This is a genomic window from Burkholderia sp. RF7-non_BP4, from assembly GCF_001521935.1.
Taxonomy (GTDB): domain Bacteria; phylum Pseudomonadota; class Gammaproteobacteria; order Burkholderiales; family Burkholderiaceae; genus Burkholderia; species Burkholderia diffusa.
In genome coordinates this window covers 1-57671 of record NZ_LOTA01000035.1, presented here as the reverse complement: position 1 = coordinate 57671, position 57671 = coordinate 1, and the positions used below count along the sequence as shown (strand labels likewise).

The 57671-nt window shown below is 66.7% G+C and carries 51 protein-coding genes, 1 tRNA gene, 1 other RNA gene and 1 riboswitch (1 of these 54 running past the window's edge); of the genes, 29 read left to right on the top strand and 24 right to left on the bottom strand.

Features of this window, described 5'->3' with window-relative positions; translation table 11 throughout:
- The 4 genes from WS49_RS15620 to pepN all read right to left on the bottom strand — a co-directional run.
- Positions 1-315, bottom strand: partial view of a helix-turn-helix transcriptional regulator gene (locus WS49_RS15620; protein ID WP_059530089.1) — the 5' portion only. 495 nt of this gene lie to the left of the window's left edge; the window shows 315 of its 810 coding nt (coding positions 1-315); the start codon lies at positions 313-315; its stop codon lies beyond the left edge, outside the window.
- A gap of 177 nt (positions 316-492) precedes the next feature.
- Positions 493-568: transfer RNA gene (locus WS49_RS15615), tRNA-Thr, on the bottom strand.
- 209 nt (positions 569-777) lie between these two features.
- Positions 778-1797 carry a class 1 fructose-bisphosphatase gene (locus WS49_RS15610; protein ID WP_059530086.1) on the bottom strand — a complete coding sequence of 340 codons (1020 nt, stop codon included), beginning with the start codon at positions 1795-1797 and terminating at the stop codon, positions 778-780.
- Positions 1798-2085: 288 nt separating this feature from the next.
- A complete protein-coding gene (pepN, locus tag WS49_RS15605) occupies positions 2086-4779 on the bottom strand; it encodes an aminopeptidase N (protein ID WP_059530083.1) in 2694 nt (897 codons plus the stop codon).
- 186 nt (positions 4780-4965) lie between these two features.
- Between pepN and WS49_RS15600 the strand changes: the two genes are divergently transcribed.
- A complete protein-coding gene (locus WS49_RS15600; protein WP_059530081.1) occupies positions 4966-5667 on the top strand; it encodes a DUF4136 domain-containing protein in 702 nt (233 codons plus the stop codon).
- 52 nt (positions 5668-5719) lie between these two features.
- Here the strand turns inward: WS49_RS15600 and WS49_RS15595 are convergent, their stop codons facing one another.
- The 8 genes from WS49_RS15595 to WS49_RS15560 form a co-directional block, all read right to left on the bottom strand.
- The gene (locus tag WS49_RS15595; protein ID WP_059530078.1) at positions 5720-6292 is read right to left on the bottom strand and encodes a TMEM165/GDT1 family protein; all 573 of its coding nucleotides are present in this window, start codon (positions 6290-6292) and stop codon (positions 5720-5722) included.
- A 91-nt stretch (positions 6293-6383) separates the two neighbouring features.
- Positions 6384-6508, bottom strand: a riboswitch (yybP-ykoY riboswitch).
- Positions 6509-6606: 98 nt separating this feature from the next.
- Positions 6607-7926 carry a guanine deaminase gene (gene guaD, locus WS49_RS15590; protein ID WP_059530075.1) on the bottom strand — a complete coding sequence of 440 codons (1320 nt, stop codon included), beginning with the start codon at positions 7924-7926 and terminating at the stop codon, positions 6607-6609.
- 16 nt (positions 7927-7942) lie between these two features.
- Complete coding sequence (locus tag WS49_RS15585) at positions 7943-8188, bottom strand: hypothetical protein (RefSeq protein WP_257127665.1); 246 nt, start codon at positions 8186-8188, stop codon at positions 7943-7945.
- A gap of 28 nt (positions 8189-8216) precedes the next feature.
- Positions 8217-9242, bottom strand: a complete 1026-nt coding sequence (locus tag WS49_RS15580) for an adenosine deaminase (RefSeq protein WP_059530071.1) — start codon at positions 9240-9242, stop codon at positions 8217-8219.
- Between the two features lie 18 nt (positions 9243-9260).
- A complete protein-coding gene (gene xdhC, locus WS49_RS15575; RefSeq protein ID WP_059530069.1) occupies positions 9261-10265 on the bottom strand; it encodes a xanthine dehydrogenase accessory protein XdhC in 1005 nt (334 codons plus the stop codon).
- Between the two features lie 614 nt (positions 10266-10879).
- Positions 10880-11392 (bottom strand): disulfide bond formation protein B, encoded by a 513-nt coding sequence (locus WS49_RS15570; RefSeq protein WP_059467072.1) that lies wholly within the window; start codon positions 11390-11392, stop codon positions 10880-10882.
- Positions 11393-11541: 149 nt separating this feature from the next.
- Positions 11542-12918, bottom strand: a complete 1377-nt coding sequence (locus WS49_RS15565) for an amidase (protein WP_059530066.1) — start codon at positions 12916-12918, stop codon at positions 11542-11544.
- Positions 12919-12925: 7 nt separating this feature from the next.
- Positions 12926-13606 (bottom strand): GntR family transcriptional regulator, encoded by a 681-nt coding sequence (locus tag WS49_RS15560; RefSeq protein ID WP_059530063.1) that lies wholly within the window; start codon positions 13604-13606, stop codon positions 12926-12928.
- A 278-nt stretch (positions 13607-13884) separates the two neighbouring features.
- Here WS49_RS15560 and WS49_RS15555 point away from each other — a divergent pair, with 278 nt between their 5' ends.
- Positions 13885-15072 (top strand): gamma-glutamyl-gamma-aminobutyrate hydrolase family protein, encoded by a 1188-nt coding sequence (locus WS49_RS15555; protein WP_059530060.1) that lies wholly within the window; start codon positions 13885-13887, stop codon positions 15070-15072.
- A 114-nt stretch (positions 15073-15186) separates the two neighbouring features.
- Positions 15187-15879, top strand: coding sequence for a DUF2968 domain-containing protein (locus WS49_RS15550; RefSeq protein ID WP_059530057.1), 693 nt, complete (start codon positions 15187-15189; stop codon positions 15877-15879).
- A gap of 76 nt (positions 15880-15955) precedes the next feature.
- On the opposite strand, the gene WS49_RS15545 is transcribed toward WS49_RS15550, so the two are convergent.
- Entirely contained in the window at positions 15956-17116 is a 1161-nt protein-coding gene (locus tag WS49_RS15545) for a hypothetical protein (protein ID WP_257127666.1), read from the bottom strand.
- A gap of 142 nt (positions 17117-17258) precedes the next feature.
- Between WS49_RS15545 and WS49_RS15540 the strand changes: the two genes are divergently transcribed.
- Positions 17259-18554 carry an MFS transporter gene (locus WS49_RS15540; protein ID WP_059530527.1) on the top strand — a complete coding sequence of 432 codons (1296 nt, stop codon included), beginning with the start codon at positions 17259-17261 and terminating at the stop codon, positions 18552-18554.
- A 78-nt stretch (positions 18555-18632) separates the two neighbouring features.
- Here the strand turns inward: WS49_RS15540 and WS49_RS15535 are convergent, their stop codons facing one another.
- On the bottom strand, positions 18633-20471 hold the full coding sequence (locus tag WS49_RS15535; protein WP_441294169.1) for a tetratricopeptide repeat protein: 1839 nt from the start codon (positions 20469-20471) through the stop codon (positions 18633-18635).
- Between the two features lie 130 nt (positions 20472-20601).
- Between WS49_RS15535 and WS49_RS15530 the strand changes: the two genes are divergently transcribed.
- Positions 20602-22266: an FAD-dependent monooxygenase gene (locus tag WS49_RS15530; protein WP_059530048.1), complete on the top strand. Its 1665-nt coding sequence runs from the start codon at positions 20602-20604 to the stop codon at positions 22264-22266.
- 8 nt (positions 22267-22274) lie between these two features.
- Here WS49_RS15530 and WS49_RS15525 read toward each other — a convergent pair whose 3' ends face one another.
- From WS49_RS15525 to WS49_RS15510, 4 genes are read right to left on the bottom strand one after another with little or no spacing between them, the layout of a single operon-like run.
- Positions 22275-22526, bottom strand: a complete 252-nt coding sequence (locus WS49_RS15525; RefSeq protein WP_059530045.1) for a formate dehydrogenase subunit delta — start codon at positions 22524-22526, stop codon at positions 22275-22277.
- Positions 22527-22533: 7 nt separating this feature from the next.
- On the bottom strand, positions 22534-25485 hold the full coding sequence (gene fdhF, locus WS49_RS15520) for a formate dehydrogenase subunit alpha (RefSeq protein WP_059530043.1): 2952 nt from the start codon (positions 25483-25485) through the stop codon (positions 22534-22536).
- 17 nt (positions 25486-25502) lie between these two features.
- Positions 25503-27080: a formate dehydrogenase beta subunit gene (locus tag WS49_RS15515; RefSeq protein ID WP_059530040.1), complete on the bottom strand. Its 1578-nt coding sequence runs from the start codon at positions 27078-27080 to the stop codon at positions 25503-25505.
- Entirely contained in the window at positions 27077-27577 is a 501-nt protein-coding gene (locus tag WS49_RS15510) for an NAD(P)H-dependent oxidoreductase subunit E (protein ID WP_059530037.1), read from the bottom strand. The genes WS49_RS15515 and WS49_RS15510 overlap by 4 nt, the downstream gene beginning before the upstream one ends.
- 131 nt (positions 27578-27708) lie before the next feature.
- Between WS49_RS15510 and WS49_RS15505 the strand changes: the two genes are divergently transcribed.
- From WS49_RS15505 to WS49_RS15495, 3 genes are all read left to right on the top strand, one after another.
- A complete protein-coding gene (locus WS49_RS15505) occupies positions 27709-28815 on the top strand; it encodes a substrate-binding domain-containing protein (RefSeq protein ID WP_059530035.1) in 1107 nt (368 codons plus the stop codon).
- A 101-nt stretch (positions 28816-28916) separates the two neighbouring features.
- Positions 28917-29186 (top strand): hypothetical protein, encoded by a 270-nt coding sequence (locus WS49_RS15500; RefSeq protein ID WP_059530032.1) that lies wholly within the window; start codon positions 28917-28919, stop codon positions 29184-29186.
- 316 nt (positions 29187-29502) lie between these two features.
- Entirely contained in the window at positions 29503-29856 is a 354-nt protein-coding gene (locus tag WS49_RS15495) for a DUF4148 domain-containing protein (protein WP_059530029.1), read from the top strand.
- A gap of 261 nt (positions 29857-30117) precedes the next feature.
- Here WS49_RS15495 and ssrA read toward each other — a convergent pair.
- From ssrA to ompA, 4 genes are all read right to left on the bottom strand, one after another.
- Positions 30118-30487, bottom strand: a transfer-messenger RNA (tmRNA) gene (gene ssrA, locus WS49_RS15490).
- Between the two features lie 17 nt (positions 30488-30504).
- Positions 30505-31221, bottom strand: a complete 717-nt coding sequence (gene gph / locus WS49_RS15485; protein WP_059530027.1) for a phosphoglycolate phosphatase — start codon at positions 31219-31221, stop codon at positions 30505-30507.
- A gap of 13 nt (positions 31222-31234) precedes the next feature.
- Positions 31235-31933, bottom strand: a complete 699-nt coding sequence (gene ubiG / locus WS49_RS15480) for a bifunctional 2-polyprenyl-6-hydroxyphenol methylase/3-demethylubiquinol 3-O-methyltransferase UbiG (RefSeq protein WP_059530025.1) — start codon at positions 31931-31933, stop codon at positions 31235-31237.
- Positions 31934-32085: 152 nt separating this feature from the next.
- Positions 32086-32754 carry an outer membrane protein OmpA gene (gene ompA, locus WS49_RS15475; protein ID WP_006400736.1) on the bottom strand — a complete coding sequence of 223 codons (669 nt, stop codon included), beginning with the start codon at positions 32752-32754 and terminating at the stop codon, positions 32086-32088.
- A gap of 536 nt (positions 32755-33290) precedes the next feature.
- Here ompA and gyrA point away from each other — a divergent pair.
- From gyrA to cysM, 16 genes are all read left to right on the top strand, one after another.
- Positions 33291-35894: a DNA gyrase subunit A gene (gene gyrA / locus WS49_RS15470; RefSeq protein WP_059530022.1), complete on the top strand. Its 2604-nt coding sequence runs from the start codon at positions 33291-33293 to the stop codon at positions 35892-35894.
- Between the two features lie 83 nt (positions 35895-35977).
- Positions 35978-36577 carry a DUF2059 domain-containing protein gene (locus WS49_RS15465; protein ID WP_059448245.1) on the top strand — a complete coding sequence of 200 codons (600 nt, stop codon included), beginning with the start codon at positions 35978-35980 and terminating at the stop codon, positions 36575-36577.
- 161 nt (positions 36578-36738) lie between these two features.
- Positions 36739-37821: a 3-phosphoserine/phosphohydroxythreonine transaminase gene (serC, locus tag WS49_RS15460; RefSeq protein WP_059530019.1), complete on the top strand. Its 1083-nt coding sequence runs from the start codon at positions 36739-36741 to the stop codon at positions 37819-37821.
- A 33-nt stretch (positions 37822-37854) separates the two neighbouring features.
- Positions 37855-38937 (top strand): prephenate dehydratase, encoded by a 1083-nt coding sequence (pheA, locus tag WS49_RS15455; RefSeq protein WP_059530016.1) that lies wholly within the window; start codon positions 37855-37857, stop codon positions 38935-38937.
- Positions 38938-39124: 187 nt separating this feature from the next.
- Positions 39125-40051 carry a prephenate dehydrogenase/arogenate dehydrogenase family protein gene (locus WS49_RS15450; protein WP_059530013.1) on the top strand — a complete coding sequence of 309 codons (927 nt, stop codon included), beginning with the start codon at positions 39125-39127 and terminating at the stop codon, positions 40049-40051.
- 20 nt (positions 40052-40071) lie between these two features.
- Positions 40072-41376 (top strand): 3-phosphoshikimate 1-carboxyvinyltransferase, encoded by a 1305-nt coding sequence (gene aroA / locus WS49_RS15445; RefSeq protein WP_059530011.1) that lies wholly within the window; start codon positions 40072-40074, stop codon positions 41374-41376.
- A gap of 13 nt (positions 41377-41389) precedes the next feature.
- A complete protein-coding gene (gene cmk, locus WS49_RS15440; RefSeq protein WP_059530008.1) occupies positions 41390-42076 on the top strand; it encodes a (d)CMP kinase in 687 nt (228 codons plus the stop codon).
- A gap of 141 nt (positions 42077-42217) precedes the next feature.
- A complete protein-coding gene (gene rpsA / locus WS49_RS15435) occupies positions 42218-43930 on the top strand; it encodes a 30S ribosomal protein S1 (RefSeq protein ID WP_059467119.1) in 1713 nt (570 codons plus the stop codon).
- Positions 43931-43952: 22 nt separating this feature from the next.
- On the top strand, positions 43953-44276 hold the full coding sequence (locus WS49_RS15430) for an integration host factor subunit beta (RefSeq protein ID WP_006750752.1): 324 nt from the start codon (positions 43953-43955) through the stop codon (positions 44274-44276).
- Between the two features lie 210 nt (positions 44277-44486).
- Entirely contained in the window at positions 44487-44780 is a 294-nt protein-coding gene (locus tag WS49_RS15425; RefSeq protein ID WP_059530004.1) for a lipopolysaccharide assembly protein LapA domain-containing protein, read from the top strand.
- Positions 44781-44833: 53 nt separating this feature from the next.
- A complete protein-coding gene (lapB, locus tag WS49_RS15420; RefSeq protein WP_059530001.1) occupies positions 44834-46006 on the top strand; it encodes a lipopolysaccharide assembly protein LapB in 1173 nt (390 codons plus the stop codon).
- 90 nt (positions 46007-46096) lie between these two features.
- Entirely contained in the window at positions 46097-47497 is a 1401-nt protein-coding gene (locus tag WS49_RS15415; protein WP_059529998.1) for a UDP-glucose dehydrogenase family protein, read from the top strand.
- 7 nt (positions 47498-47504) lie between these two features.
- Entirely contained in the window at positions 47505-48455 is a 951-nt protein-coding gene (gene rfaE1, locus WS49_RS15410) for a D-glycero-beta-D-manno-heptose-7-phosphate kinase (RefSeq protein WP_107938158.1), read from the top strand.
- 64 nt (positions 48456-48519) lie between these two features.
- Entirely contained in the window at positions 48520-49512 is a 993-nt protein-coding gene (gene rfaD / locus WS49_RS15405) for an ADP-glyceromanno-heptose 6-epimerase (protein ID WP_059507155.1), read from the top strand.
- Positions 49513-49585: 73 nt separating this feature from the next.
- Complete coding sequence (locus tag WS49_RS15400) at positions 49586-49930, top strand: ComEA family DNA-binding protein (RefSeq protein ID WP_059529993.1); 345 nt, start codon at positions 49586-49588, stop codon at positions 49928-49930.
- A 206-nt stretch (positions 49931-50136) separates the two neighbouring features.
- A complete protein-coding gene (gene cysM / locus WS49_RS15395; protein ID WP_059529990.1) occupies positions 50137-51039 on the top strand; it encodes a cysteine synthase CysM in 903 nt (300 codons plus the stop codon).
- A 76-nt stretch (positions 51040-51115) separates the two neighbouring features.
- On the opposite strand, the gene mltB is transcribed toward cysM, so the two are convergent.
- Positions 51116-52465, bottom strand: a complete 1350-nt coding sequence (mltB, locus tag WS49_RS15390) for a lytic murein transglycosylase B (protein WP_082721884.1) — start codon at positions 52463-52465, stop codon at positions 51116-51118.
- Between the two features lie 43 nt (positions 52466-52508).
- Here mltB and WS49_RS15385 point away from each other — a divergent pair, with 43 nt between their 5' ends.
- A complete protein-coding gene (locus WS49_RS15385; protein WP_059529984.1) occupies positions 52509-53432 on the top strand; it encodes a histone deacetylase family protein in 924 nt (307 codons plus the stop codon).
- 22 nt (positions 53433-53454) lie between these two features.
- Here the strand turns inward: WS49_RS15385 and WS49_RS15380 are convergent, their stop codons facing one another.
- Positions 53455-54378 carry an alpha/beta hydrolase gene (locus tag WS49_RS15380; RefSeq protein WP_059529980.1) on the bottom strand — a complete coding sequence of 308 codons (924 nt, stop codon included), beginning with the start codon at positions 54376-54378 and terminating at the stop codon, positions 53455-53457.
- Between the two features lie 216 nt (positions 54379-54594).
- On the opposite strand from WS49_RS15380, the gene WS49_RS15375 reads away from it, so the two are divergent.
- From WS49_RS15375 to WS49_RS15360, 4 genes are all read left to right on the top strand, one after another.
- Positions 54595-55629, top strand: coding sequence for a methionine ABC transporter ATP-binding protein (locus WS49_RS15375; protein ID WP_059509785.1), 1035 nt, complete (start codon positions 54595-54597; stop codon positions 55627-55629).
- Positions 55619-56272 carry a methionine ABC transporter permease gene (locus WS49_RS15370; protein ID WP_059529977.1) on the top strand — a complete coding sequence of 218 codons (654 nt, stop codon included), beginning with the start codon at positions 55619-55621 and terminating at the stop codon, positions 56270-56272. The genes WS49_RS15375 and WS49_RS15370 overlap by 11 nt, the downstream gene beginning before the upstream one ends.
- 28 nt (positions 56273-56300) lie before the next feature.
- The gene (locus tag WS49_RS15365) at positions 56301-57095 is read left to right on the top strand and encodes a MetQ/NlpA family ABC transporter substrate-binding protein (protein WP_059529974.1); all 795 of its coding nucleotides are present in this window, start codon (positions 56301-56303) and stop codon (positions 57093-57095) included.
- 229 nt (positions 57096-57324) lie between these two features.
- The coding region (locus WS49_RS15360; RefSeq protein ID WP_179949251.1) for an electron transfer flavoprotein subunit beta/FixA family protein at positions 57325-57671 on the top strand (347 nt) is incomplete at its 3' end.

The window sequence follows — 57671 nt, the reverse complement described above, 5'->3', positions numbered from 1 at the left end:
GGTGCCGCGACCCGCGGCCGAGACGATCTTCTGGTTGCCGTCGAGCGGATAGAAATGTCGCACGTAGGTGTCGGCGACGTCACGCAGGTAGCGGCCGCCGCGATGATCGGCGACCGACACCGTGCGTGGCCGGCTGCCGAACTCGTACGCGAAGATCGTGCACTGCGTGACGGACAGTGCATCGTCGAACAGCTTCAGGATTTCCGCGGCGAACGCATTCGGCTCGCTGCCGCCGATCGCGGTGACGAGACCGGTCGCGCGGGACACGTCCAGTTGTCCGCCGAGGTTGGGTCGTTCGAGGCGCCAGATGCGCATGATGCGGGGGAAGGGCCGGGTGGTTCGGCGATTGTAATCGGCGGTGCGCGGCGCGGGAGTCGGGAGATGCCCGCAAGCGGAAATGACGGGGAGGGGGCGCAGGACTTCGTGTATCGGAAATCGTCGCCGGAAAAGAGAAAAGGCCTGATAAGCGATGCTTATCAGGCCTTTATATCTTGGTGCCGGAGATAGGAGTCGAACCTACGACCTTCGCATTACGAATGCGCTGCTCTACCAACTGAGCTACACCGGCAGCAGAGAAATGAAATTATATGGTGAAATCCGAGATCTTGGCAATAGGTTTTGCGAAATTTTTTTCAGCTTGCTGCGGCTGCTTCGCGAAACCATCGATCCGGCGGACTTCCCGCTTTCACTTCACTGCGATGCAGCCTGTCAGGGCCACATCGCGAAGGCGCGATTGTACTGGCGTCTCGCACCTCCGTCTAGTGCTGCAGTGCAAATTTATTTGCCTTCGCCTTCGTTGTGATAGCTGGTCACGCGCTCGACTTCGTTCTTCGAACCGAGGAACACCGGCACGCGCTGGTGCAGGCCGGTCGGCTGCACTTCCATGATGCGCTGCGTGCCCGTCGTCGCGGCGCCGCCGGCCTGTTCGACGATGAACGACATCGGGTTCGCTTCATACATCAGGCGCAGCTTGCCCGGACGATCGGGCGTGCGCTTGTCGGCCGGGTACATGAAGATGCCGCCGCGGTTCAGGATCCGGTGCACGTCGGCCACCATCGACGCGATCCAGCGCATGTTGAAGTTGTCGCCGCGCGGGCCTTCCTTGCCGGCGTTCAATTCGCTGACGTAGCGCTGGACCGGCTCATACCAGTGACGTGCGTTCGATGCGTTGATCGCGTATTCGCGCGTATCGGCCGGGATCTGCATGTTGCTTTGCGTGAGCACCCATGAGCCGACTTCGCGGTCGAGCGTGAAGCAGTTCACGCCGTTGCCGGTCGTCAGCACGAACACGGATTGCGGGCCATACACCGCGTAGCCGGCCGCGACCTGCTCCGTGCCCGGCTGCAGGAACGATTCCTCGGTGGCCTGCTTGCCGTCCGGGCAGCGCAGTACCGAGAAGATCGTGCCGATCGACACGTTCACGTCGATGTTCGACGAGCCGTCGAGCGGGTCGAACACGAGCAGGTATTCGCCGCGCGGGTAGTTCGCGGGGATCGGGAAGAACGTTTCCATTTCTTCCGACGCCATTGCGGCGAGGTTGCCGCCCCATTCGTTCGCGTCGAGCAGGATTTCGTTCGACAGGATGTCGAGTTTCTTCTGCACTTCGCCCTGGACGTTCTCGCTGCCGGCGGTACCGAGTGCATCGCCGAGCGCGCCCTTCGACACGTTGTAGCTGATCGCCTTGCACGCGCGGGCGACGACTTCGATCAGCAGGCGGAGGTCGGCGGGGAGGTTGTTGGTCTCACGCTGCTGCTCGATCAGGAACTTGGACAGCGTGGTGCGGCGGGCAATGGACATGACAGACTCCGAAAGGCCAAAGAATCCTTGAATTGCCGCAATTTTACCCGGCGCGCCTCCCGAGCCGCCGCCTTTTTTCGTCCGGTTACATGGTCGGTCGGCTGCCCCGGCCGGGTGCCGGCGTGCGTGGCGCGGCGGTTCGGCGCGAAAGCGACAGGAAAACCGGGCGCCTGAACGTATGGTCCCGCTCCGACCCCGCCAACCTTCAGACGACAAAAAAGCCGGCGCCGCAACGGGGCGGCGCCGGCTTCGTCGCACGGGCACGCGACGCGATCGCGTGCGTGACGGTTACGCGAGGGCCTTCTCGACGATCTCGCGCACGTCGCGCGATTTCGCGCCGGCGGCGACCTGCTCGAGCGCCTCGCGCATCCGGTCGCGCAGCGCCGGCGTGAAGCGGCGCCACAGTTCGAGCGAGCGGGCGAGGCGCGCGGCGACCTGCGGGTTGATCGCGTCGAGCGCGAGCACCTGTTCGGCCCAGAACGCGTAGCCCGAGCCGTCCGCCGCGTGGAATTGCGCCGGGTTCGCCGCGCAGAAACTGAAGATCAGCGAGCGTGCGCGGTTCGGGTTCTTCAGATTGAACGCGGGGTGGGCCATCAGCTTGCGGACCTTCGCGAGCGTCGGCTGCGTGGACGTGCCGCGCTGCGCGGCCTGCATCGCGAACCACTTGTCGATCACGAGCGCTTCCTTCTCGAAGCGACGGTAGAAGTCGTCGAGCGCGTGTGCGGCCGCGTCGTTCGCGCCCGATGCTGCGGCGGACAGCAGCGCGCCGAGCGCGGCGGCACGATCGGTCATGTTGTTCGCCGCGTCGTACTGCGCGGTCGCGATGCGCACGGCGTCGGCCGGATCCTCGAGTTCGGCGAGATACGCGAGCGCGAGGTTCTTCAGCGCACGGCGGCCGGATGCGTCGGGCGTCGGCGCGTACGCGCCCGGCGTCTGATGCTGCTCGTACGCGGCGAGCCACTCGGCGCGCAGCGCGGTCGCGAGCTGGCGGCGCACGAACTGGCGCGCGCGATGCACGGCGGCCGGATCGGCTTCCGCCATCTGGTCGGCCAGATAGGTTTCCGACGGCAGCGTCAACGCGAGTTCGCGAAACGCGGGCGACAGGTTTTCATCGGTCAGCACGCGGCGGAACGCGGCGACGAAGTTCCCGCCGAGCGTGAGCGGCTCGTTCGCGGCGGCGCGCGCGGCGAGCGTCAGCAGCGCGCGCGTCGCGAGGCGCTGGCCGGCTTCCCAGCGGTTGAACGGGTCGCTGTCGTGGGCGAGCAGGAAGGCGAGGTCGTCGTCGCTGTAGTCATACTCGACGATCACCGGTGCCGAGAAATTGCGCAGCAGCGACGGCAGCGGCTGCTCCGGCACGTCGACGAACGTGAAGGTCTGTTCGGTGTCGGTGAAGTCGAGCACGCGCGTCGTGCCCGACGCGGCCGCTTCGCCGTCGAGACGCAACGGCAGGTCGCGACCGTCGCGGCCGATCAGGCCGATCGCGAACGGAATCAGCAGCGGCCCCTGCTGCGTCTCGCGCGCGGCCGGCGACGCATCGCCGTAGCCTTGCGCGAGCGTGACCGTGTAGCGGCGCGCGGCTGCGTCGTACGCGGTGCGCACCGACACGCGCGGCGTGCCGGCCTGGCTGTACCAGCGTTCGAATTGCGCGAGATCGCGTCCGTTTGCGTCGGCCATCGCGTGACGGAAGTCGTCGCACGTCACGGCGTGACCGTCGTGGCGCTTGAAGTACAGGTCCATCCCCTTGCGGAAGCCGTCGCGGCCGAACAGCGTCTGATACATCCGCACGACTTCCGAGCCTTTCTCGTAGACGGTCATCGTGTAGAAGTTGTTGATCTCGACGTAGCTTTCCGGACGCACCGGATGCGCCATCGGGCCCGCATCCTCGGCGAACTGCAACTGGCGCAGCACGCGCACGTCCTCGATGCGCTTGACCGCGCGGGCCGCGGAGTCGACGTCGTCGCCCGCCGCCATGTCGGCCGAGAATTCCTGGTCGCGGAACACCGTCAGGCCTTCCTTCAGGCTCAGCTGGAACCAGTCGCGGCAGGTCACGCGGTTGCCGGTCCAGTTGTGGAAGTACTCGTGGCCGACCACCGATTCGATGTTCGCGAAGTCGGTGTCGGTCGCGGTCTCGGGGTTCGCCAGCACGTACTTCGTGTTGAAGATGTTGAGCCCCTTGTTCTCCATCGCGCCCATGTTGAAGTCGCCCACGGCGACGATCATGAAGCGGTCGAGATCGAGCTCGAGGCCGAAGCGCTTCTCGTCCCAGCGGATCGAGTGAATCAGCGAATCCATCGCGTGGCGGGTCTTGTCGAGGTCGGCCGGTTCGACCCAGACCTGCAGCAGCTTTTCCTTGCCGGAGCCGGACGTGATCTTCTCCTCGATCGCGACGAGCTTGCCCGCCACCAGCGCGAACAGATAGCTCGGCTTGCGGAACGGGTCTTCCCATTTCGCGAAGTGGCGGCCGTCGGGGAGCTCGCCCGAGTCGACGAGGTTGCCGTTCGACAGCAGCACCGGATACGCGGTCTTGTCGGCGCGCAGCGTGACGGTATACGACGCCATCACGTCGGGGCGGTCGAGGAAGTAGGTGATGCGGCGAAAGCCTTCGGCCTCGCACTGCGTGAAGAAGTTGCCGCTCGACACGTACAGGCCGGACAGCGTCGTGTTCTGGTCCGGCGCGCACGCGCTGTCGAGCGTGAGCTCGAACGTGTCGGGCACGTTTTCGACGGTCAGCCCGTGTTCGTGCACGCGCACCGCGCCGTACGGCGCGCCGTCGAGGTGTGCACCGAGGAATTCGAGCGCTTCGCCCAGCAGCTCCAGGTGCGGCGTCGGCGCCGCGTCCGGATTGCGGCGCACGCGCATCGTATTCCTGACGATCGTGCGGGCCGGCGCGAGATCGAATTCGAGCGCGACGGAATCGATGAGGAAGGCCGGCGGCGTATAGTCGGCGCGGCGGATCACGGTGGAGGAGGCGTTGTCGGACATGGTCGTCGAGATCGGTGGAATGGGGATCGGGCCCGCGGCGCGGGCCGGGCGAACCGGGCCATTGTACAAAGGCTGGCGGCTGCGTGCCGGGCGAACTTTTTACCGGTTCCGGCTGTCCGCGTATTATCGGCATCCCGTGCGGTTCGCGCGGTGCGACGAACGGATGACGGATCGACGAGGATCGACATGAAACACGAATGGATTCAACGGAGTGCGGGCTGGGCGGCGGTGCTGTGCGTGGCGCTGCTGACGGGCTGCACGAGCTACGTGACGACGCAGGTCACGGCCTTCTCCGACTGGAGCGGCAGCGACGCGACACGCACGTATGCCTTCACGCGCACGGATGCGCAGAAGCACAGCATCGAGCAATCGACCTACGAGCCGATCGTCGCGAACGAGCTGTCCGCGTATGCATTCAGGCAGGTGCCGGCCGCGCAGGCCCGCTATCTGATCGGGCTGGCCTACGGGGTCGGCAGCGATCTGGTGACGGTGCCGCAGCCGGTTTACTACGACCCGTGGTTCATGGGGCCGGGGCCGTACTGGCGGGGCGGGCCGTGGGGCCCGTGGGGGCCCTGGGGGCCGATGCCGGCCGGCTACGTCGCGCAGACCTATCAGGTCTTCGACTACACGCTCGGCATCCGGATCACCGAGCGCGCGACCGGCAAGGAAGTCTACAACGTGACCGCGCGCACCACCGGCGACAACGGTGCGCTGCTGTATGCGATGCCGTTCCTCGCGCGCAGCGCGCTCGCCGATTTCCCGTTGGCGAACGGCGCGATCCGCACGGTGCGGTTGCCGGTCGACAAGCACGGCGGCCCGGCCGCGCCGGCCGCCAACGAGCGTGCGGTGCCGGCCGTGCCGGCATCGGGGGCGGCGGTCACGAAGTAACGCGGTATCGACACCGGCGCGGCCGCCCGGCCGCGCCACGTGCCTGCGCGCGTCACGTCCCGATGCCCAGCAGCGCCAGCGCGCCGAGCACGACGAACAGCACGGCCGCGATGCCGTGCACCAGCTTCGTCGGCAAGCGGTGCGCGAAACGGTCGCCCAGCAGGATGGCGGGCACGTTCGCCAGCATCATCCCGAAAGTCGTGCCGGCCACCACGCCGATGTAATCCTGGAAGCGCGCGGCGAGCGCGACGGTCGCGATCTGCGTCTTGTCGCCCATTTCCGCGAGGAAGAACGCGACGAGCGTCGCGCCGAACACGCCGAGCCGCGAGCGGTTGGCATTGGCTTCGTCCGCATCGAGCTTGTCCGGCACGAGGATCCACAGCCCCATCGCGATGAACGAGAACGCGAGCGCCCAGCGCATGATCGACGGCGTGACGAGCGCGCCGAGCCATTCGCCGAGCGCGCCGGCGAAGCCGTGGTTCACGAGCGTCGCGACGAGTACGCCAAGAATGATCGGCACGGGCTTGCGATAGCGCGCGGCCAGCACGAGGGACAGCAGTTGGGTCTTGTCGCCGATTTCAGCGAGGGCGACGGCGCCGGTGGAGATCAGGAAAGCTTGGGACACGTATGGGGTTCCACGGGCCGGTGTTGTGCGTGCGAGCGACGATCCACCGCGCGCCGGGCCCTGATGCGGCGCGCAGTGAACCATCGGTCTCGCCAGGCCTTCGTGGCTGCGTCCGCCATGGCCGAAAGGCCAAGTCTGTTGACGGACGCCTCCGTCACGATGCGCGCCGTTGGCGCGGGGCATCGAGCGGAGCGGCTACTCCCCAATGAGCGGCGAATTCTAGCATGCCGTGGGGCGTGCGCGGTGTGCGAATTCGGTTGCGCCGGCATGCGCCGCGACGCACGCCGGCGCAGGCATGGGCAGGCGCGCGCGCGTTACGCGGCGGCGGTGCGGCGTGCGGCGCCGCGCTCGTGCACGAGCTGGCCGGCCGCATACGTGCGGTACACGGCGCGGTCGTCGCCGAGCAGCGCGAACGCGAACAGCAGTTCCTCGAGCGACTCCGCGCGTTTCGTGCGGCGCGCGAGCAGCGGCGTGGCCTGCGGGTCGAGCACGACGAAGTCGGCTTCGGTGCGCGGCGCGAGCGTGCCGACGGTATCGGCGAGGTCGAGCGCCTGGGCGGCGCCGGCCGTCGCGAGCCAGAACATCCGCGTCGCGGTCAGGTGGTGGCCCGACAGCCGCGCGACCTTGTGCGCCTCGTTCATCGTCTGCAGCATCGAGAACGACGTGCCGCCGCCGACGTCGGTGGCGAGCGTGACGGGCACGTCGAATTCGCCGGCCTTGTCGAAGTCGAACAACCCGCTGCCGAGGAAGAAGTTCGACGTCGGGCAGTGCGCGACGACGGTGCGCGTCTCGGCCATCCGGCGACGGTCCTCGTCGTCGAGGTGGATGCAGTGGCCGTACACCGCGCGCGGGCGCAGCAGCCCGTAACGATCGTAGATGTCGAGATAGCTGCGGTGGCCGGGGAACAGCTCGGCCACCCATTTCACTTCATCGACGTTTTCCGCGACGTGACTCTGCACGAACACGTCCGGATGGCGACGCGCGAGTTCGCCGCATGCCTCGAGCTGCGCCTCGGTGGACGTCGGCGCGAAGCGCGGCGTCAGCGCGTACATCTGGCGGCCCTTGCCGTGCCAGCGGCCGATCAGCTCGGCGCTGTCGTCATAGCCCGATTGCGCGGTGTCGCGCAGGAATTCGGGGCAATTGCGGTCCATCAGCACCTTGCCCGCGATCATCCGCAGGTCGCGCGCGTCGCTTGCCGCGAACAGCGCGTCGGCCGACTGCTTGTGCACGGTGCAGTAGACGAGCGCGCTCGTCGTGCCGCAGGCGAGCAGTTCGTCGACGAAGAAGTCGGCGACCTCGCGCGCATGTTCCGGATCGCCGAACCGGCGCTCGGTCGGGAACGTGTACTTGTCGAGCCACGGCAGCAGGCCGGGCGCCGGGGACGCGATCATGTCCGTCTGCGGATAGTGGATGTGCGTGTCGATGAAGCCGGGCACGATCAGCTTGTCGCGCAGATCATGGACGACCGCGTCGCGCGCGAGCGTCGCGGCGAGCCGCGCATGCGGGCCGGCCGCGACGACCTTGCCGTCGTCGACGATCAGGAGGCCGTCGGTCTCGTGGTTCGCGGCCTGGCTCGACTGGGCCGGGTCGCCGTTGAAGGTCAGCAGTTGGGAACGGAAAGCGGTTTGCGTCATGACGAATGGTCCTGCATCAAGGTAAGGCGAACAGAAGAAAAGGTCGGCGTCGCGCGGGCGACGGCATGGCGGGTGCTGCCCGGGCATGCGCGACGCGGCGAAGCGCGAAGGCCGGGGCGCCGCGGATGGCGAGCGCGCACGCGAGCATGGCGGCATGTGCGACCGGCGCGGCGTCGGCGTGCGCGCGCGGGGCACGCACGCGGCCGGCGTGGCGCAGGGTCGAGCCGGTCGCCACGAAGCGGATGTCGTCGACGTGTTTCATCTGTCTAGCGAACCTCGATGCCGGCGCGTCACGCGGCTTGCCAGTACGAATCGAGACGTGCGATCAGCGCATCGCGCTGCGCGGCGTCGACGAACGACGCCTCGAAGCCGTTGCGGATCACCGTGTGCACTTCGGCGTCCGTCAGTTGCAGCCCGTCGACCGTCGCGAAGTAGTTGTCGTTCACGTAGCCGCCGAAATAGGCCGGATCGTCGGAGTTGATCGTCACCGCGACGCCCCGATCGAGCAGCGCCTTCAGCGTGTGTTTCGTCATGTCGTCGAACACGCACAGTTTCAGGTTCGACAGCGGGCACACGGTCAGCGCCGTGCGCGTGCGCGCGAGGCGTTCGACGAGCGCCGCGTCCTCGATGCTGCGCACGCCGTGGTCGATCCGATCGACCTTCAGCACGTCGAGCGCTTCGTGGATGTAGGCGGGCGGACCTTCCTCGCCCGCATGCGCGACGAGCTTCAGCCCGAGCGCACGCGCCTTCTCGAACACGCGCGCGAACTTCGTCGGCGGATGGCCGAGCTCGGACGAATCGAGACCGACGCCGATCAGCCGGTGGCGATAGCGTTCGAACAACGGCAACGCGGATTCGAACGTCGCGAGCGCATCTTCTTCGGACAGGTGGCGCAGGAAACACAGGATCAGCTTGCTCGACAGCCCGCGCTGCTCGGCATCGGCGAGCGCGCGGTCGATGCCGGCAACGACCGTCTCGATCGGCACGCCGCGTTCGGTGTGCGTCTGCGGGTCGAAGAACAGCTCGGTGTGGACGACGTTGTCGGCGAGTGCGCGTTCGCAGTACGCGGCCGTCATGTCGTAGAAATCCTGCTCGGTCAGCAGCACGCTCGCGCCGGCGTAATAGATGTCGAGGAACGACTGCAGATCGGTGAACGCATACGCGGCGCGCAGCGCGTCGATCGACTCGTACGCGAGCTTCACGCCGTTGCGCTGCGCGAGCGCGAAAATCAGTTCGGGCTCGAGCGAGCCTTCGATATGGATGTGCAGCTCCGCTTTCGGAGCGCGGGCGATCTTGTCCTTGAATGTCGGGGTCATGGCGTTGTTCTTGGTCGGTCAGAATTGTGGGGAAACCTGCACGGGCGCGTTCGCCTCGACGGCCTGCAGCAACTGCGCGGCCACCGAGATCGCGATCACTTCGGGTGCCTTGTCGACGATGCCTTCGACGCCGATCGGGCAGCGCATCCGCGCGAGCTGGGCCGGATCGATGCCGATCGCCGCCAGCCGATGATCGAACTGCATGCGCTTGGTGCGCGAGCCGGTCATCCCGAAATACGCATAGTCGCCGCGCCGCAGGATACGTTCGGCCAGCACGAAATCGAGTGTGTGGTCGTGCGTCATCACGACGAAGTACGCATGCGGCGGCGCCGTGTCGACGGCATCGGCCGGGCTGGCCATCGCGTCGATCGCGAGATTGCCGATTCCGGCGAGTGCGTCGGCCGGCGGGAACACCGCGTCGGGCCCGTCGATCCAGTGCACGTGGCACGGCAGCGTCGCCAGCACCTTCACGAGCGCGGTGCCGATGTGTCCCGCGCCGAACAGCACGACGGGGAACGCAAATGGCGCGATCGTTTCGGTCATCAGCGACACGCCGCCGGTTTCCCACAGCAGGCAGTCGGCGCGCGCCGCGGGCGATTCGGGCTCGCTGAGCAGGGGCGCGCCCGGCGAGGGGCCGAATGATACGCTACGCACGGTCGCGGCGCCCGCCGCGACGCGCTTGGCGAGCGACATGATCCAGCCGAGGTCGCCGATGTCGAGCCGCTCGAACGCGAGCACGACCGCGCCGCCGCAGCACTGGCCGAGGCTCGGGCCGAGCGCGAGCCGTTCGAGCCGGCGTGCGTGGGGCACGTGCGCGCCGTCCTTCAGCAGGTGCCGCGCGATCTCGATCGCCTTCCATTCCAGATGACCGCCGCCGATCGTATGGCGGGCCGTGTCGCGCGTGACGAGCATCTTGGTGCCGGCCTCGCGCGGCGCGGAGCCGTCGGTGTGCGCGACCGTCACGAGCACGGCCGCTTCGCCGTGCGCGAGCAGTTGCTGCAAATCGCCGAGCCAGGCTTCCATCAGCACGCTCCGGTCGGGACGACGCGGCACGACGCGCGGCGCGGGCTGGCGGGCGCGGCGGCAACGAGGGCGGATGGGAGCGACGCGGGCCGGCTGCCCGACTGATCCGGTGCGGCGGCCGTGCGCCGAAGGCGCGCGCGAACGGCGCCGCGGGACGTGCGGACGCCATGAGGGTGACGGATGCGGATGGTTTGCGTTGTCATGATGAATCCAGTCGACATTGCGGATCGGGCGCGCGTTACGCAGGAGGAGAGACCGCTGGCCTCGCGCACGTAGATCGCCATCCAGTCGCGAAGATAGCACCGCAAGGCGGCGGAAACATTGCCGGGCGGTGATCCGGGCTATCAGGCGGCGATCATGTCGATCATAGGCCCGCCGCGCGGAATCGGGGCGCGGATGCACGGGCATCTGCCGGAAACGCATGCGTGGCGGGGCGTGCGCGCGGATGTCGCGCGACGTGCGTTCGCCCGGAAATCCGGGTTGCGGCGGGGGTAGGTGTTTACGCGCGGCGGGCAGGGTGCGGGCGCGTCGGGGCTGCGCCGGCGCAGCCAGGTGAGCGGCGCGACGCGCCTGCGCGGCCTCGACCGGTCGGCCGGACCGCGTGGCGTGTCCGGTCAGCCCGCCAGCTTGCGGCGATGGCGCCAGAGGCTCGAGGCGACGGCGATCAGGATCGCGGCGAAGCCGATCAGCGCCCAGCCCGGCAGCAGGATGCCGAAGATCGGCGGGTAGACCGTCTCGCAAAGGCCGGCGACCTTGAACATGCCGGGGAACCACTGGGCGGGCGGCAGGCTGTCGACGATCGGCTGCAGCGTGTCGAAGCCGCAGCTGAAGCCCGGATTCATCTGGATCGACAGGTGCCGCGCGGCGGTGCCGACGCCGCCGGCCGCGGCGATCGCGATCAGCAGCTCGAGCACCCAGATGCCGCGCCAGTTGCGCATCCCGGCCGCCAGGAACGCGAAGATCCCGATCGCCGCGAAGAAGTAGCGCTGGATGATGCACAGCGGGCACGGATCTTCGTTCTTCACGTACTGCAGATAGAGCGCGCCGGCCAGCAGGGCGATGCACACCCATCCGAGCAGCATCAGCAGGCGGCGTTCACGGCGGAGTGCGAGCGTGGAGTCGTTCATGTCGGCGGGATTCCTGTCGTTGGTCGGTCCGATAAACAATCGCGCGATTTTAGCGCGAACGATCTGGCACGAAACTGACAGCGCACGTGCGGCACCCCGCCGCAGCCACTGCGTCCGGGGCATCTGCCGCCGTCATTGCGCCCGTGCGGTCACCGGATCGTGTTCAGCACGGCTTCGACCGCCTGGCCGATCGCGAGCAGCGCGTCGTCGCGATGCGGCGCGGCCGCGAGCATCAGGCCGACCGGCGCTGCGTCGCGCGGATGGCACGGCAGCGACAGCGCGCAGGCGTCGAGGAAGTTGAACGCGCTCGGGTTGCGAAGGATCAGCGCGTTGGTGCGCGTAAAGGCGGCGTCGTCCGCTTCGAGTTCGGCGATGCGCGGTGGCACGACCGGCACCGTCGGCGCGACGAGCGCGTCGAAGCGCGACCAGACCGTGTGCGCCGCTTCGTCCAGCATCGCCTGGCGGGCGGCGAGCAGGTCGAGATAGTCGGCCGCGCTCGCCGGCTCGCCCTTCAGGATGCGCGACAGCACGCGCGGATCGTATTGGTCGCGGTGCTGCGCGAGCAGCGGGCGATGCCACGCGTAGGCCTCGATCGGCGAGAAGCCGAAGCGGTTGATGTCCGGCAACCGGTCGAGCGCGGAAAAGCGCACTTCCGTGACGATCGCGCCGGCGGCTTCGAGGTGTTTCAGCGATGCGTCGAGCGCGGCGGCGACATCGGCGTCGACACCGTCCGTCACATAGTTGGTCAGCACGCCGAGCCGCACGCCTTCGAGTGGCCGTGCGGCCGGCACGTGCGGCTCGAGGCCCGCGAGCATGCGGTCGACGAGTGCGCAACAGGCGACCGTCAGGCCGATCGGGCCGAACGAATCGAGCGTGGTCGACAGCGGCACGCCGCCTTGCGTCGGGATCCGGCTCGCGGTCGGCTTGAAGCCCGTGAGCCCGCACAGCGCGGCCGGAATGCGGATCGAGCCGCCGGTGTCGGTGCCGAGCGCGACGGCCGCCATCCCGTCGGCGACGGACGCGGCCGCGCCGGACGACGAGCCGCCGGCAATCCGCGCGTCGCCCGGCACGTCGCGGCGGTACGGCGAGCGCGGCGTGCCGAAGTGCGGATTCAGGCCGAGCCCCGAGAACGCGAACTCGCTCATGTTGGTGCGGCCGACCAGCACCGCGCCCGCGCGCTTGAGCCGCGCGACGGCGACCGCATCGGACTTGGCGGGCGGCGCACCGTCGAGCACGCGCGAGCCGGCGCGCGTCACCTGGCCCGCGACGTCGAACAGATCCTTCACCGACATGGGGATGCCCGCGAGTGGCGACAGCACGGTGCCCGCCGCACGCAGGCGGTCGTGGGCATCGGCGGCCGCGCGCGCGTTGTCGGCGTCGACTTCGGTGAAGACGGCGGCACCCTGGCCGGCCGGATCGGCGATCCGGTCGAGCGCGACGTCGACGAGCGCGCGGCTCGTGGTCCGGCCGGCGGCGAGGTCGGCGGCGAGCTGGGCGAGCGGAGGGAAGGGCGTGAAGGTGGTCATGGGCGGCTCAGGGACGAAGATGTTGGACAAGCGTGGCGCGAAACGAATCGATATGGCGTTCGACGGCCGTGCGTGCGCCGGCGGCATCGCGCGCGGACAGCCGTTCGAACAATTCGAGGTGTTCGCGCTGGACCTCGGACAGGTGGCGCGGCTCGGAAAGCGTGACGAACCAGAAGCGCAGCGAGCGTTCGTGCAGCGCGCGCAGGATTTCCGCGAGCACGGTGTTGCGTGCCGTCGCGGCGATCGTCTGATGAAACGCGCGGTCGAGCTCCATCATGCCTTCGACGTCGTGCGTGTCGACGCAGGCCTGCCCGTCGTCGAGCAGCGCGGCCATGCGCGCGAGATCGTCGGGCGTCGCATGGCGGGCGGCGAGTTCGACGCAATGCGCTTCGTTGATGCGGCGCACGTCGATCACCGCGACGATGTCGTCGAGCGACAGCGGCTGCACCATCAGCCCCTTGCGCGGTATCACGGACAGCAGCCCTTCGAGCACCAGCCGGTGGACGGCCTGATGGACGGGCGTGCGGCCGATGCCGGTGCGTGCGACGAGGTCGGCTTCGTTGAGCGCGGCGCCGGGCTTCAGGCGCATCGTGATGATGTCGCGCTGGATCAGCGCGTACGCGCGATCGGCGAGGCTGACCGCCGATGCGGCGGGCCGGTCGTGGAGGGCGTCGGTCAGGTCGTTCATGCGGGCGGCGGCGCGGTGGCCGGGCAGGGCGCGATCATGGCGCGGTCGATCGGGTAGCGTGGGCGATTCGTGAATATTATTGTGATATATCACCGATGTCCAGTTTGCCCGGGCGACTGTCGAGGTTGTCGAACGGGGCCGGTGACGCGCGTCGCGGCGGATGCGACGAGTTGCAACAATATCGACAGGATGTTGCTCGTTTACCGCGCGATCGTGCACTGAAGCATAATGAATCCTCGTCAATCCACCACGCGCGAGCGACGTACCAGACCATCGTCATGAGCGAAAACACGCCTTCCCCGGCCGGTCTGCCCGGCACCTCTTCCGCTTCTACCGATTCCCCCCGTTCCAGTCCGGCGCATACGCCGGAGGCGCCCGCCACGCGGGCTGCCGCCGCACAGATCGTCGCGGCGGACGGCGCGTCGCCGGTCACGGCGGCGTCCGAGCCGGGCGCCGCCGGCACGACAGGCGCTGCCGCAGAAGGCCGTGCAGTGCCGCCGAAACCCGGCGCCGCGCCGCCCGGTTTCGGCGCGCAGCCCGATTTCGACACGTCGCGTCCGCCGCCCGCGAGCGCGCAGAACGCGCCGCCCGCGTACCTGAAGCAAAGCGACACGCCGTGGTCGGTGTTCGGCCGGATCGTCGCGGCGCGCGCACGCCGGATCTTCGATCGCGCCGGCCAGCGGATCACGCAGCGCACGCTGCGCATCGGCGTGTCGGCGCGGATCTTCCATCCGGAGCCGGGCGCGAAGGGGCTGCGCGGCAAGACGCTGCAGTATCTCGAAGAATCGATCGCGCACTGGGTGATGTCGCGCGACGTGCTCGTGTTCATGATCCCGACGGTCGGTCACCAGGGCATGCTGCATCCGAGCAACATCCGCCTGCGCGACTACGCGAAGCATCTCGACGGCCTGCTGCTGCAAGGCGGCGCCGACGTGTCGCCGCAAACCTACGCGGCGTCGGATGCGCGCCCCGAGTGGCCGGGCGACCGCGTGCGCGACATGTACGAGCTCGAGCTGTTTCACGAGTTCGTCGAGTCCGGCAAGCCGGTGCTCGGCGTGTGCCGCGGCGCCCAGCTGATCAACGTCGCGTTCGGCGGGTCGCTGTACCAGGACATCGCGACGGACGTGCCGACCGCGAATGCGCACGTGAGCGAGCATTACGACCAGCATCGCCACGCCATCCGCTTCCCCGACTCGTCGACGCTCGCGAGCATGTTCCCCGGGCGCAGCGAAGCGATCGTGAACTCGATCCACCATCAGGCGATCCGCGATCTCGGCCGCGATCTGAACATCGAGGCCGTGTCGGCCGGCGACGGGATCATCGAAGGCATTCGCTACCGGCGTGCGCCGTTCGTCGTCGGCGTGCAATGGCACCCGGAGTTTCATCGTGCCGGCGGCTCCGAGTTGCTCGACTGCACGCCGCTGCTCGATGCGTTCCTGCGCGCCGCTCGCGAGACCCGCCTGTAACCCGTTCTGGTATTGCCGCGCAGGAAAGCCGGCCGCATCCCGATAAATTCGAGATGCGGCCGTTTCGTTTTGAACGATAATCGCGACTCCCGATTCGTTCGACGGAGTCTGACGTTGGCCTTCCGAGATTTTTCCCCTGCACGATGCGCGACGTGGATCGTTGCGCTGGCCGCCTGCGCGCACGCGGGCGCGGCGTGGTCCGACGCGACCGCGCCGGTCGCGGGCACGCGCCCCGCGGTGACGAGCCTGAGCGGCGATGCGGCGACCGCCGCGCCGGCGTCCGCCACGGAGGCCGCCGCGCAAGGCAACGTCGCCGAACTCACGCAGATGCTGCATGACGGCCGAATCGTCGAGATGCGCACCACCTACAACGGCAGCTATGGCGCAAGCCTGATGTTCGATCCGCGCGAGATGACGTATTACGTCGCGCTGTTTCAGGACAAGCATCTGTGGCGCGTGATCAGGTCGCAGGAGAAGAACCGCGCGGAGATGGTGTACGCGAACTTCGTCCAGCAGACGGCGCAGCTCGCGGATGTCGAAATTCGTCGCACCGAACTCCAGGCGCAGAAGACGTTCCTCGAACGCGTGATCGCGCTGCAGGCGAATCGCGCGCAGCAACTGCAGGCCGATCTGAATATCGCGCGCGGCCAGCAGGCCGAGGTCGCGCAGCGGCAGAAGGCGGCGCAGGAGCAGACGCAGGCGCTGCAGATCGAGAAGCGGGCCGCGCAGGTGCAGTTGCGTGATCTGCAGGAGCAGGTACGGCAACTCGAACGGCAGTCCGAAACGGGATTGCCCGCGCACAAGTGACGATTCGGTCCGATGGACCGACGGACGGACGAAAACCCGGCGAAGCCTGCTTCGCCGGGTTTTTTGTTGGGCGCTGTCAGCGGGTGAGCGTATCCGGTACGTCGGTCAGGCGGCGGTGGGACAGTTGCGCTGTCCAGTCGAAGCCGGCGACGGGCGCATGGGCCGCCGGTGCCGGGCGATCGGCCTGCAGCGCGTTCGCCATCGCGATAAGCGTGAGCGGATCGTCGAGCGGGTCGTGGGGGGCGCCGGGATGCGCAGGCGAACCGACGCGATCGGGCGTCGGCGTGCGCGACGCGTGGTGAGTGACTGACGGGCGGGCGGTGACTCGCGGCGCGGAAGGTGCGTGCACGCGTGCCGTTGCCGTGCGCCTGGTGTCCGAACGATGCGGCGTTGGCGGCGCGGCAGTGGCGACGCGCTGAACGTTCGGTGTCGTGTCGGGGCGGCGCGGTGCTGGCTTGGTCGCCGCGTCGCGTGCGACGGGCAACGCCGCGGCAGGCGTCGCAACCTGCCGCGCCGCGACGCGCTGAGCCGGCGCGATGGTCGGCGTGGCGGGCGCCACCGCGGCCGTTGGCACGGCAACCATGGACTGCACGGGATGCGCCGGCACGACGCCAACGGTCTGAATCGCAGGCGCACGCGCGAAACCCGGGAACGGCTCGTGCGCGGCGATCAGCCAGCCGATGATGCCGAGTGCGCCAATGCTCCAGCAGGCGGCGTGCCGCGCACGCCGGTCATGCGCGCGACCGGTGGCATGCTCGATGTGCTGGCCGGCGGCGCGCGCCGCAACGGCCGCTACACCGGCGGACACAGGGCGCGCGGCGGGCGGCGATTGCCAGCGGCACGTGCGATGCGGTGCTTCGACGTCGATGCACGAGGTCTTCAGGACGGCAGCGCAGCGCGTGCCGAGCCGGGTGCCGGGCGCGCGGCGGAACGTCCATTCACGGCCGAACGGCGGCACGCCGTCGAGGGGCGCGACACGAGGGCGGGCAAACGGACCTTCGACGGGAACGAGAGGCGTTGGGATCATGAGGGCGGTACGCGGTGCGACACGGGCGACGATGCCGGCAGCGGCGCGAATAGCGTGGCGAGTCGTGACATTGTGGTGAGTCGCCGGCGACCTGTCGATCAGACCGATCTGATTTTCGTGCGTTTTTCGAGGCGATTCGTACGAGACGAACGCGGCGACGTTGATCGCGGCCCCGGCCCCAAGGCAATTGTCGGCTTCGCGTGGCATCATTTGCCGACCATGCCGGCGTGCACATCGTTGCGCGGCGTGCCGCCGGCTGGCAACGATGTTCGTGCGCGCCGGTCCGGCGCCACACGCATCGTCGGATCCCTACGGCGCCGATGTCGCGCCATCCGCGCCGAGAGAGAACAACATGTCCACAGCAACACACGCCGTCGTCCAGGAATCGAAGGTTCGTACCGTGTTCCGGGTCGTCAGCGGCAACTTCCTGGAAATGTACGACTTCATGGTCTACGGGTATTACGCGTCGGCCATCGCGAAAACCTATTTTCCGAGCGGCAACGCGTTCGCGTCGCTGATGCTGTCGCTATCCGTGTTCGGCGCGGGCTTCCTGATGCGCCCGGTCGGCGCGATCGTGCTCGGCGCATACATCGACCACCACGGCCGCCGCAAGGGGCTGATCCTGACGCTTGGGCTGATGGCGCTCGGCACGCTCACGGTGGCCGCGATACCCGGCTATGCGACGATCGGCGTGCTCGCGCCGGTGCTCGTGCTGCTCGGCCGGTTGCTGCAGGGCTTTTCCGCGGGCGTCGAACTCGGCGGCGTGTCGGTCTACCTGTCGGAAATCGCGACGAAGGGGAACAAGGGGTTCTATACGTCATGGCAATCGGGCAGCCAGCAGGTGGCGGTCGTGTTCGCCGCGTTCGTCGGCGTGCTGCTGAACCGCGCGCTGCCGGCCGAGGACATGACCGCGTGGGGCTGGCGCATTCCGTTCCTGATCGGCTGTCTGATTGTCCCGTTCCTGTTCCTGATCCGTCGTTCGCTGAAGGAGACCGACGAATTCCTCGCGAAGCGTCATCGTCCGACGATGGGCGAGATCATGCGTTCGATGCTCGAGAACTGGGGTGTCGTGATCGCCGGAATGGGGATGGTGATCATGACGACGGTGTCGTTCTACATGATCACGGCCTACACGCCGACATTCGGCAAGGAAGTGCTGCACCTGTCGTCGCTCGACGCGCTCGTCGTGACCGTCTGTGTCGGCCTGTCCAATCTCGTCTGGCTGCCGTTGTCCGGCGCGCTGTCGGATCGCATAGGCCGCCGCCCGGTGCTGATCGCGTTCACGGTGCTCACGCTGCTGTCGGCCTACCCGGCCGTGCTTTGGCTCGTGGCCGATCCGTCGTTCCTGCGGCTGCTGGCCGTCGAGCTGTGGCTGTCGTTCCTGTACGGCTCGTACAACGGCGCGATGGTCGTCGCGCTGACCGAAGTCATGCCGGCCGACGTGCGCACGGCCGGCTTCTCGCTCGCGTACAGCCTCGCGACGACGATCGGCGGTTTCACGCCGGCGATCTCGACGTTGCTGATCCACCAGACCGGCAACAAGGCGGCCCCGGGGCTGTGGCTGAGCGTCGCCGCGATCTGCGGATTGATCGCGACGCTCGTGCTGTATCGCACGCCCGAGTCGCGCAACCAGTACAAGGCGGCCTGACGCCACCCGCGTCGCGTCACGTCGAATGAAAAAAAAGGAGCGCGTCGCGCTCCTTTTTTCATTCGCGCTCGGCCGGGGTCAGGCGTCGCGCAGCGCGCCGGCGACCGCCGTCGCCACGTCGAGCCATTGCCCCGGTGCGGACTGGCGGGCGAGCCGCGCGTGCGGATACCACGGGCAATCGTCGCCGGTGAACCAGCGCCAGTCGGGCGCGAACGGCAGCATGATCCATAGCGGCTTGCCGAGTGCGCCCGCGAGGTGCGCGACCGCCGTGTCGATCGTGACGACGCCGTCGAGCCGTTCGATCAGCGCGGCCGTGTCGGCGAAGTCGTTCAGGCGCCCGTCGAGGCGATGCACGCGCGGATGCGCGTCGACGCGCGCGCGTTCATCTTCGTCGAGCGCCGGCTGCAGCACGACCCAGTCGATGTCCGGCAGAGCGAGCAGCGGCGCGAGCGCGTCGAACGGCATCGAGCGGTTTTCCTGCGCCTGCCGGCGCCCCGACCACGCGAGACCGAACTTGCGCTTCGACTGGCCGCCGAGCGAGCCGCGAAAGCGCCGGTGCGCGTTGTCCGGCGCGTCGAGGTAGCGTTTGCCCGCGACGATGTCGGCCGGCTGCAGGCCGAGCAGGAACGGCAGGCTCATCAGCGTGCACGCGACGTCCGCCGCCAGCGGCTTCGCGGCGCCCTGTGCGACGAGCGTCACGCGCCAGCGTGCCGCGGCCGGCGCGAGCAGCGTGACGAGTTCCGGCTGCACTTCGAGCACGACGCGCGCGCAGCGCGCGCGGGCGAGCGGCACGAAGCGGACGAACTGCAGCGTGTCGCCGAAGCCCTGTTCCGCGCGGATCAGTAGCGTGCGCGACGCAATCGGCTCGCCTTGCCAGCGCGGCAGCGTGCCGAGCGGCGTCGCGCCCGGCGTGTCGTGACGCGTTTCGTATGCGGGCAGGCCGCGCGTGAAGTCGCCCAGCGTCAGCAGCGTGACGGCGCGATGCAGGTGCGCGAGTTTGAGGTCGGGAGCGACGCGCAGCGCCTGGTCGTACGCGCGCAGCGCCATCTCGTGCGCGCCGAGTGCGTGATGCGCGTTGCCGAGGTTCAGCCACGCGAGACTGAACGACGGATCGAGGCCGACCGCGCGTTCGTAATAGGGCAGCGCTTCGCGCTGGCGTGCCTGCGCGCACAGCGCGTTCGCGAGCCCGAAAAGGGCGAGCGGGAACGGCGGGTGCAGCGCGAGCGCGGCTTCGAATGCGGCGGCGGCTTCGGCGTGACGGCCGACCGCCTCGAGCGTGTTGCCGAGATTGAAATGCGCGGCGACGAAGCGCGGCTGCGCGGCGATCGCCGCCTGGAAGTGCGCGATCGCATCGTCGGCCCGGCCCATCGCGTTCAGCGCCATCGCGAGATTGTTGTGCGCGCCGGCATGCCCGGGCCGCAACTCGAGCGCGCGATGGAATGCGGCGAGCGCGTCGTCGTGACGGCCGAGGGCATTCAGCGCGTTGCCGAGGTTGTTATGGATCGATGCGTCGTCGGGCGTGAGCCGGAGCGCGCGGCCGAACGCGTCGATGGCATCCTCGTGGCGCTGCAGCGCCGCATACGCGTTGCCGAGGTTGTAGTGCGCGAGCGGAAATTCCGGCGCGAGCGTGAGCGCGTTGCGAAAGCGGTCGATCGCTTCGTCGAGTCGGCCGAGCGCCTTCAGCGCGTTGCCGAGATTGAGCTGCAGCGCCGCATCGTTCGGGCGCAGGTCGACCGCACGCCCGACGAGATCGGCCGCCTCGGCATGCTGGCCCTGCTGGTGCCGCAGCACGCCGAACAGATGCAGTGCGTCGGCGTCGGCGGGATTGGTTGCGAGGGCGGTGCGATAGCCGTGCTCGGCCTCGGCGAGGCGGCCCGCGCGGTGCGCGGCATACGCTCGGTCGAATGCGGTATCCATGACGCGAAAACTGACGGAAAGCGCGTATTTTCCCACACTGCGCGGGGGTGCCCCAGATCGGCCGGTCGGCATATGGCCCCGTCACGCGGAGCGGCGTAGACTTGCACAATCGCGTGTCATCGAGGTTCTCATGGCTGACACACTGCTCGATATCCCGCCCGTGCTGATCGTCGGCGCGGGCCCGACCGGCCTTGCCGCCGCGATGGCGCTCGCGCGTGCCCGCGTGCCGGTGCGCATCATCGACCGGCTCGCCGCGCCCGCACCGTATTCGCGCGCGATCGGCATCCAGGCGCGCACGCTCGAACTGCTGGAGCAGCATCGCGCGGTCGAACCGTTTCTCGCGTTGGGCCATCGTGCGCATGCGGCCACACTGCATGCGGACGGCCGCGTGATTGCGCGGCTCGATTTCGATCCACTGCAGACACGCTATCCGTATTTGCTGTTTCTCGACCAGAGCATCACCGAGCGGCTGCTCGCCGAGCACCTGGCCGGGTTCGGCGTGACGGTCGAACGCGGTGTCACGCTGACCGCGTGCGACGCGGGCGGTTCGTCGCTCGACGTGACGATCCGCGGCGCCGACGGTCGTGAACAGGCGTTCGCACCGTCGTACCTGATCGCCGCCGACGGCGCGCACAGCACGGTGCGCCATCTGCTCGGCCTGGGCTTCGCCGGGCATGCGTTCGAGCAGACCTTCCTGCTCGCCGATTTCGCGGCGATACCCGACTGGCCGGACGAGGAGATCCACCTGTTCACGACGCCGGACGGCATCGCGGGGCTGTTTCCGATGGGCGGCGGCCGCTACCGGCTTGTCGCCGACCGGCCGCCCGGCGGCGACGCACCGCCCGATGCGCGGACCCCGCCGACCCCGACGCTCGACGAATGCGAGGCGATCATGCGCGCTCGCGTCGGCGCGTCGATCGCGCCGAGCGATCTCGCGTGGTCGGCGTATTTCCGTCTGCATAGCCGGATGGTCGAGCGGCTGCGTCACGGGCGCGTGTTCTTCGCGGGTGATGCCGCGCACGTTCACAGCCCGGCGGGCGCGCAAGGCATGAACACGGGTATCCAGGAAGCGTTCAATCTCGGCTGGAAGCTCGCGCGCGTGCTTGGCGCGGGCACGCCGGAGCGGCTGCTCGACACGTACCACGCGGAGCGCCATCCGATCGAGCGTGACGTATTGCGGCAGACCGGCTTCATCACGCAGATCGTCGAAGCCGACCACGGCGCGATGAAGCTGCTGCGCGATCATGTCGTGCCGCTGCTGGCGTCGTTCGGGCCGGTGCGTGACGCGGTGCGCCGCACCGTCAGCGAGCTCGGTGTGCAATACCGGAAAAGCCCGCTCACGCTCGAACGCGTGCTCGACGGCGGGCCGCGCGCAGGCGAGCGTGCCCCCGACGCGCTCGTGCACGTGGTCGACGGGCCGCTCGGCCGGGCGCCCGGGACCGCGCGACTATACGACCTGCACGATCCGGCGAGCTTTACGCTGCTGCTGCTCGAGGAGCCGGCAGGTGCCGACACGGGCGATACGGCCGATGTGCCGCCGATGCCCGCGGACGCGCAGGCGCTCGTGCAGGGGCTGGAGCGGATCATGCCGGGCGCCGTGCGAACTTGGCGCGTCGCCGATGCCGAAAGCGACGGCACGGACGGGCTCGCGCAGGTATACGGCCGTTCGAGGCCGTCGTTTTACCTGCTGCGTCCCGATGGCTATATCGCGGTGCGCGGCCGTACCGCCACCGACGCGACCGCGCTGCTGCGCCATTGCGAAAGCTGGTTCGCGGGCATGCCGGTGCCCGCGTAGCGGAGCGCTCAGGCGGGGGCCGCGGCCGGCGTGAGCAATGCGCGGTGCGCGGCGATCGCGTCGCGCACGATCGGCGCGGCGCGTTGCGCGGCTTCGCTCGACGGATCGTCGAGCGCGGCGAGTAGCGCGCGTCGCATCCGCGGTTCCCAGAAGCGCCGGATGTGTTCGGCGATGCCGGCCAGCGCTTCTTCGCGATCGGGCATCGATTCGAAGAACGCGCCGATCTGGTTGGCCATGTCGATCAGGTGTCCGATGTCCATCGCGTCCTCACTTGCCCGTCGTCGCGGCGGCCGGCGTGGCGGCGCGGCGCTCGAGCAGATCGAGCTGCTCCGAGTTGAAGCGTGCATACGCGCGCTGCCAGTCCGACGGCTGCGCAACCGGCATCACCTGCACGGCCGTGACCTTGTATTCCGGGCAGTTCGTGGCCCAGTCGGAGCTGTCCGTCGTGATCACGTTCGCCCCTGACTCGGGGAAGTGGAACGTCGTGTACACGACACCCGGCTGCATGCGGTCGGACACGAGCGCACGCAGTACCGTCTGGCCGGCCCGCGATTCGATGCCGACCCAGTCGCCGGTCCGGATCCCGCGATCCTCCGCATCGTGCGGATGAATCTCGAGGCGATCCTCTTCGTGCCACCGGACGTTCTCGGTCCGGCGCGTCTGCGCGCCGACGTTGTATTGCGACAGGATGCGGCCCGTGGTCAGGATCAGCGGATAGCGCTGCGTGACCTTTTCGGGCGTCGGAATGTACTGCGTGATCACGAACCGGCCCTTGCCGCGCACGAACGCGTCGATGTGCATCGTCGGCGTGCCGTCCGGTGCAGCTTCGTTGCACGGCCACTGGATGCTGCCGAGCGCGTCGAGTTTCTCGTACGACACGCCGGAGAAGGTCGGCGTGAGCCGCGCGATCTCGTCCATGATTTCCGACGGATGCGTGTAGTGCATGTCGTAGCCGAGCGCCTGCGACAGCAGCAGCGTCACTTCCCAGTCGGCGTAACCCGCGAGCGGCGGCATCACCTTGCGTACGCGCGAGATGCGGCGCTCCGCGTTCGTGAACGTGCCGTCCTTCTCGAGGAACGTCGAGCCCGGCAGCAGCACGTGCGCGTATTTCGCGGTTTCGTTCAGGAAGATGTCCTGCACGACGATGCATTCCATCGCCGACAGCGCGGCTGCGACGTGCTGCGTGTTCGGGTCCGACTGGACGATGTCCTCGCCCTGGCAGTAAAGCCCCTTGAAGCTGCCGTCGAGCGCCGCGTCGAACATGTTCGGGATGCGCAGCCCCGGTTCCGGTTGCAGCGTGGCCGACCATGCTTCCTCGAACTGGCTGCGCACGATTGCGTCGCTGATGTGCCGGTAGCCAGGCAGCTCGTGCGGGAACGAACCCATGTCGCACGAGCCTTGCACGTTGTTCTGGCCGCGCAGCGGATTGACGCCGACGCCTTCGCGGCCGATGTTGCCGGTCGCCATCGCGAGGTTCGCGATGCCCATCACCGTCGTCGAGCCTTGCGCGTGTTCGGTCACGCCGAGGCCGTAGTAGATCGCGGCGTTGCCGCCGGTGGCATAGAGGCGCGCGGCCTCGCGCACCCGTTCGGCCGGTACGCCCGTCACCTCAGCGGTGGCCTCGGGCGAGTTCTCGGCGCGCGACACGAAGTCGCGCCATTGCTCGAACGCGCGCGTGTCGCAGCGTTCGGCGACGAATGCGTCGGCGACGAGCCCTTCGGTCACGATCACGTGCGCGAGCGCATTGACCATCGCGACGTTGGTGCCGGGGCGCAGCTGCAGGTGGTGCGTGGCCTTCACGTGCGGGCCGTCGACCACGTCGATGCGGCGCGGGTCGATCACGATCAGCTTCGCGCCTTCGCGGATGCGCCGCTTCATGCGCGAGCCGAACACCGGGTGGCCGTCGGTCGGGTTCGCGCCCATCACGACGATCACGTCGGCCTGGCCGACCGACGCGAAGGTCTGGGTGCCGGCCGATTCGCCGAGCGTCGTCTTCAGGCCATAGCCGGTCGGCGAGTGGCACACGCGTGCGCAGGTGTCGACGTTGTTGTTGCCGAACGCGGCGCGCACAAGCTTCTGCACGAGGTAGGTTTCCTCGTTCGTGCAGCGCGACGACGTGATGCCGCCGATCGAATCGCGGCCATATTTCTGCTGCAGCTTGCGGAATTGCGTCGCCGCGTAGGTCAGCGCCTCTTCCCAGCTGACTTCGCGCCACGGGTCGGTGATCTTCTCGCGGATCATCGGTTTCGTGATGCGGTCCTTGTGCGTTGCGTAGCCCCACGCGAAGCGGCCCTTCACGCACGCGTGGCCTTCGTTCGCGAGGCCGTTCTTGTGCGGCGTCATGCGCACGACCTGCGTGCCCTTCATCTCGGCCTTGAACGAGCAGCCGACGCCGCAGTACGCGCAGGTCGTGACGATCGAGTGCTCGGCCTGGCCGAGCTGGACGACGGATTTCTCCTGCAGCGTGGCGGTCGGGCACGCGGCGACGCAGGCGCCGCACGATACGCAGTCCGACGCCATGAACGATTCGCTTTCGCCGGCGGCGACGCGCGATTCGAAACCGCGTGCGGCGATCGTCAGCGCGAACGTGCCCTGCGTTTCCTCGCATGCGCGCACGCAGCGGTTGCAGACGATGCACTTCGACGGATCGTACGTGAAGTACGGATTCGATTCGTCCTTTTGCTCGCGCAGGTGATTCGCGCCGTCGAAGCCGTAACGCACTTCGCGCAGCCCGACCACGCCCGCCATGTCCTGCAGCTCGCAGTCGCCGTTGGCGGGGCAGGTGAGGCAGTCGAGCGGGTGATCGGAGATGTACAGCTCCATCACGTTGCGGCGCAGCGACTGCAGCCGGTCCGATTGCGTGCGCACCTTCATCCCGGCTTCGGCGGGCGTCGTGCACGATGCCGGATAGCCGCGCCGGCCTTCGATTTCGACCAGGCACAGGCGGCACGAGCCGAACGGTTCGAGCGAATCGGTCGCGCAGAGCTTGGGCACATTGACGCCGGCTTCGATCGCGGCGCGCATCACCGACGTGCCGGCCGGCACCGTCACCGGCTGGCCGTCGATTTCGAGCGTTACGTCGGTATCGGCATGCCGTTGCGGCGTACCGTAGTCGGTTTCGTCGAACGGATCGCGCACGCGCGCCTGCGCGGCGCTCTTGCACGCGCATTGGCCCGAGCCGCAGCCGCCTTGGCGGACGTTGTTCGTGTCGAGGGACATTCAGGGCTCCTTCTGGGTCAGGCCGCGGCCTTGACCGGACCCGACGCGGCTTGCTTGCCGGCGGCGAGCCCGAAATCTTCGGGGAAATGGTCGAGCGCGGACAGCACCGGGTACGGCGTCATCCCGCCCATCGCGCACAGCGAGCCGGCGAGCATCGTGTCGCACAGGTCGCGCAGCAGCGTGACCTGTCGCTCCGACTTGTCGCCCTGGCGAATGCGTGCGATCGTCTCGACGCCGCGCGTCGATCCGATCCGGCACGGCGTGCACTTGCCGCACGATTCGATCGCGCAGAACTTCATCGCGTATTCGGCGAGTTCCGCGAGATTCGACGTGTCGTCGTGCAGCACGATGCCGCCGTGGCCGACGACCGCGCCGATCGCCGTGTACGCCTCGTAGTCGAGCGGCACGTCCCACTGGTGTTCGGGCAGATAGGTGCCGAGCGGGCCGCCGACCTGGGCGGCGCGCGCGGGCCGGCCGCTTGCCGTGCCGCCGCCGTAGTCAAACATCAGCTCGCGCAGCGTGACGCCGAACGCGAGCTCGACGAGGCCGCCGTAGCGGATGTTGCCTGCGAGCTGGAACGGCAGCGTGCCGCGCGAGCGGCCCATCCCGTAGTCGCGATAGAACGCGGCGCCGCGCGCGAAGATCACCGGCGCGGTCGCGAGCGTGATCACGTTGTTGATCACGGTCGGCTGGCCGAACAGGCCAGCGAGCGCGGGCAGCGGCGGCTTCGCGCGCACGACGCCGCGCTTGCCTTCGAGCGATTCGAGCAGCGCCGTTTCCTCGCCGCACACGTACGAGCCGGCGCCCTTTGCGACGTGCAGGTCGAATGCATGCGCGGAGCCGAGCACGCGTTCGCCAAGCCAGCCGGCTTCACGGGCGCGCTCGATCGCGGTTTCCAGTGCCGCGATCGCGTGCGGGTATTCGCTGCGCACGTAGATGTAGCCGAGCGTCGCGCCCGTCGCGATGCCCGCGATGATCATCCCTTCGATCAGGCAGTACGGATCGCTTTCCATGATCAGGCGATCGGAGAACGTGCCCGAATCGCCTTCGTCCGCGTTGCAGACGATGTACTTCTGCGTCGCGCTGGCCTGCCGGACGGTGCGCCATTTGATGCCGGCCGGGAAGGCTGCGCCTCCGCGGCCGCGCAGCCCCGATTCGATCAGCAATTCGCACGCGGCGCCGCCGTCGAGCGCGAGCGCGTTCTTCAGGCCGGCGAGGCCGTCGTGCTTCAGGTAATCGTCGATCGACAGCGGATCGGTCAGGCCAATGCGCGCGAACGTGAGGCGCTGCTGGCGCGCGAGATAGGGCAGGGCGTCGACGAGGCCGACGCCGCTCGGATGCGCGCCGCCGTCGAGCCAGTTCGCGTCGAACAGGGCAGGCACGTCGGCGGCCGACAGGTTCGCGTAGCCGACGCGCCCGGCGGCCGTGCCGACCTCGACGAGCGGCTCGAGCCACAGCAGCCCGCGCGAGCCGTTGCGGATCAGTTCGATCGCGACGCCGCGCCGCTCGGCTTCCGCGACGATCGCGGCGGCGAGGGCGTCGGCGCCGAGCGCCAGCGCGGACGAATCGCGCGGAACGTAGATGCGCGTCGTCATGCGGCCTCCGGGGTGTGGGCGGTCGCGTCGGCGAGCAGGGCGTCGAACTTCTCCGGCGTGACCTTCGCGTGCAGCACGCCGTTGACCGTCATCGACGGCGATTGCGCGCACAGCCCGAGGCAGTAGACCGATTCGAGCGCGACGTCACCCGGCGCGTGCGCGTCGGCGCCATCGCCGTGCGCCGCGTCGAACCGGCAACCCGTGCGCGCTTCCGCGTGCGCGGCCAGCGCTTCGCAGCCCATGCTGCGGCACGCCTCGGCGCGGCACATCTGGATCGTCACGCGCGCGGGCGGCGCGGTGCGGAAGTGGTGATAGTAGGTGAGCACGCCGTGCACTTCGGCGCGCGACAGATTCAGCGCCTTCGCGAGCGGCGCGACGCAGCCTGCCGGCACGTAGCCTGCGTCGTCCTGGATCGCATGCAGGATCGCGACGAGCGAGCGGCCGGCACGCGCGTGGCGCTCGACGAGCGCGTCGGGCGCAGGGGAATTCGGGGACATCGGTTATGCTCCTCCAAAGTCTCATATGTGCCTCTAATTCATATAGTGCACATCGGGACTTCGTCCTGATTGATTTTGAGCAACGATAAGCGGAAGATTCCGCAGTCGCAATAGGAAATCGGAGTACATAATTGATTCGAATCGAATGCGACGCGTATCTGACCGTACGCGACACCGAGGGCCGCACCGCCAGCCTGTCGGACGTCGCCCCGTTGCTGGAGCTCGTGGCCGATACGGGCAGCATCGCGCAGGCCGCGCAGGCGAAAGGTCTGTCGTATCGGCACGCGTGGGGCATGCTGCGGGCGCTGGAGGCGTGCGTCGGCGGCGAGTTGATCGAGACGGCGCGCGGCAAGGGGTCGACGCTGTCGGAGCTCGGGCAGGCGATCGTCGACGCGCAGCGGCTCGCGCGCAGCCGTCTCGACGGCAACCTGCGCGCGCTGGCGGCCGAGGTGGCGAGCGACCTGAACCGGCGGCTCGCGCAGCGCGACGGCGCCGTGCGCATCCATGCGTCGCACGGCTACGCGGTTGCGACGCTCGTTTCCGCGCTTGTCGATGCGCAGGCCGCCGTCGACATCAAGTATCGCGAGAGCGTCGAGGCCGTGCAGGCGCTTGCGCGCGGCGAATGCGAACTGGCCGGTTTTCATCTGCCACGCGGCGCGTTCCGCGAACAGTGCGCGCAGATCTACCGGCCGTGGCTCGACGACGCGCGTCACGTGCTGATTCATCTGACGCGTCGCCAGCAGGGGCTGTTCGTGCCGCGGGGCAACCCGAAGCAGGTCGGCGGGCTCGCCGATCTCGCCCGCAACGACATCCGCTTCGTCAATCGGCAGCCGGGGTCGGGCACGCGGATGCTGCTCGATCTTGCATTGCGCGCGATCGGCATCGATCCCGAGCGTATCGACGGCTATGCGTCGGCCGAACTCACGCATTCGGCGATCGCCGCATTCGTCGCGAGCGGGATGGCCGATCTCGGCTTCGGCGTCGAGCCGGCCGCCCATCACTTCGGGCTCGGTTTCATCCCGGTCGTCGACGAGGACTATTACTTTGCGTGCGAACGCGCGCAGCTCGATTCGCGACCGCTCGCCGGCGTGCTCGCCTTGTTGCGCGATGCACGCTTCGTCGACCGCGTCGCGCATCTCGACGGCTACGATCCGGCCGCGTGCGGGACGCTGATCGGCATCGCGGAGGGATTCGCCGGTATCGCCGGGGGCGGTATGCCGGACGGCAACGCACAGTAACGGGGACGCGCGCGAACCGCGCTGCAGCAGCGAGGGATTTGCGCTACGCTTGCCGCTTGATCAACGTTCCAACAAGCACGCCGTTCAGGCGTCATCCCGCCATGAAACTATCCGTTCCCTTCTCCGCGGCAGCGTTGACCGCAGGGCTTCTTGTTGCTGTTTCGCCGTTGGCGTTCGCGCAGAATTCACCGGGCGTGCCCGGCGGGATCCTGAGCGAACAGTTCCGCCTGAACGAGCATCCGCAGATGCCGTTCGCGGCGTCTGCGCCGTCGCAGAAATACCAGAGCGGCAAGAAGTCGGCATTGCGCCGCAAGGGTGATTTGGGAGACCCGAACGGCTGCAACCTGAAGTGTCCGATGGACACTCAATAAGCAGGCGCTGACGCGCCGGGTTGTCGACGCCGCGATCGTTTGTCCTGATCGCGCCGATGCCGCGCGGTTTTTTTCGAGCCCCGCAGGGTGTACTGCCTTGCGGGGCTCGTGCTTTATGGGGCTCGGTTCGGCCTCGCGTGGTGCGATCTTGCGGTGCCGGCCCATGTCTGCATGGATATAGGGTTAACCCGTGTTTCGGGAAGGATGTCTTCCTGAAACCTGCCTTATTCTTAAGCACATGCCTACATAAACTTCGGTTTGTCAGCGATGAACGGGTGTTCACCGCGAAATCAGACAAATCTGGAGGTAGGTCATCATGAAGTCGCTCGTTCAAGCCGTTGTCGTTGCTGCTGCTCTCGTTGCCCCGGTCGTGTCGTTCGCGCAGTCCGGCTCGGCACTCACCCGCGCACAGGTTCGCGCCGAACTGGTTCAGCTTCAGCAGGCCGGTTACAACACCGCCCGCGGCGAAGATCCGCACTATCCGGAAGCGATCCAGGCCGCCACGGCGCGTGTCGCGGAGCAACAGCGCAGCGCGCTCGCCCAGGCGCAAGGCGCCGACGCCAGCGGTTATGGCGCGCAGGTGCAGGGCGCATCGGCATCGGGTTCGCGTGCGATCGGCGTGCGTCCGGCCAGCGCAGAAGAAATGAAGTCGATGTATCGCGGCAGCTAAGCGGCGCGTCGCCCGGTGAGGCCGTGCTGCGGCGGCGATGATGCGTCGCGTGCCGGGCAAGGGGACCGTCCGCCGCGGTCGATCACCGCGCGGGCGACGTCGAACATCCGTCACCTCCTGCCGCCGGAATGCCGGCGGCATTCCGCCCGGCCCGTCCGAGGCCGGGCGCTTTTTCGGAGGGCGCGGGATGTTCGGCCTCTCCGGCAACAAAAAACCCCGCAGACTCGCGTCGTGCGGGGTTCGTGCGTCAAGCGCGGAATTTGGTGGAGGCGGCGGGAATCGAACCCGCGTCCAGAAGCGCTCCACGACTAGTTCTACATGTTTAGTTCAGTCATTTGATTTAACCGCAGCGACGCGGACGAACACGCTGCACTACGGCGATTCGCTAGATTTTCGACCCTGGCGTCGCGACGCCGACAGGGCTTAACTGACGTAAATGACCTCTGGCGGTATTGCTACCGGTCTTGCGACACTAGCCCGTCAGTGAACTAGGCAGAGGACGGCGGCCGTTAGGCTGCCAGTGCGAACGTATCGTCGTTTGCAGTTACGATTTTCCCATTGATTAACGAGGTGACGGGTCCTCGACATGCCCTAGCCGCTTCACAACCCCTGTCGAAACCAGGTCGCCCCCGCGGATAAGATCGACCATTATAGCCCAACATCGCGCAGCAGTTCGCGCAGTTCCTGCGTCGTGCTGACAAGATGCTGCGCCTGCCAGTCGGCCGGCGCGACGCCGTCACCGCAATAGCCGTACGCGGCCGCGACCGTCGCCATCCCCGCCGCGCTGCCGGCCTGGATGTCGCGAAGATCGTCGCCGACGTAGACGATGCGTTCCGGCGCGAGCGTCATTTGTTCCGCCGCATGCAACAGCGGGGCCGGATGCGGTTTCGAGTGCGGCGTTGTGTCGCCCCCGACGATGCAGGCCGCGCGCGGCGCGAGGCCGAGCAAGTCGGCGAGCGGCGCGGTGAGGCGCATCGCCTTGTTCGTGACGATGCCCCAGCGCACGCCGCGCGCATCGAGTTCGTCGAGCACGTCGCCGATGCCGGGGAACAGCACCGTGTGCACGCAGATGTCGGTCGCGTAATTGGCCAGGAACTCGTCGCGCATCGCGTCGTAGCCGGGCGATTGCGGGTCGATGCCGAATGCTCCGCCGAGCAGGCCGCGCGCGCCGGCCGATGCCAGAGGCCGCAGCACGTCGAGCGACGTTTCGGGCAGGCCGCGCACGCGCTGCATCTTGTGGACTGCAGCGGCGAGATCGGGCGCCGTGTCGGCGAGCGTGCCGTCGAGGTCGAACAGCACGGCATCGCAGTGCAGCAGGCGCGGCGCGTCGAATGCAGGCCGCTCGGTCGAAAGGGGAATCGTCATGCCGGTCGGAGGGTCACGCGCCGCGGCGGCACGCGACGAGATAGTTGATATCGGTGTCGTTCGACAGCGCGAAGCGCTTGCCGATCGGGTGATAGGTAATGCCCTTGATCTCCACGATGTGCAGATCGGTCCCGCGAATGAAGCTTGCCAGTTCCGACGGGCGGATGAAGCGCGCGTAGTCGTGCGTGCCTTTCGGCAGCATCTGCGCGATGTACTCGGCGCCGATCACCGCGAACAGGTAGGACTTCAGGTTGCGGTTCAGCGTGGAGAAGAACACCCAGCCACCCGGCTTCACGAGCGTCGCGCACGCGGCGACGACGCCGGCCGGCGACGGCACGTGCTCGAGCATCTCCATGCAGGTGACGACGTCGTAAGTGCCCGGCTCGCGTTCGGCGATCGCTTCGGCGGCGATCGCCTCGTAGTCGACCGTGATGCCGCTTTCGAGGCTGTGCAGGTCGGCGACCCCGAGCGCTTCGGTCGACAGGTCGATGCCTTTCACCTGGGCACCGAGCCCGGCCATCGATTCGGACAGGATGCCGCCGCCGCAGCCGATATCGAGTGCGCGCTTGCCGGCGAGGTGCGCATGCGAATCGATCCAGCCGAGCCGGACCGGATTCAGGTCGTGCAAGGGTTTGAATTCGGCATTCGGGTCCCACCACCGATGGGCGAGGTCGCTGAATTTCTGGAGTTCGTGCGGATCGGCGTTGGTCATGTCGGCAAACGGGCTACGGAAGGAGGGCGGTGCGTCGGTACGTCAGCCCCGAGTATATAAGGGGGCGCACAACGAGGCCAGCGAGCGCCAGGACGGGCATCAAAGAAAAAGCCCCGCCGGAGCGGGGCTTTGAAGCAGTCGAAAACCGCGGCTTACTGCGCCGGAACGGTCGTCTTCTGGACTTCTTGCGTACCGACCACTTCGACTTCCACGCGGCGGTCCGGTGCGAGGCAGGCGATCAGTTGCTTGCGGTTCTTCTGGTTGCAGCCGGTCGTGACCGGGTTGCGCTTGCCCTTGCCTTCCGTGTAGATCTTGTTGGCCGGGACACCCTTGCTGACCAGGTACGACTTGACGGCTTGCGCGCGGCGCAGCGACAGACGGTCGTTGTACTTGTCCGAACCGATGCGGTCCGTGTAGCCCGTAGCGACGACCACTTCCGTGTTCATGCCCTGGATCTTCGAAGCCAGTTCGTCCAGCTTTTGCTTGCCCAGCGGCTTGAGCGTTGCCTTGTCGAAGTCGAACAGTGCGTCGGCTTGGTACGTGATCTTCTGGCTCGTGATGGCCGGAGCAACCGGAGCGACCGGCGGCTGCGGTGCCTGGGCGACCAGTGCGCCATCGCACTTCGCGTTGGCGGTGGCCGGCGTCCAGAACGCGTCACGCCAGCAGAGCTCGTTCGTGCCGTTCATCCACACCCATTCGCCCGTGCCGTTCACCCAGTTGTCGTTGACGGCTTGACGCGACGCCGGCACCGACTGTGCCGAAGCGGATGCAGCCATAACTGCGGTAGCTGCAATGAACGCGAGCTTTGAAAGTTTATTCATATTTCTCCTCTCGAAATTGAGATTACCGCAGGTTTACTGCGAGCCTGTTGACGGTGACAAGTCATACATTGCTCGAAGTATAACATTGGTGCGGCACAAAAAACGCGGCACCGCTCTGTGTAGACTTCGAGCAGCGTCTAACTTTCAGTGCGTTGGCATTTTGCCATATCGTTCCCTTCCTACGAAAAAAAATCCTCCCCACCCCAAGATCGCTTCAACTTTGTGGTGCATGCGCAACACCCGCCTGCCGTAACTTTTAGAGATTGTCAAGAGCGTGTCCGCGAAATTGCATGAAAGGCGGCAAGGGTTTACGCGCGTGCGTGACAAGGAGCCGGGCGACGCCCAAGCCTTCTGAAGGGGCGCGATCATGGCCGGTTCGGGTGCCTTTTCCATGGGCGGCGATTTTTGCTGTTTACATATAGTGGGGGTGGCGAATTGGCGGTCGATGGGCGCATGTTAGAATCTCGCGTTGCGTTGCGCATGCAGCGCCCACGCGAAAGGCGTTCGCCGTCTTCGCTCCGAAACGATACGGATACATGGATCAATTCGCCAAAGAGACCCTGCCCACCTCCCTAGAGGAGGAAATGCGCCGTTCGTATCTCGATTACGCGATGAGCGTGATCGTCGGACGTGCCCTTCCGGATGTCCGCGATGGCCTGAAGCCCGTGCACCGGCGCGTACTGTTCGCGATGCACGAACTGAACAACGACTGGAACCGCGCGTACAAGAAATCGGCGCGTATCGTCGGTGACGTGATCGGTAAGTATCACCCTCACGGCGATACCGCGGTGTACGACACGATCGTGCGGATGGCGCAGGACTTCTCGCTGCGCTACATGCTGATCGACGGACAGGGCAACTTCGGCTCGATCGACGGCGACAATGCCGCGGCGATGCGTTACACCGAAATTCGCATGGCGAAGATCGGTCACGAACTGCTCGCCGACATCGACAAGGAAACGGTCGACTTCGAGCCGAACTACGACGGCAACGAGATGCAGCCGGCGGTCCTGCCGTCGCGCATCCCGAACCTGCTGATCAACGGCTCGTCGGGTATCGCGGTCGGCATGGCGACCAACATCCCGCCGCACAACCTGAACGAAGTCGTCGACGCGTGCCAGCACCTGCTGAACAACCCGGAAGCGACGATCGACGAGCTGATCGAGATCATCCCGGCGCCGGACTTCCCGACGGCCGGCATCATCTACGGTGTCGCCGGCGTGCGCGACGGCTATCGCACCGGGCGCGGCCGCGTCGTGATGCGTGCGGCCACGCACTTCGAGGAGATCGACCGCGGCCAGCGGATGGCGATCATCGTCGACGAGCTGCCGTACCAGGTGAACAAGCGCTCGCTGCTCGAGCGCATCGCCGAGCTCGTCAACGAGAAGAAGCTCGAGGGCATCTCCGACATCCGCGACGAGTCCGACAAGAGCGGCATGCGCGTCGTGATCGAACTGAAGCGCGGCGAAGTGCCCGAAGTGGTGCTGAACAACCTGTACAAGGCGACGCAGCTGCAGGACACGTTCGGCATGAACATGGTCGCGCTGGTCGACGGTCAGCCGAAGCTGCTGAACCTGAAGGAAATCCTGCAGTGCTTCCTGTCGCATCGACGCGAAGTGCTGACGCGCCGCACGATCTACGAACTGCGCAAGGCGCGCGAGCGCGGCCACGTGCTCGAAGGTCTCGCGGTCGCGCTCGCGAACATCGACGAGTTCATCGCGATCATCAAGGCAGCGCCGACGCCGCCGATCGCGAAGCAGGAGCTGATGGCGAAGCCGTGGGATTCGTCGCTCGTGCGCGAGATGCTGACGCGCGCCGAGACCGAGAATGCGGCGGCGGGCGGCCGCTCCGCGTACCGTCCGGAAGGCCTGAACCCGGCGTTCGGGATGCAGACCGACGGGCTGTACCGTCTGTCCGACACGCAGGCGCAGGAAATCCTGCAGATGCGTCTGCAGCGCCTGACCGGTCTCGAGCAGGACAAGATCATCGGCGAGTACCGCGAAGTGATGGCGCAAATCGCCGACCTGCTGGACATCCTCGCGCGCCCCGAGCGGATCACGACGATGATCGGCGAGGAGCTGACGACGGTGAAGGCCGAATTCGGCGACGCACGCCGCTCGAAGATCGAGCTGAACGCGACCGAATTGAATACCGAAGACCTGATCACGCCGCAGGACATGGTCGTCACGATGTCGCACGCGGGCTACGTGAAGTCGCAGCCGCTGTCCGAGTATCGCGCGCAGAAGCGCGGCGGCCGCGGCAAGCAGGCGACGCAGATGAAGGAAGACGACTGGATCGAGACGCTGTTCATCGCGAACACCCACGACTACATCCTGTGCTTCTCGAACCGCGGCCGCGTGTACTGGGTCAAGGTCTATGAAGTGCCGCAGGGTTCGCGCAACTCGCGCGGCCGTCCGATCGTCAACATGTTCCCGCTGCAGGACGGCGAGAAGATCAACGTCGTGCTGCCGGTCAAGGAATTCTCGGCCGACAAGTTCGTGTTCATGGCGACGTCGCTCGGCACCGTGAAGAAGACGCCGCTCGAGGCATTCAGCCGCCCGATGAAGAAGGGCATCATCGCGGTCGGTCTCGACGAGGGCGACTTCCTGATCGGTGCATCGATCACCGACGGCGCGCACGACGTGATGCTGTTCTCGGACGCCGGCAAGGCCGTGCGCTTCGACGAGAACGACGTGCGCCCGATGGGCCGGGAAGCGCGCGGCGTGCGTGGCATGCAGCTCGAGGACGGGCAGCAGGTCATCGCGCTGCTGGTTGCCGGCAGCGAGGAGCAGACCGTGCTCACCGCGACCGAGAACGGCTACGGCAAGCGCACGCCGATCACCGAGTACACGCGTCACGGCCGCGGCACGAAGGGGATGATCGCGATCCAGACGTCGGAGCGCAACGGCAAGGTCGTCGCCGCCACGCTCGTCGACGCCGAGGATCAGATCATGCTGATCACGACTGCCGGCGTGTTGATTCGTACCCGCGTGTCCGAGATTCGCGAGATGGGACGTGCCACGCAAGGTGTTACACTCATCAGTCTCGATGAGGGTACCAAGCTCTCCGGCCTGCAGCAGATCGCAGAAGCCGAAGAGGGCGATGGCGAGGCCGACGAGGCGTCGGACGGCGAAGCCTGAAGAACGGATGAGACTCGAGCCGCCGCGCGCGCCAGGCGCCGCGGTCGGCGAGCAACCATTCATATTTCCAAAAGGGAGTGATGATGCAAAAGCAATTCAAGCAACTGGTTCTGCTGGCTGCACTGGTGCCGACGTTCGCGATGGCGCAAGCGCTGTCGAATTCCGCACCGGCTGCGACCGCGGCAGCTGCGCCGATCGACGCCGACAAGAAGGCTGCGATCAAGGATCTGCTCGACGCGATCGACGCGCCGAAGCTCGTGTCGGCTATCGGCAACAGCGCCGAGATGCAGGCAAAGCAGCTCGTGCCGGCGATCCTGTCGGACGCGCTGTCGGAAAACAAGACGCTGAACGACAAGCAAAAGCAAGCCGCCGTGCCGACGCTGCAGAAGAACGCGGTGCCGAAGCTGGTTGACGGCGCGGGCAAGGTGTTCGGCACGCAACAGTTCCAGAGCGACGCGATGTCGGCTCAGTACGACGCCTACGCGAAGTACTACAGCACGTCGGAGATCAAGGATCTGACGACGTTCTACAAGAGCCCGACGGGCCGCAAGTTCATCCAGGTTCAGGATCAGGTCGGCCGCGACGTGGTCAACGGCCTGATGCAGAAGTACATGCCGCAAGCGATCCAGGCAACGCGCGCACAGGCTGACAAGGAAGTCGCGGCAGTCAAGCCGGGCAAGTAAGCCGTCCGGGCACGCCGCCCGGCCGTTCGGCCGGGTTTGGCGGGAGCCTGATGACAGTGCGATAATGGCCGTTTGCGCGCGAGCGCAAGCGGCCATTCTTTTTCTGGCGCGGTTCTTTCTGCCGGCGGCAAGCCGGTCGCGTCCCTCCCGAGGTTTTCACGATGCGCGTCTTTAATTTCTCCGCCGGTCCTGCGGCGCTCCCCGAGGAAGTGCTGCGGCAGGCCGCCGACGAAATGCTCGACTGGCACGGCAGCGGCATGAGTGTGATGGAGATGAGCCATCGCGGCAAGGAATTCATGTCGATCCACGAGGCAGCGCTGACCGACCTGCGCGAACTGCTCGATGTGCCGGCCAGCCATCGGATCCTGTTCCTGCAGGGCGGCGGCATTGCCGAGAATGCGATCGTGCCGATGAACCTGCTCGGTTCGCGCAAGACCGCCGACTTCGTCGTGACGGGCTCGTGGTCGCAGAAGTCGTTCAACGAAGCGAAGAAATACGGCACGCCGCATCTGGCCGCATCCGGCAAGACGGCCGACGGTTTCACGCGCGCACCCGCCCGCGCCGAATGGCAGCTGTCGGACGATCCGGCCTACGTGCATCTGTGCACGAACGAGACGATCGACGGCGTCGAGACGTTCGAGATTCCCGACCTCGGCGACGTGCCGCTCGTCGCGGACGTGTCGTCGCACATCCTGTCCCGTCCGATGGACGTCGCGAAGTACGGCGTGCTGTTCGGCGGCGCGCAGAAGAACATCGGGATGGCCGGCGTGACGGTCGTGATCGTTCGCGAGGACCTGCTCGATCGCGCGCTGTCGATCTGCCCGTCCGCATTCGAATGGAAGACTGTCGCCGCGAACAACTCGCTGTACAACACGCCGCCCACGTATGCGATCTACATCGCGGGCCTCGTGTTCCAGTGGCTGAAGCGGCAGGGCGGCCTCGAGGCGATCGAGGCGCGCAATATCGAGAAGGCGAAGCTGCTCTACGACACGATCGATGCGAGCAGCTTCTATCTGAACAAGGTCGAGCCGGCGGTGCGTTCGCGTATGAACGTGCCCTTTTTCCTGGCCGACGAAACGCGCAACGAAGACTTCCTTGCCGGCGCAAAGGCGCGCGGGCTGCTGCAGCTGAAGGGCCACAAGTCCGTCGGCGGCATGCGGGCGTCGATCTACAACGCGGTGCCGCTCGAGGGCGTGAAGGCGCTCGTCGAGTACATGAAGGACTTCGAACAGCGCGGCGCCTGAGCGCGCGCTGTTCAAACAGCACGGCAACTACGCATGGACGACGAACTGAATTCCCGCCTGAAACCGCTGCGCGACCGCATCGACGCGATCGACGCGCAGCTGATCGCGCTCCTCAACCAGCGCGCCGCGGTGGCGCTCGAGGTGGGCGAGGTCAAGAAGCACTTCAACGCGCCGGTGTTCCGGCCGGAGCGTGAGCTGCAGGTGATCGCGCGCCTGCAGGACATGAGCGCGGGGCCGCTCGCGAGCGAACACATCAGCGCTATTTGGCGCGAGATCATGGCCGCGAGCCGCGCGCTCGAACAGACGATCCACGTCGCGTTCCTCGGGCCGGTCGGCACATATAGCGAACAGGCGATGTTCGAGTATTTCGGCCAGTCCATCGAAGGGCTGCCGTGTCCGTCGATCGACGAGGTATTCCGCTCGGTCGAGGCGGGCGCGTCCGCATTCGGCATCGCGCCGGTCGAGAACTCGACCGAAGGCGCGGTGTCGCGCACGCTCGACCTGCTGCTGCAGACGCAGTTGCTGATCAGCGGCGAACTCGCGCTGCCGATCCATCACAACCTGCTCACGCAGAGCGGCACGCTCGACGGCGTGACGCGTGTCTGCGCGCATGCGCAGGCGCTCGCGCAATGCCAGCAGTGGCTTTCCGCGAACGCGCCGCAGCTCGAGCGGCAAGCGGTGTCGAGCAATGCGGAGGCCGCGCGTCTCGCGGCGGCGGACCCGAGCGTCGCGGCGATCGCTGGCGACCGCGCGGCCGCGCACTACGGCCTGCAGATCGCGTTCTCGCTGATTCAGGACGATCCGCACAATCGCACGCGCTTCGTGATCGTCGGCAAGCAGCCGGCCGGGCAGAGCGGTCACGACCAGACGTCGCTGATCGTGTCGGTGAAAAACGAGCCGGGCGCGGTGTTCAAGCTGCTCGAGCCGCTCGCGCGGCACGGTGTGTCGATGACGCGCTTCGAGTCGCGTCCGGCGCGGGTCGGCACGTGGGAGTATTACTTCTACATCGACATCGAAGGGCACCGGGATGAACCAGCCGTGGCCGCTGCGCTCGCGGAGCTCGGCCAGAAGGCCGCGTTCCTGAAGATACTCGGTTCGTATCCGCGCGCGCGCTGACGCGTAGCGGCCCGTCGCCAGCACCGAGCAGGCGGCGCGGCGAAGCGGGCAGGGCAGGCCGGGCGGCGCTGCCCAAGGCGGGTTCGGGCGGTATCCGGTGCAGGTCGCGCCGGGTGCGGGCCCGTTGCCCGGAATCTGGACTTCCGTGCGCGGGGCGTCGTTCCGCGCGCGTCACTTGGCTCTTGTCGTGTCAGGCTTTGCATTCAACAAACTTGTCATCTTCGGCGTCGGCCTGATCGGCGGATCGCTGGCGCGCGCCCTGCGCGAGCGCGCACCGGGCGGCGCGGGCGAAGTTGTCGGCGTCGGTCGTTCGCGTGCGTCGGTCGAGCGCGCCCTCGCGCTCGGCGTGATCGATCGCGCAGCGGCGCTCGACGACGATGCGCAGCTGCGCGACGCGCTCGCCGGCGCCGATCTCGTGTTGCTGGCCGCGCCGGTCGCGCAAACGGGCCCGCTGCTCGCGCGCATCGCGCCGTGGCTCGACGCTGCGACGATCGTCACCGACGCTGGCAGCACCAAGTCCGACGTCGTCACGGCGGCACGCGATGTGCTCGGTGCGCGGATCGCGCAATTCGTGCCGGGCCATCCGATCGCCGGGCGCGAATCGAGCGGCGTCGAGGCCGCGCTGCCGGATCTGTACGTCGGTCGCAACGTCGTGCTGTGTCCGCTGCCGGAGAATGCGCCCGAAGCGGTCGCACGGATCGATGCGATGTGGCGGGCGACCGGCGCCGACGTGCGCACGATGAGCACGGCGCAGCACGATCGCGTGTTTGCGTCGATCAGTCATCTGCCTCATGTGCTGTCGTTCGCGCTCGTCGAGCAGATACTCGGCGAGGCGGATGCCGAACTGAAATTCTCGTACGCGGCGGGCGGCTTCCGCGACTTCACGCGGATCGCGGCGTCGAGCCCGGAAATGTGGCGCGACGTGTGTGTCGCGAATCGCGCGGCGCTGCTCGATGAGCTCGACGGCTACACGCGCGTGCTCGCCCGGCTGCGTGCGGCGATCGACGCCGGCGATGGCGCTGCGCTCGAAGCCGTGTTCACGCGCTCGCGCGCTGCACGCAAGGCATGGCAGGAACGTGGCGCGCAGCCCGCTGCCGAACCGGTCAAGAAATAACAGGAAACAGGACGATTCCCATGGACTATCTCGATCTCGGCCCGTATTCCAGCGCATCGGGCACCGTGCGCCTGCCCGGCTCGAAAAGCATCTCGAACCGCGTGCTGCTGCTCGCGGCGCTTGCCGAAGGCGATACGACGATCACCAACCTGCTGGATTCCGACGACACGCGCGTGATGCTCGACGCGCTCGGCAAGCTCGGTGTGAAGCTCGCGCGCGAGGGTGACACCTGTGTCGTCACCGGCACGCGCGGCGCGTTCACCGCGAAGACCGCCGATCTGTTCCTCGGCAACGCGGGCACCGCGGTGCGACCGTTGACGGCGGCGCTCGCGGTCAACGGCGGCGACTATCGCGTGCACGGCGTGCCGCGCATGCACGAGCGGCCGATCGGCGACCTCGTCGACGGCCTGCGGCAGATCGGCGCGCAGATCGACTACGAGCAAAACGAAGGCTTTCCGCCGCTGCGGATCAAACCTGCGGCGATCACGGTCGACGCACCGATCCGCGTGCGCGGCGACGTGTCGAGCCAGTTCCTCACCGCGCTGCTGATGACGCTGCCGCTCGTGAAGGCGAAGGACGGCAGGATCGTCGTCGAAGTCGATGGCGAATTGATCTCGAAGCCGTACATCGACATCACGATCCGGCTGATGGCCCGCTTCGGCGTGACCGTCGAGCGCGACGGCTGGCAGCGCTTCGTCGTGCCGGCCGGCGTCCGCTACCGTTCGCCGGGGCGCATCATGGTCGAGGGCGATGCGTCGTCGGCCTCGTACTTCCTCGCGGCCGGCGCGCTCGGCGGCGGCCCGCTGCGCGTCGAGGGCGTGGGGCGCGCGAGCATCCAGGGCGACGTCGGCTTCGCGAATGCGCTGATGCAGATGGGCGCGAACGTATCGATGGGCGACGACTGGATCGAGGTGCGCGGCATCGGTCATGACCACGGCAAGCTCGAGCCGATCGACATGGATTTCAACCTGATTCCCGACGCGGCGATGACCATCGCGGTCGCGGCGCTGTTCGCGAGCGGCACGAGCACGCTGCGCAACATCGCGAGCTGGCGCGTGAAGGAAACCGACCGCATCGCCGCGATGGCGACCGAACTGCGCAAGGTCGGCGCGATCGTCGAGGAAGGCCCCGACTATCTGGTCGTCACGCCGCCGCAACGGCTCACGCCGAATGCAGCGATCGACACGTACGACGATCACCGGATGGCGATGTGCTTCTCGCTCGTCAGCCTGGGCGGCGTGCCCGTGCGCATCAACGATCCGAAGTGCGTCGGCAAGACGTTCCCCGACTATTTCGACCGCTTCGCCGCGCTCGCCAAAGCCTGACCCGACAGTTCCGATGAAATCGACCCGACCCTTTCACCCGACCCCCGTCATCACGATCGACGGTCCGACTGCTTCCGGCAAGGGGACCGTCGCGGCGCTCGTCGCCGCGCATCTGGGCTTCCACCTGCTCGACAGCGGCGCGCTGTACCGTCTTGCGGCGCTCGCGAGCGTGCGCTACGGCATCGCGGCGGAGGATATCGATGCGCTCGTGAAGCTGATCGACGATCTTCACATCACGTTCCGCGAGGGCTGCGCGCAGCTCGACGGCGTCGACGTGTCGAACGACATCCGCGCCGAAGCGGTTGGCAACCGCGCGTCGGCGATTGCCGTGCACGGGCCGGTGCGTACCGCGCTCGTCGCGCGCCAGCGCGCGTTTCGCAAGACGCCGGGCCTCGTCGCCGACGGCCGCGACATGGGCACCGTGATCTTCCCGGACGCCGTGCTGAAGGTGTTCCTGACGGCCAGCGCGGAGGCGCGCGCGGCCAGACGGCATAAGCAATTGATGCAAAAAGGTTTTTCTGCTAATATAGATAACTTGCTCCAGGATCTTCGTGAACGTGACGCGCGCGACAGCAATCGCGCGGCCGCGCCGCTGAAGCCTGCGGCAGATGCCAAGCTGCTCGATACGTCGGCGCTTTCGGTCGATGAAGCAGTTGACCAGGTGCTGCAGTGGTATCGGGCGCTCGGTCAGCCGGCCTGAGAAGGCGGGCAGCAGTAGGTGCCTCGCGCGAGAAGCGCGGAGCGTGTTTCGAACCCTTAACCCCGTGTGGCTTCGATCTGGCCCTTTCAGCCTGCCATTCCGGCCGGCGTGGCACAGCGATCCATGCACAATCAGATTTTTATGTCCGACCTGCAAACCTCCACCCCGAATACCGAATCCTTTGCGGCTCTGTTCGAAGAGTCGCTGACCCGCCAAGACATGCGCGCCGGCGAAGTGATTTCCGCCGAAGTCGTGCGCGTCGACCACAACTTCGTGGTCGTCAATGCAGGCCTGAAGTCCGAGGCTTACATTCCGATCGAGGAATTCCTGAACGATCAGGGCGAGGTTGAGGTGCAGTCGGGCGATTTCGTGTCCGTCGCGATCGACGCACTCGAAAACGGCTACGGCGACACGATCCTGTCGCGCGACAAGGCGAAGCGCCTTGCATCGTGGCTGTCGCTGGAAAAGGCCCTCGACAACAACGAACTCGTCACCGGCACGATCACGGGCAAGGTGAAGGGCGGCATGACCGTGATGGTCAACGGCATCCGCGCGTTCCTGCCGGGTTCGCTGGTCGACACGCGTCCGGTCAAGGACACGACCCCGTACGAAGGCAAGACGCTCGAGTTCCGCGTGATCAAGCTCGATCGCAAGCGTAACAACGTCGTGCTGTCGCGTCGTGCAGTGATCGAGGCAACGCAAGGCGAAGAGCGCGCGAAGCTGCTCGAGACGCTGAAGGAAGGCGCGATCGTCAACGGCGTGGTCAAGAACATCACCGACTACGGCGCATTCGTCGACCTCGGCGGCATCGACGGCCTGCTCCACATCACCGACATCGCATGGCGTCGTGTGCGTCACCCGAGCGAAGTCCTGTCGGTTGGCCAGGAAGTCACCGCGAAGATCCTCAAGTTCGACCAAGAGAAGAACCGCGTCTCGCTGGGCATCAAGCAACTGGGCGACGATCCGTGGGAAGGCATCTCGCGCCGTTACCCGTCGGGCACGCGCCTGTTCGGCAAGGTCACGAACATCACCGACTACGGCGCATTCGTCGAAGTGGAATCGGGCATCGAAGGCCTCGTCCACGTGTCGGAAATGGACTGGACCAACAAGAACGTTGCTCCGTCGAAGGTTGTCCAGCTGGGCGACGAAGTCGAAGTCATGGTCCTCGAGATCGACGAAGACCGTCGTCGTATCAGCCTCGGCATGAAGCAGTGCAAGCCGAATCCGTGGGATGACTTCAGCCGTAACTTCAAGAAGGGCGACAAGATCACGGGCGCAATCAAGTCGATCACCGACTTCGGCGTGTTCATCGGTCTGCCGGGCGGCATCGACGGCCTGGTCCACCTGTCGGACCTGTCGTGGAGCGAAGCCGGCGAAGAAGCCGTTCGCAAGTACAAGAAGGGCGACGAAGTCGAAGCGATCGTGCTCGGCATCGACGTCGAGAAGGAGCGTATTTCGCTCGGCATCAAGCAGCTCGAAGGCGACCCGTTCAGCAACTACGTTGCGATGAACGACAAGGGTTCGATCGTCGACGGCGTGGTGAAGTCGGTCGATGCGAAGGGCGCTGTCGTCACGCTGACGGGTGACGTCGAAGGCTACCTGCGTGCATCGGAAATCTCGCAGGATCGCGTCGAAGACGCACGCAACGTGCTGAAGGAAGGCGACAAGGTCAACGCGATGGTGATCAACATCGATCGCAAGTCGCGTGGCATCAACCTGTCGATCAAGGCGAAGGATTCGGCTGAACAACAGGAAGCGATCCGCGGCCTGCAGTCGGACACCAGCGCTGCTGCGACCGGTACGACCAACCTCGGCGCGCTGCTGAAGGCGAAGCTCGACGGCCAGAACCAGTAAGCCTCACGAGGTCTGCTGAAGTATGACCAAATCCGAGTTGGTCGCGCAGCTGGCACTGCGATTTCCGCAACTTGTCCTCAAGGATGCGGATTTCGCGGTGAAAACGATGCTCGATGCGATGTCCGACGCCTTGTCGAAAGGGCATCGCATCGAAATTCGGGGTTTCGGCAGCTTCGGCCTCAACCGTCGCCCGGCACGCGTCGGACGCAACCCGAAGTCGGGGGAGAAAGTGCAGGTGCCCGAGAAGTTCGTGCCTCACTTCAAGCCCGGCAAGGAATTGCGTGAACGCGTCGACGGCCGCGCCGGCGAGCCGCTGAAAGCTGATGATCCGGACGACGAGCGTTGAGCGTCGTTCGGCTTGCCCGGAATCCGTCCGGCGAAGGCTGAAGAAAAAAGCGCCCCTTGCGGGCGCTTTTTTCATTTCCGGCGGCCGCGTGACAACGTGCACCCGCAGGATGTGCGGTGACGCGGAAACGCTTCCTTTACAATACGGGTCGATTCGGCGCCGCGAAGGGTAGTCGCGCGCCACGGCAAACCTCAACAAAGAGAGGGCTACATGAAGTTTATCGTCTGGCTGATCCGGGTATTGGTGTTCGTGCTGCTGCTGGTGCTCGCGCTGGCCAATACGCAAACCGCGACGCTGAATTTCGTTGCCGGCTACGCATGGCAAGCGCCGCTGATCCTGATCGGCCTCGCGTTCTTCGTCGTGGGGCTGCTGGCCGGCCTGCTGTCCGCGCTGCCGGCGATCTTCCGCATGCGCCTCGAGAACGGGCGCCTGAAGCGCGATCTGCGTACGGCGCGCGAAACCCCGGCCGTCGTCGACCAGCCGCCGATGCCGCCCGTCATTTAACACGGACGCCGCGCGACCTTCGCGCGGTTTTCGTCTCTGCTTCGATATTTCGCATGGATCTGGATTTCTGGTGGTTGCTCGCGATTCCGCTGGCGTTCGCGCTCGGCTGGGCGGCGTCACGCTATGACCTGAAGAATCTCCTGTCGGAGAGCGCCAACCTGCCGCGATCGTATTTCCGCGGCCTGAACTTTCTGTTGAACGAACAACCGGACAAGGCGATCGACGCGTTCATCGAGGTCGCGAAGCTCGATCCCGAGACGGTCGAGCTGCACTTCGCGCTCGGCAACCTGTTTCGCCGCCGTGGCGAAACGGACCGTGCGATCCGCGTGCATCAGAACCTGCTGAGCCGCACGGACCTGCCGATAAACGAGCGCGACCACGCGCTGTACGAGCTCGGCCAGGATTTCCTGAAGGCCGGCCTGCTCGATCGTGCGGAGGAGGCCTTCCATCGGCTCGCCGATGGCGATTACGCGCTGGGCGCGCAGCGGGCGCTGCTGACGATCTACGAGATCGAGAAGGACTGGAACAAGTCGATCGATACGGCGAGACGCATCGAGTCGATGAGCGACAAGCCGCTCGGCACCGAAATCGCGCAGTTCCATTGCGAACTCGCGCAGGACGCGCTGCAACGCAAGAACGCCACGGATGCGGCCGAGCAACTGAAGCTCGCGCTTGCTGCGAACCCGCAGAACGTTCGCGCGACGATCCTGTCCGGCGATGCCGCGCAGGCTGCGGGCGATCACACGGCCGCGATCGAGCACTGGAAGCGTGTCGAAGCGCAGAATCCGGCGTATCTGCCGCTCGTCGCCGACAAGCTGATGAAGGCTTACGTCGCGCTCGGCAAGCCGGTCGAGGGCGCCGAGTTGCTGATGGGCTATGTCGATCGTTATCCGTCGAACGACCTGCTCGATATCGCTTATCAGCACATCGCAGGGTTGCGCGGCCAGGAAGCGGCGCATATGCTCGCGCGTACGCAGATGGAGAAGTCGCCGAATCTGTCGGGCATGCTGCACCTGCTCGATGCGCAGATCGCGGCCGCCGACGAGCCGCGCCGTAAGGAACTTGAAATGATGCGTGCGCTGATCAAGCAGCGCACCAAGAATCTGCCACGCTATACGTGCCAGAATTGCGGTTTCCGGGCACGGCTCTTCTACTGGCAGTGCCCCGGATGCAGCGGCTGGGAAACCTATGCGCCGCGCCGCGTCGAACCTGCGATGCCGGGCTGATCCCGGCGTTCGCCGCGTAAGCGCTGCGGTTGTCGCCGGGCCCGGCCCGGCGGCCAAGTTAGTCATTTACCGGGACATACCGGAACATCTATGAAAATCACCATCATCGGCACTGGCTATGTCGGTCTCGTCACGGGCTCCTGCCTCGCCGAGATCGGCCACGACGTCTTCTGTCTGGATGTCGATCCGCGCAAGATCGAGATCCTGAACAACGGCGGGATGCCGATTCACGAACCGGGCTTGCTGGACATCATCGCGCGCAACCGCGCGGCAGGGCGTCTGCGCTTCTCGACCGACATTGAGGCGAGCGTCGCGCACGGCGAGATCCAGTTCATCGCGGTCGGCACGCCGCCCGACGAGGACGGTTCGGCCGACCTGCAATATGTGCTCGAGGCCGCGCGCAACATCGGCCGTTACATGACCGGTTTCAAGGTGATCGTCGACAAGTCGACGGTGCCGGTCGGCACCGCGCAGCGCGTGCGCGCGGTGGTCGACGAGGCGCTCGGCGCGCGCGGCCTCGCGGGCAGCGTCGCGCACCGTTTCTCGGTCGTGTCGAATCCGGAATTCCTGAAGGAAGGCGCGGCGGTCGAGGACTTCATGCGCCCGGACCGAATCATCATCGGTGTCGACGACGACGAGACGGGCACGGTGGCGCGCGAGAAGATGAAGAAGCTGTATGCGCCGTTCAACCGCAATCACGAGCGCACGATTTACATGGACGTGCGTTCGGCGGAGTTCGCGAAGTATGCGGCGAATGCGATGCTCGCGACGCGCATTTCGTTCATGAACGAAATGTCGAATCTCGCCGACAAGGTCGGTGCCGACATCGAAGCCGTGCGCCGCGGGATCGGTTCCGATCCGCGCATCGGCTATCACTTCCTGTACGCGGGCGTCGGTTACGGCGGCTCGTGCTTCCCGAAGGACGTGCAGGCGTTGATTCGCACCGCGAGCGAAAACGGCCAGCCGCTGCGCATCCTGGAGGCCGTCGAAGCGGCCAACTCCGCACAGAAGGACGTGCTGATCGGCAAGATCGAGCAACGCTTCGGCGCAGACCTGACCGGTCGCGAATTCGCCGTCTGGGGCCTCGCGTTCAAGCCGAATACGGACGACATGCGCGAGGCGCCGAGCCGTCGGCTGATCGCCGCGCTGCTCGGGCGTGGCGCGACCGTGCGCGCGTACGATCCGGTCGCGATTGACGAGGCGCGCCGCGTGTTCGCGCTCGATCTCGGCGAGGCTTCCGACGCGCTTGCACGCCTTCAATTCGTCGATACCCAGGACGCTGCGGTGACCGCCGCGGATGCGCTCGTGATCGTCACCGAATGGAAGGAATTCAGGAGCCCGGATTTCACACGCCTGAAGGCCGAACTGAAGGCGCCGGTGATCTTCGACGGACGCAATCTGTATGAGCCGGACGCGATGGCCGAACTCGGCATCGACTACCATGCGATCGGGCGTCCGCATGTCGACCCCCAGTCCTCTCCCCGTGGATGAACGCACGATGACTACCCTTCGCGAAGTGGTGCCGGTACCGCGCGCGCAGCTTGCGCGTTCGCGCGTGCTCGTGGTCGGCGACGTGATGCTCGACCGCTACTGGTTCGGCAACGTCGAGCGCATTTCTCCGGAAGCGCCGGTTCCTGTCGTGCACGTGCAGCGCCAGGAAGAGCGGCTTGGCGGTGCGGCCAACGTCGCGCGCAACGCGGTGACGCTCGGCGGTCAGGCCGGGCTCCTGTGCGTGGTCGGCTGCGACGAGCCGGGCGAGCGCATCGTCGAATTGCTCGACGGTAGTGGCGTGACTCCCCATCTCGAACGCGACGCGTCACTGCCGACGACGATCAAGCTGCGCGTGCTCGCGCGCCAGCAGCAGTTGCTGCGCGTCGACTTCGAGGCGATGCCGACGCACGAGGTGCTGCTCGCCGGGCTCGCGCGATTCGATGCGCTGCTGCCGCAGCACGACGTCGTGCTGATGTCGGATTACGCGAAAGGCGGTCTGACGCACGTGACGACGATGATCGAGAAGGCGCGCGCGGCCGGCAAGCCGGTGCTCGTCGATCCGAAGGGCGGCGACTGGGCGCGCTATCGCGGCGCATCGCTGATCACGCCGAATCGTGCCGAGTTGCGCGAGGTCATCGGTCAGTGGCAATCGGAAGACGACCTGCGCGCGCGTGTCGCGAAGCTGCGTGCGGAGCTCGATCTCGATGCGTTGCTGCTCACGCGTTCGGAAGAGGGGATGACGCTTTTTTCCGCAGCGGGCGAACTGCATGCACCGGCGCTCGCGCGCGAGGTGTATGACGTGTCCGGCGCGGGCGATACCGTGATCGCGACGGTCGCGACGATGCTCGGCGCCGGCGTGCCGCTCGTCGATGCCGTCGTGCTCGCGAATCGCGCGGCGGGCATCGTGGTCGGCAAGCTGGGTACGGCCACGGTAGACTACGACGAACTGTTTCACTGAGCGCTTTCGGCGGCGCGCCGAGCGCGCCGCACGTATTTCTTGCAATTTTTCAGGCAGAACGACCATGACCATCATCGTCACCGGCGCAGCCGGTTTTATCGGCGCGAACATCGTCAAGGCGCTCAACGAGCGCGGCGAGTCGCGCATCATCGCGGTCGACAATCTGACGCGCGCGGACAAGTTCCGGAACCTCGTCGATTGCGAGATCGACGACTATCTCGACAAGACGGAATTCGTCGAGCGCTTCGCGCGCGGCGATTTCGGCAAGGTACGCGCGGTGTTCCATGAAGGCGCCTGTTCGGACACGATGGAAACCGACGGCCGCTACATGATGGACAACAACTTCCGCTATAGCCGCGCGGTGCTCGATGCGTGCCTCGCGCAGGGCGCGCAGTTCCTGTACGCGTCGTCGGCCGCGATCTACGGCGGCTCGACGCGATTCGTCGAGGAGCGCGAGGTCGAGGCGCCGCTGAACGTCTACGGCTATTCGAAGTTCCTGTTCGACCAGGTGATCCGCCGCGTGCTGCCGAGCGCGAAGAGCCAGATCGCCGGGTTCCGCTACTTCAACGTGTACGGTCCGCGCGAGACGCACAAGGGCCGCATGGCGTCGGTCGCGTTCCACAATTTCAACCAGTTCCGCGCGGAAGGCAAGGTCAAGCTGTTCGGCGAGTACAACGGTTATGCGCCGGGCGAGCAGACGCGCGACTTCGTGTCGGTCGAGGACGTCGCGAAGGTGAACCTGTTCTTCTTCGACCATCCGGAGAAATCGGGCATCTTCAACCTCGGCACCGGCCGGGCACAACCGTTCAACGACATCGCATCGACGGTCGTGAACACGCTGCGCGCACTCGACAACCTGCCGCCGCTGACGCTCGCGCAGCAGGTCGAGCAAGGGCTGATCGAATACGTGCCGTTCCCGGATGCGCTGCGTGGCAAGTACCAGTGCTTCACGCAGGCCGACCAGACGAAACTGCGCGCTGCCGGCTACGATGCGCCGTTCCTGACGGTGCAGGAAGGTGTCGACCGCTACGTGCGTTGGCTATCCGGCCAGGTTTAAGCCTGCGCGTCGTATCGCTAGACTGGGTCTCACGGTCGGCAGCCGCCGACCGATTTCATCGGAGATCCAGCACATGATCAGGAAATGGTTTGCCGCCGCCGCGATGTTCGGCGCGATCGCGTCGGCCTGGGCGGCCGTCGACGTCAACACCGCGAACGAGGATGCACTCGTCGGCATCAAGGGCATCGGTCCCGCGCGGGCGAAAGCGATTCTCGACGAGCGCGGCGCACACGGGCCGTTCAGGAATGCAGACGATCTCGCCTCGCGCGTGAAAGGCATGGGCGGCCAAACGGTCGAGCGCCTTCAGCGGGAAGGGTTGACGATCGGTGCGGCAGGCTCGGGTGCGGCGGCACCGGCCGCGGGCAAGCCGGCGGCGGCGAAGCCTGCTGCGGCACCTGCCCGCACCGCGCAGAAATAACGCACGCGAGACAAAGGGCTCCTTCAGCCGCTGTCATTGCGACGGCTTCCCGCGGCTTGCCGCGGGTTTTTTGCGTGCATGCTGCACACGCACACGCGTGAATCGTGTGGCGCATCTATTCCATCGTCGCAATGGGGTTGCCGGCGCGAGCCCCGGTGCTGGTTTACAATCAATCGATTGATCGGCCTCGCACTCACGGTATCTCCATGGCTTACAAAACTATCGAAGACACGATCGGCAACACGCCGCTCGTGCAACTGGTCCGCCTGCCGGACGACGAGATTCGCGCCCGCAACAACGTGGTGCTCGCGAAGCTGGAAGGCAACAATCCGGCCGGTTCCGTGAAGGATCGTCCGGCGCTGTCGATGATCAGCAAGGCCGAGGCGCGCGGTCGCATCAAATCGGGTGATACGCTGATCGAGGCGACGAGCGGCAACACGGGCATCGCGCTCGCGATGGCAGCGGCGATCCGCGGCTACAAGATGGTGCTGATCATGCCGGAGGATCTGTCGATCGAGCGCCGCCAGAGCATGGCCGCATACGGCGCCGAAATCATCCTGACGCCGGTAAAGGGCGGGATGGAACTGGCGCGCGACCTCGCGGAGCAAATGCAGCGCGAAGGCAAGGGCGTGATCCTCGATCAGTTCGGGAACCCCGACAATCCCATCGCGCACTACGAAGGAACGGGCCCGGAGATCTGGCGCGACACCGAGGGGCGCGTCACGCACTTCGTGTCGGCGATGGGCACGACAGGCACGATCATGGGCACGTCGCGCTTTCTGAAGGAACAGAATCCGGCGATCGAGATCGTCGGCGCGCAGCCGGAAGAAGGGTCGCGCATTCCGGGCATTCGTAAGTGGCCGGAAGCCTATATGCCGACGATCTTCGATCGCAGCCGCGTCGATCGCGTCGAGAGCGTGAGCCAGGCCGCGTCCGAAACGATGGCGCGCCGGCTCGCGGCTGTCGAAGGCATCTTTGCCGGCATCTCGTCGGGTGGCGCATGCGAAGTCGCGATGCGTATCGCGCGTCAGGTCGAGAACGCGACGATCGTGTTCATCGTCTGCGATCGCGGCGACCGCTATCTGTCGACCGGCGTATTTCCTGCCTGAGCCCGAACGGCATCAGCAGCATCACGCGATAAAAAGGCGCCGCACAAGCGGCGCTTTTTCTTTGCGCGGGCCGCGCTTACTGCGCCGGCGCTTCCGTGTCCGCCGCAGGCAGCGGCAGTGCGCCATTCGCCTCCATCTGCGCCTTCACGGCTTCGCCGAGCTGGTACACGGCGAGTGCGTAGAAGAAGCTGCGGTTGTAGCGCGTCAGCACGTAGAAGTTCTTGAGGCCGAGCATGTATTCGGTCGCGCTCCCCGGCGACGGCAGATCGACCACGGTGACCGGCGTGCCGGCTTCGGTGGTGATGTTGACCGTCGGCTCGTTGAGCGTCATGCCGGCGCGCAGCAGTTGCGACAGGGCCCAGTGCGGTTCGGGCTGACCGTCCGCGGCGGCCTGGGCGATGCCGAGGCTGCCCGTGTCGGGCGTGATTCGCCAGACTACCGGGCGATCGGTTTCCCAGCCGTGCTGCTTCAGGTAGTTCGCGACGCTGCCGATCGCATCGGCAGGACTGCTGCGCAGATCGACGTGGCCGCCGCCGTCGTAGTCGACCGCATACTCGCGGATGCTGCTCGGCAGGAACTGCGGGATGCCGATCGCGCCCGTGTACGAGCCGAGCACGGTCGTCGGGTCGAGCTGGTTGTCGCGGGTCCAGACGAGGAAGTCCTCGAGATTCTTGCGGAACGTTGCCTGCCGGCTGTCGCGATTCGGCGTGTCCGGGTAGTCGAACGTGAGCGTCGTCAGCGCATCGAGCACGCGGAAGTTGCCCATGTAGCGGCCGTAGATCGTTTCGACGCCGATGATGCCGACGATCACTTCGGGCGGCACGCCGAATTCCTCGGACGCGCGCTGCAGCGTCGCCTTGTTCGCCTTCCAGAATTTCACGCCCGCGTTGATGCGGATCGGTTCGATGAAGCGCGAACGATAGACGCGCCAGTTCTTCACCGAAGGCGTCGGCGCCGGCTTCACGAGCTTCACGGCGGTGGCCGAGTAGCTGATGCGAGAGAACAGCGCATGCAGGCTCGCGGAATCGAAGCCGTTGCGGCTCACCATCTCGTCGATGAACGCATCGACCTTCGCGTTGTTCGCGTAACGCTGCGGAACGATTTCCTCTTCGAAGGTCTGGCCTTGCGGCGCCGGCTGCTGCGGTTGCGCCTGCGCGACGCGCGTGCCGGGGGACTTCGCGGGCTGCGTCTGCGCGACGGCGGGCGCGGCGGCCACGGTAACGGCGACGGCAGCGGCAACGAGCGGGACGCGAACGCTGAACAGTGCGGAGAGAAGGGCGGCAGGCTTGCTGGAATTCATGTCGAAGCGGGCGGACAGGGCGATGGGGTTCGGCGCAGTATACCCGACGCATCCTGCGTGCCGGGGCGAAGCAGCGCACCGTTGTGGTAAGTTAGCGGCGAATTCGCGGCAGACGATGGACATCATTGATGGAGACCTGCGGCGCACCCTGCGTCGCGGATGACAGCTTATGGCAACCGCCTTCTATACGCACCCCGACTGCATGCTGCACGAGATGGGGGAATGGCATCCGGAATGCCCGGCCCGCCTGTCGGCGATCCAGGATCAGCTGATCGCGAGCCGCATCGACGACCTGATCGTGCACGAAACCGCGCCGTTCGCGAGCGAGGTGGCGCTGGGCCGCGTGCATACGCAGGCTCACATCGACTACATCCGCAGCATGACGCCCGTCGACGGCTACGTCGAGATCGATCCCGACACGCTGATGAACCGCGACACGTGGCGCGCCGCGCTGCGTGCGGCCGGCGCGGCGATCGCGGCGACCGACGCCGTGCTCGAAGGCCGCTACGCGAATGCGTTCTGCAGCGTGCGGCCGCCCGGCCATCACGCGGAACCCGCGCGCGCGATGGGTTTCTGCTTTTTCAACAACGTCGCGATCGCCGCGCGGCATGCGCTCGACGTCCATGGCCTCGAGCGTGTCGCAATCGTCGATTTCGACGTGCACCACGGCAACGGCACCGAAGCCGCGTTCGCGAACGACGAGCGCGTGCTGATGTGCAGCTTCTTCCAGCATCCGCTGTACCCGTTCTCGGGCGTCGATCATCAGGCGCCGAACATGGTCAACCTGCCGATGCCTGCGCGCAGCAACGGGATGGCGATCCGCGAAGCGGTCGACATGTCCTGGCTGCCGCGTCTCGACGCGTTCAAGCCGCAGATGCTGTTCGTGTCGGCCGGTTTCGACGCGCATCGAGAGGACGACATCGGCAACCTCGGTCTCGTCGAGGCCGATTTCGAATGGCTGACCACGCAGATCGTCGACGTCGCGCGCCGGCACGCGCAGGGCCGCATCGTGAGCTGCCTCGAGGGTGGCTACAACTTGTCCGCGCTCGGCCGCAGCGTGGTCGCGCACCTGCGCGTGCTGGCCGGCATCTGACCGGGAGCGAGCCGGCGCGCGCTCAGCGTGCCGACACGTGCGCGTGAATCCACGCGATCAGCGCATCGATCACGCGGTCGCGCTCGAGATCGTTCATCGTTTCGTGGAACCCGCCTTCGTATAGCGTCAGCGTGCGGTCTGGCGAGCCGACGCGTGCGCCGAACGCACGGCTTCCGTCCGGTTCGGTCAGCTTGTCCTCGGTGCCGTGATAGACAAGCACCGGCACGCGCAGCGCGCCGCGACCGCGCTCGATGCGCGCCATCGCATCGAGGATTTCAGCGCCGGTGCGTGCCGGCACCGCGCCGTGGTGCACGAGCGGATCGGCACGATTGGCCGCGACGACGGCCGGATCGCGCGACAGCAGCGCCGCGTCGATCCTGATCGCGGGGAAGCTCGGCCACACGCGGCTGATGAAGCGGCTCATCGCGAGCATCCAGCGCGGCACGTCGCGTCCCGGCGCGAGCGCCGGGCTCGACAGCACGAGACCCGCCAGCGCGTGGCCGCGAACCGGCGCGCGTTCGATCGCATACAGCGCCGCGACGGCGCCACCCATGCTGTGGCCCATCAGGAAGAGCGGCGTATCGTCGCGGGCGGCTTCGGCGACGAGGGCATCCGCATCGTTCAGGTAATCGTCGAAACGCTCGACCCACGCACGCTTACCGGGCGACTGGCCATGCCCGCGCAGATCGATTGCCAGCACGTCGATGCCGGCCGCGTTCAATCTGGCCGAGAGTGCCGCGTAGCGGCCCGCATGCTCGGCAAGGCCATGCACGAGCGCGATCGTCGCGCGCGGTGGCTCCGTGCCGTCGCCGGCCGGCCAGCGATACGACGCCAGTTCGAGCCCGTCCGCGGTACGCAGCCGGCCCATCCGCGGAGTGGGCGGCGCTGCCGTGTCCAGTGCCGCGGTGGCGGCGGGCGCGGCGGTCTGCGTCGTGGTGGCGGTCATCTGGCGGGTCTCCTGTTTAGTCGGCATCGGTGTTCCGGATCATAGTCGCGGCACTCGCATGGCGGGCCAGCAGTGCTCCTCTAATTTCGTCTGGTTATGAAAAGATCGAAATCGATTATTAAGTGGAATGAGGCGTTTGCGGTAAAATCGCCGGCTATTCCAGATGCATCGGCGGCCGACTGGCGGGCTTCGCCAGTCGGCCGCCGTTTTGTTTACATGATCGAATTACGCAATCTGTCGCAGCGTTTCCCCGGGCCGACCGGCTGGGTCGACGCATTGCACAACGTCAATCTGACGATCCCGCAGGGCGAGGTGTTCGGCATCATCGGCCGAAGCGGCGCCGGCAAGAGCACGCTCGTGCGCACCATCAACCTGCTCACGCGGCCGACCGAAGGCAACGTCGTCGTCGGCGGGCGCGATCTCACGCTGTTGCCGGCCGGCGCACTGCGCGAAGCGCGCCGCGAAATCGGCATGATCTTCCAGCACTTCAACCTGCTGTCGTCGCGCACGGTGTTCGACAACGTCGCGTTGCCGCTCGAACTGGCTGGCGCGAGCCGTGCCGACATCGAGGCCGCCGTGCTGCCGCTGCTCGACCTCGTCGGGCTGTCCGCGCAGAAGGACCGCTACCCGGCGCAGATCAGCGGCGGCCAGAAGCAGCGCGTCGGCATCGCCCGCGCGCTGGCGAGCAAGCCGAAGGTGCTGCTGTCGGACGAAGCGACGTCGGCGCTCGATCCCGAGACCACGCGCGCGATCCTCGACCTGCTGAAGCGCATCAATCGCGAACTCGGCCTGACGATCGTGCTGATCACGCACCAGATGGAAGTGATCAAGCAGGTGTGCGATCGCGTGGCGGTGCTCGACGCGGGTCGCGTGGTCGAGGAAGGCCGCGTGATCGACGTGTTCCTGCAGCCGCATCACGAAGTGACGCGCGCGCTGATCGGCGACGTGATCGCGCAGGAGCTGCCGCCCGCGCTGAAGGCACGTGTGGCCGAGCGGCTGAAGACGGGCAGCGGGCATCTTCTGCGGCTCGCATTCACCGGCTCGGGTGTCGATCAGCCCATCCTGTCGGAGACGATTCGCCGGTACGAACTCGATTTCAATATCCTGCACGGCCAGATCGACGAGATCCAGGGGCAGGCGTTCGGGTCGCTCGCGGTGCTCGCGGGCGGCGAACCGGGCAAGGTCGGGCAGGCACTCGCGTTCCTGCGCGAGCAAGGTGTGGTGGTAGAGGAGCTTTCGTATGTTGAGTGAGATGTTCGATATGTTCGTGCAGTCGTTCTGGGAGACGCTGATCATGGTCGGCATCTCGGGAGCGGTCGGCGCGCTCGTCGGGATGCCGCTCGGCGTGCTGCTCTACCTGACCGACCGCCAGGGCGTGTTGCAGAACCTCGGCGTGAATCGCGTGCTCGGCGGCATCGTGAACGCGGTGCGCTCGACACCGTTCATCATTCTGTTGGTCGCGGTCATTCCATTCACGCGGCTCGTCACGGGGTCGTCGATCGGCACGGCTGCGGCGGTCGTGCCGCTGACGCTCGCGGCCGCGCCGTTCGTCGCGCGGCTGGTCGAGACGGCGCTGCGCGAAGTCGACCGCGGGCTGATCGAGGCCGCGCAGTCGATGGGCGCGACGACGTCGCAAATCGTGTTCAAGGTGCTGCTGCCTGAATCGCTGCCCGGCATCGTCGCAGGCCTGACGATCACGTTCGTGTCGCTCGTCGGCTACTCGGCGATGGCCGGTGCGATCGGCGGCGGCGGGCTCGGCGATCTCGGCATCCGTTACGGCTACCAGCGCTATCTGCCGGAAGTCATGTGGACGGTCGTCGCGATCCTGATCGTGTTCGTGCAGATCGTGCAATCGTTCGGCGACTGGCTCGTGCGCCGGCTGAGCCACAAGTAATAACGACATTCATGGGTAGGGGGAGACGATGCAACGACGTTTCATGCTGAAGTTCGCGGCCGCACTCGGCGCGGCCGCGCTGTTCGCGAGCGCGCACGCGCAGACCGAAACCATCAAGGTGGGCGTGACGGGCGGTCCGCACGCGCAGATCATGGACGTGGTGAAGAAGGTCGCGGCCAAGAGCGGCCTCGACATCCGCATCGTCGAATTCTCGGATTACGTGCAGCCGAACGCGGCGCTCGCGTCGGGCGATCTCGACGCGAACAGCTACCAGCACGATCCTTATCTGCAGGCGCAGGTGAAGGATCGCGGCTACAAGCTGATCAAGGTCGCGGATACCGTCACGTTCCCGATGGGCATCTATTCGAAGCGGGTGAAGTCGCTGGCCGAGTTGAAGCCGGGCGCGCGCATCGCGGTGCCGAACGATCCGACCAATGGCGGCCGCGCGCTGCTGTTGCTGCAGAAGCAGGGCCTGCTGAAGCTGCGTGCGGACGCCGGGCTGAAGGCGACGCCGCTCGACATCGTCGACAATCCGCGCAAGCTGAAGATCGTCGAACTCGATGCGGCACAGATTCCGCGCTCGCTTGGCGACGTCGACGCTGCGGCGATCAACACCAACTATGCGATGGAAGCGGGGTTGAAGCCGAAACAGGACGCGATCGCGATCGAGGGCCCGAACGGCCCTTACGCGAACATCCTCGCGATTCGCGAGGCCGACCGGAGCAAGCCGTGGGTCGCGAAGCTGGTCGCGGCCTACCATTCCGCCGAAGTGAAGCAGTTCATCGAACAGAAGTTCGGCGGCGCGGTCATCGCCGCCTGGTGATACGTGGTGCTGGGCGCGCCCGGTGACGATTAGAGTCGATGATCGAAAACCCGGGCTTTGCGTCCGGGTTTTTTCTCTTTTAAAATAGAACGACCGTTCGCTATTGCCGGCGCGCCGAAGATGAGCGCTATCCTCGATAGCCGCGATGGATTGGTCCGCTTGGCCGCGCAGTCATGAGGCCTCGCTATAGAATGGCCTCTGGTCGTATTCGTAACTTTGGAGCGTGTGCATGAAAATCCTGGTGCCAGTGAAAAGAGTGGTCGATTACAACGTGAAGGTCCGCGTGAAGTCGGACAACACCGGCGTCGACATCGCGAACGTGAAGATGTCGATGAACCCGTTCGACGAAATCGCGGTGGAAGAAGCGGTGCGCCTGAAGGAAGCGGGTGTGGCGACCGAAGTGATCGCGGTGTCGGTCGGTGTGACGCAAGCGCAGGAAACGCTGCGCACGGCGCTGGCGATCGGTGCGGATCGCGCGATCTTGGTCGAGTCGAACGACAGCGTCGAGCCGCTGGCCGTCGCGAAGATCCTGAAGGCGCTGGTCGACAAGGAACAGCCGCAACTCGTGATTCTCGG

Bases quoted from the DNA above. Each gene is read 5' to 3' on its own strand.
- WS49_RS15610 (WP_059530086.1), bottom strand. From the start codon at position 1,797: ATGTCCATTGCCCGCCGCACCACGCTGTCCAAGTTCCTGATCGAGCAG.
- pepN (WP_059530083.1), bottom strand. From the start codon at position 4,779: ATGTCCGACAACGCCTCCTCCACCGTGATCCGCCGCGCCGACTATACG.
- WS49_RS15600 (WP_059530081.1), top strand. From the start codon at position 4,966: ATGAAACACGAATGGATTCAACGGAGTGCGGGCTGGGCGGCGGTGCTG.
- guaD (WP_059530075.1), bottom strand. From the start codon at position 7,926: ATGACGCAAACCGCTTTCCGTTCCCAACTGCTGACCTTCAACGGCGAC.
- WS49_RS15585 (WP_257127665.1), bottom strand. From the start codon at position 8,188: ATGAAACACGTCGACGACATCCGCTTCGTGGCGACCGGCTCGACCCTG.
- WS49_RS15580 (WP_059530071.1), bottom strand. From the start codon at position 9,242: ATGACCCCGACATTCAAGGACAAGATCGCCCGCGCTCCGAAAGCGGAG.
- xdhC (WP_059530069.1), bottom strand. From the start codon at position 10,265: ATGGAAGCCTGGCTCGGCGATTTGCAGCAACTGCTCGCGCACGGCGAA.
- WS49_RS15570 (WP_059467072.1), bottom strand. From the start codon at position 11,392: ATGAACGACTCCACGCTCGCACTCCGCCGTGAACGCCGCCTGCTGATG.
- WS49_RS15565 (WP_059530066.1), bottom strand. From the start codon at position 12,918: ATGACCACCTTCACGCCCTTCCCTCCGCTCGCCCAGCTCGCCGCCGAC.
- WS49_RS15560 (WP_059530063.1), bottom strand. From the start codon at position 13,606: ATGAACGACCTGACCGACGCCCTCCACGACCGGCCCGCCGCATCGGCG.
- WS49_RS15555 (WP_059530060.1), top strand. From the start codon at position 13,885: ATGAGCGAAAACACGCCTTCCCCGGCCGGTCTGCCCGGCACCTCTTCC.
- WS49_RS15545 (WP_257127666.1), bottom strand. From the start codon at position 17,116: ATGATGCCACGCGAAGCCGACAATTGCCTTGGGGCCGGGGCCGCGATC.
- WS49_RS15540 (WP_059530527.1), top strand. From the start codon at position 17,259: ATGTCCACAGCAACACACGCCGTCGTCCAGGAATCGAAGGTTCGTACC.
- WS49_RS15535 (WP_441294169.1), bottom strand. From the start codon at position 20,471: ATGGATACCGCATTCGACCGAGCGTATGCCGCGCACCGCGCGGGCCGC.
- WS49_RS15530 (WP_059530048.1), top strand. From the start codon at position 20,602: ATGGCTGACACACTGCTCGATATCCCGCCCGTGCTGATCGTCGGCGCG.
- WS49_RS15525 (WP_059530045.1), bottom strand. From the start codon at position 22,526: ATGGACATCGGACACCTGATCGACATGGCCAACCAGATCGGCGCGTTC.
- fdhF (WP_059530043.1), bottom strand. From the start codon at position 25,485: ATGTCCCTCGACACGAACAACGTCCGCCAAGGCGGCTGCGGCTCGGGC.
- WS49_RS15515 (WP_059530040.1), bottom strand. From the start codon at position 27,080: ATGACGACGCGCATCTACGTTCCGCGCGATTCGTCCGCGCTGGCGCTC.
- WS49_RS15510 (WP_059530037.1), bottom strand. From the start codon at position 27,577: ATGTCCCCGAATTCCCCTGCGCCCGACGCGCTCGTCGAGCGCCACGCG.
- WS49_RS15500 (WP_059530032.1), top strand. From the start codon at position 28,917: ATGAAACTATCCGTTCCCTTCTCCGCGGCAGCGTTGACCGCAGGGCTT.
- WS49_RS15495 (WP_059530029.1), top strand. From the start codon at position 29,503: ATGAAGTCGCTCGTTCAAGCCGTTGTCGTTGCTGCTGCTCTCGTTGCC.
- gph (WP_059530027.1), bottom strand. From the start codon at position 31,221: ATGACGATTCCCCTTTCGACCGAGCGGCCTGCATTCGACGCGCCGCGC.
- ubiG (WP_059530025.1), bottom strand. From the start codon at position 31,933: ATGACCAACGCCGATCCGCACGAACTCCAGAAATTCAGCGACCTCGCC.
- ompA (WP_006400736.1), bottom strand. From the start codon at position 32,754: ATGAATAAACTTTCAAAGCTCGCGTTCATTGCAGCTACCGCAGTTATG.
- gyrA (WP_059530022.1), top strand. From the start codon at position 33,291: ATGGATCAATTCGCCAAAGAGACCCTGCCCACCTCCCTAGAGGAGGAA.
- WS49_RS15465 (WP_059448245.1), top strand. From the start codon at position 35,978: ATGCAAAAGCAATTCAAGCAACTGGTTCTGCTGGCTGCACTGGTGCCG.
- serC (WP_059530019.1), top strand. From the start codon at position 36,739: ATGCGCGTCTTTAATTTCTCCGCCGGTCCTGCGGCGCTCCCCGAGGAA.
- pheA (WP_059530016.1), top strand. From the start codon at position 37,855: ATGGACGACGAACTGAATTCCCGCCTGAAACCGCTGCGCGACCGCATC.
- aroA (WP_059530011.1), top strand. From the start codon at position 40,072: ATGGACTATCTCGATCTCGGCCCGTATTCCAGCGCATCGGGCACCGTG.
- cmk (WP_059530008.1), top strand. From the start codon at position 41,390: ATGAAATCGACCCGACCCTTTCACCCGACCCCCGTCATCACGATCGAC.
- rpsA (WP_059467119.1), top strand. From the start codon at position 42,218: ATGTCCGACCTGCAAACCTCCACCCCGAATACCGAATCCTTTGCGGCT.
- WS49_RS15430 (WP_006750752.1), top strand. From the start codon at position 43,953: ATGACCAAATCCGAGTTGGTCGCGCAGCTGGCACTGCGATTTCCGCAA.
- WS49_RS15425 (WP_059530004.1), top strand. From the start codon at position 44,487: ATGAAGTTTATCGTCTGGCTGATCCGGGTATTGGTGTTCGTGCTGCTG.
- lapB (WP_059530001.1), top strand. From the start codon at position 44,834: ATGGATCTGGATTTCTGGTGGTTGCTCGCGATTCCGCTGGCGTTCGCG.
- WS49_RS15415 (WP_059529998.1), top strand. From the start codon at position 46,097: ATGAAAATCACCATCATCGGCACTGGCTATGTCGGTCTCGTCACGGGC.
- rfaE1 (WP_107938158.1), top strand. From the start codon at position 47,505: ATGACTACCCTTCGCGAAGTGGTGCCGGTACCGCGCGCGCAGCTTGCG.
- rfaD (WP_059507155.1), top strand. From the start codon at position 48,520: ATGACCATCATCGTCACCGGCGCAGCCGGTTTTATCGGCGCGAACATC.
- WS49_RS15400 (WP_059529993.1), top strand. From the start codon at position 49,586: ATGATCAGGAAATGGTTTGCCGCCGCCGCGATGTTCGGCGCGATCGCG.
- cysM (WP_059529990.1), top strand. From the start codon at position 50,137: ATGGCTTACAAAACTATCGAAGACACGATCGGCAACACGCCGCTCGTG.
- mltB (WP_082721884.1), bottom strand. From the start codon at position 52,465: ATGATGTCCATCGTCTGCCGCGAATTCGCCGCTAACTTACCACAACGG.
- WS49_RS15385 (WP_059529984.1), top strand. From the start codon at position 52,509: ATGGCAACCGCCTTCTATACGCACCCCGACTGCATGCTGCACGAGATG.
- WS49_RS15380 (WP_059529980.1), bottom strand. From the start codon at position 54,378: ATGACCGCCACCACGACGCAGACCGCCGCGCCCGCCGCCACCGCGGCA.
- WS49_RS15375 (WP_059509785.1), top strand. From the start codon at position 54,595: ATGATCGAATTACGCAATCTGTCGCAGCGTTTCCCCGGGCCGACCGGC.
- WS49_RS15370 (WP_059529977.1), top strand. From the start codon at position 55,619: ATGTTGAGTGAGATGTTCGATATGTTCGTGCAGTCGTTCTGGGAGACG.
- WS49_RS15365 (WP_059529974.1), top strand. From the start codon at position 56,301: ATGCAACGACGTTTCATGCTGAAGTTCGCGGCCGCACTCGGCGCGGCC.